Annotated in this window: 54 protein-coding genes and 1 tRNA gene (2 of these 55 only partly in view); 28 read left to right on the top strand and 27 right to left on the bottom strand. The window is 44.0% G+C overall.

Features of this window, described 5'->3' with window-relative positions; all coding sequences use genetic code 11:
* The 3 genes from IEV61_RS08140 to IEV61_RS08130 all read right to left on the bottom strand — a co-directional run.
* Positions 1-413: the beginning of a RecQ family ATP-dependent DNA helicase gene (locus IEV61_RS08140; RefSeq protein ID WP_188415520.1), read on the bottom strand. The gene continues 1480 nt to the left of window position 1, outside the view; the window shows 413 of its 1893 coding nt (coding positions 1-413); it begins with the start codon at positions 411-413; its stop codon lies beyond the left edge, outside the window.
* A gap of 586 nt (positions 414-999) precedes the next feature.
* Positions 1000-1554 (bottom strand): GNAT family N-acetyltransferase, encoded by a 555-nt coding sequence (locus tag IEV61_RS08135; RefSeq protein ID WP_188415518.1) that lies wholly within the window; start codon positions 1552-1554, stop codon positions 1000-1002.
* Between the two features lie 79 nt (positions 1555-1633).
* Positions 1634-2374 (bottom strand): EcsC family protein, encoded by a 741-nt coding sequence (locus tag IEV61_RS08130; protein ID WP_188415516.1) that lies wholly within the window; start codon positions 2372-2374, stop codon positions 1634-1636.
* A gap of 205 nt (positions 2375-2579) precedes the next feature.
* On the opposite strand from IEV61_RS08130, the gene IEV61_RS08125 reads away from it, so the two are divergent.
* Positions 2580-3080 carry an ankyrin repeat domain-containing protein gene (locus tag IEV61_RS08125; protein ID WP_188415514.1) on the top strand — a complete coding sequence of 167 codons (501 nt, stop codon included), beginning with the start codon at positions 2580-2582 and terminating at the stop codon, positions 3078-3080.
* Positions 3081-3253: 173 nt separating this feature from the next.
* Here the strand turns inward: IEV61_RS08125 and lolA1 are convergent, their stop codons facing one another.
* A complete protein-coding gene (gene lolA1, locus IEV61_RS08120) occupies positions 3254-3925 on the bottom strand; it encodes an outer membrane lipoprotein periplasmic chaperone LolA1 (RefSeq protein WP_188415512.1) in 672 nt (223 codons plus the stop codon).
* Between the two features lie 150 nt (positions 3926-4075).
* Complete coding sequence (locus tag IEV61_RS08115; protein WP_188415511.1) at positions 4076-6739, bottom strand: FtsK/SpoIIIE family DNA translocase; 2664 nt, start codon at positions 6737-6739, stop codon at positions 4076-4078.
* 95 nt (positions 6740-6834) lie between these two features.
* On the opposite strand from IEV61_RS08115, the gene IEV61_RS08110 reads away from it, so the two are divergent.
* The 6 genes from IEV61_RS08110 (at position 6835) to IEV61_RS08085 (ending at position 12474) form a co-directional block, all read left to right on the top strand.
* Positions 6835-7479 carry an ankyrin repeat domain-containing protein gene (locus tag IEV61_RS08110; RefSeq protein WP_188415510.1) on the top strand — a complete coding sequence of 215 codons (645 nt, stop codon included), beginning with the start codon at positions 6835-6837 and terminating at the stop codon, positions 7477-7479.
* A gap of 201 nt (positions 7480-7680) precedes the next feature.
* The gene (locus IEV61_RS08105; RefSeq protein ID WP_188415509.1) at positions 7681-7917 is read left to right on the top strand and encodes a hypothetical protein; all 237 of its coding nucleotides are present in this window, start codon (positions 7681-7683) and stop codon (positions 7915-7917) included.
* Between the two features lie 220 nt (positions 7918-8137).
* A complete protein-coding gene (locus IEV61_RS08100) occupies positions 8138-8875 on the top strand; it encodes a 3-oxoacyl-ACP reductase family protein (protein ID WP_188415508.1) in 738 nt (245 codons plus the stop codon).
* 85 nt (positions 8876-8960) lie between these two features.
* On the top strand, positions 8961-10250 hold the full coding sequence (locus IEV61_RS08095) for an alkaline phosphatase family protein (protein ID WP_188415507.1): 1290 nt from the start codon (positions 8961-8963) through the stop codon (positions 10248-10250).
* Positions 10251-10306: 56 nt separating this feature from the next.
* Entirely contained in the window at positions 10307-11302 is a 996-nt protein-coding gene (locus tag IEV61_RS08090) for a DUF2157 domain-containing protein (RefSeq protein ID WP_188415506.1), read from the top strand.
* The gene (locus IEV61_RS08085; protein ID WP_188415504.1) at positions 11299-12474 is read left to right on the top strand and encodes a hypothetical protein; all 1176 of its coding nucleotides are present in this window, start codon (positions 11299-11301) and stop codon (positions 12472-12474) included. Before IEV61_RS08090 ends, IEV61_RS08085 begins: the two co-directional genes overlap by 4 nt.
* Positions 12475-12581: 107 nt before the next feature.
* Here IEV61_RS08085 and IEV61_RS08080 read toward each other — a convergent pair whose 3' ends face one another.
* From IEV61_RS08080 to IEV61_RS08055, 6 genes are all read right to left on the bottom strand, one after another.
* Positions 12582-13382, bottom strand: coding sequence for a DUF3108 domain-containing protein (locus tag IEV61_RS08080; RefSeq protein ID WP_188415502.1), 801 nt, complete (start codon positions 13380-13382; stop codon positions 12582-12584).
* Between the two features lie 141 nt (positions 13383-13523).
* Entirely contained in the window at positions 13524-16049 is a 2526-nt protein-coding gene (locus IEV61_RS08075; protein WP_188415500.1) for a S9 family peptidase, read from the bottom strand.
* A gap of 116 nt (positions 16050-16165) precedes the next feature.
* Entirely contained in the window at positions 16166-17578 is a 1413-nt protein-coding gene (locus IEV61_RS08070; RefSeq protein ID WP_188415499.1) for an alpha/beta hydrolase family protein, read from the bottom strand.
* Between the two features lie 6 nt (positions 17579-17584).
* Entirely contained in the window at positions 17585-18250 is a 666-nt protein-coding gene (locus IEV61_RS08065) for an SdpI family protein (protein ID WP_188415497.1), read from the bottom strand.
* Entirely contained in the window at positions 18247-18516 is a 270-nt protein-coding gene (locus tag IEV61_RS08060; protein WP_188415495.1) for an autorepressor SdpR family transcription factor, read from the bottom strand. Before IEV61_RS08060 ends, IEV61_RS08065 begins: the two co-directional genes overlap by 4 nt.
* 104 nt (positions 18517-18620) lie before the next feature.
* The gene (locus IEV61_RS08055; protein WP_262890594.1) at positions 18621-19505 is read right to left on the bottom strand and encodes an NAD(P)-dependent oxidoreductase; all 885 of its coding nucleotides are present in this window, start codon (positions 19503-19505) and stop codon (positions 18621-18623) included.
* A gap of 42 nt (positions 19506-19547) precedes the next feature.
* Between IEV61_RS08055 and IEV61_RS08050 the strand changes: the two genes are divergently transcribed.
* The 12 genes from IEV61_RS08050 (at position 19548) to IEV61_RS07995 (ending at position 29030) form a co-directional block, all read left to right on the top strand.
* Positions 19548-20237, top strand: coding sequence for a DUF2490 domain-containing protein (locus IEV61_RS08050; RefSeq protein ID WP_188415493.1), 690 nt, complete (start codon positions 19548-19550; stop codon positions 20235-20237).
* Between the two features lie 193 nt (positions 20238-20430).
* Positions 20431-21519 carry a GAF domain-containing protein gene (locus IEV61_RS08045; protein ID WP_188415492.1) on the top strand — a complete coding sequence of 363 codons (1089 nt, stop codon included), beginning with the start codon at positions 20431-20433 and terminating at the stop codon, positions 21517-21519.
* Between the two features lie 53 nt (positions 21520-21572).
* A complete protein-coding gene (locus IEV61_RS08040; RefSeq protein ID WP_188415491.1) occupies positions 21573-22877 on the top strand; it encodes an MFS transporter in 1305 nt (434 codons plus the stop codon).
* A 96-nt stretch (positions 22878-22973) separates the two neighbouring features.
* A complete protein-coding gene (locus IEV61_RS08035; RefSeq protein WP_188415490.1) occupies positions 22974-23873 on the top strand; it encodes an aldo/keto reductase in 900 nt (299 codons plus the stop codon).
* A gap of 67 nt (positions 23874-23940) precedes the next feature.
* Complete coding sequence (locus tag IEV61_RS08030; RefSeq protein ID WP_188415489.1) at positions 23941-24366, top strand: helix-turn-helix domain-containing protein; 426 nt, start codon at positions 23941-23943, stop codon at positions 24364-24366.
* 68 nt (positions 24367-24434) lie between these two features.
* Complete coding sequence (locus tag IEV61_RS08025; protein ID WP_188415487.1) at positions 24435-25199, top strand: SDR family NAD(P)-dependent oxidoreductase; 765 nt, start codon at positions 24435-24437, stop codon at positions 25197-25199.
* A 92-nt stretch (positions 25200-25291) separates the two neighbouring features.
* Positions 25292-26626 (top strand): argininosuccinate lyase, encoded by a 1335-nt coding sequence (argH, locus tag IEV61_RS08020; RefSeq protein ID WP_188415486.1) that lies wholly within the window; start codon positions 25292-25294, stop codon positions 26624-26626.
* A gap of 10 nt (positions 26627-26636) precedes the next feature.
* A complete protein-coding gene (locus IEV61_RS08015) occupies positions 26637-26837 on the top strand; it encodes a YwbE family protein (protein WP_188415485.1) in 201 nt (66 codons plus the stop codon).
* Positions 26838-26893: 56 nt separating this feature from the next.
* Positions 26894-27595 (top strand): DUF1345 domain-containing protein, encoded by a 702-nt coding sequence (locus IEV61_RS08010; protein ID WP_188415484.1) that lies wholly within the window; start codon positions 26894-26896, stop codon positions 27593-27595.
* A 202-nt stretch (positions 27596-27797) separates the two neighbouring features.
* Complete coding sequence (locus tag IEV61_RS08005) at positions 27798-28163, top strand: response regulator (RefSeq protein ID WP_188415483.1); 366 nt, start codon at positions 27798-27800, stop codon at positions 28161-28163.
* Positions 28164-28334: 171 nt separating this feature from the next.
* Positions 28335-28478 (top strand): hypothetical protein, encoded by a 144-nt coding sequence (locus IEV61_RS08000; RefSeq protein ID WP_188415482.1) that lies wholly within the window; start codon positions 28335-28337, stop codon positions 28476-28478.
* Positions 28479-28658: 180 nt separating this feature from the next.
* On the top strand, positions 28659-29030 hold the full coding sequence (locus tag IEV61_RS07995; RefSeq protein WP_188415480.1) for a response regulator: 372 nt from the start codon (positions 28659-28661) through the stop codon (positions 29028-29030).
* Positions 29031-29051: 21 nt separating this feature from the next.
* Here IEV61_RS07995 and IEV61_RS07990 read toward each other — a convergent pair whose 3' ends face one another.
* A complete protein-coding gene (locus IEV61_RS07990; RefSeq protein ID WP_188415478.1) occupies positions 29052-29273 on the bottom strand; it encodes a PspC domain-containing protein in 222 nt (73 codons plus the stop codon).
* Positions 29270-30559, bottom strand: a complete 1290-nt coding sequence (locus IEV61_RS07985) for a DUF2851 family protein (RefSeq protein WP_188415476.1) — start codon at positions 30557-30559, stop codon at positions 29270-29272. Before IEV61_RS07985 ends, IEV61_RS07990 begins: the two co-directional genes overlap by 4 nt.
* A 144-nt stretch (positions 30560-30703) precedes the next feature.
* Here IEV61_RS07985 and IEV61_RS07980 point away from each other — a divergent pair, with 144 nt between their 5' ends.
* Entirely contained in the window at positions 30704-33262 is a 2559-nt protein-coding gene (locus tag IEV61_RS07980) for a zinc-dependent metalloprotease (RefSeq protein WP_188415474.1), read from the top strand.
* Positions 33263-33620: 358 nt separating this feature from the next.
* Here IEV61_RS07980 and IEV61_RS07975 read toward each other — a convergent pair whose 3' ends face one another.
* On the bottom strand, positions 33621-35183 hold the full coding sequence (locus IEV61_RS07975; protein WP_188415472.1) for a M20/M25/M40 family metallo-hydrolase: 1563 nt from the start codon (positions 35181-35183) through the stop codon (positions 33621-33623).
* A 122-nt stretch (positions 35184-35305) separates the two neighbouring features.
* Between IEV61_RS07975 and pelA the strand changes: the two genes are divergently transcribed.
* Positions 35306-36460 carry a pectate lyase gene (pelA, locus tag IEV61_RS07970; RefSeq protein ID WP_188415470.1) on the top strand — a complete coding sequence of 385 codons (1155 nt, stop codon included), beginning with the start codon at positions 35306-35308 and terminating at the stop codon, positions 36458-36460.
* A gap of 293 nt (positions 36461-36753) precedes the next feature.
* Positions 36754-37059, top strand: coding sequence for a GIY-YIG nuclease family protein (locus IEV61_RS07965; RefSeq protein ID WP_188415468.1), 306 nt, complete (start codon positions 36754-36756; stop codon positions 37057-37059).
* A 715-nt stretch (positions 37060-37774) separates the two neighbouring features.
* Here IEV61_RS07965 and IEV61_RS07960 read toward each other — a convergent pair.
* Positions 37775-39019 carry a DEAD/DEAH box helicase gene (locus tag IEV61_RS07960; protein WP_188415467.1) on the bottom strand — a complete coding sequence of 415 codons (1245 nt, stop codon included), beginning with the start codon at positions 39017-39019 and terminating at the stop codon, positions 37775-37777.
* A gap of 253 nt (positions 39020-39272) precedes the next feature.
* Positions 39273-39647: a response regulator gene (locus IEV61_RS07955; RefSeq protein ID WP_188415465.1), complete on the bottom strand. Its 375-nt coding sequence runs from the start codon at positions 39645-39647 to the stop codon at positions 39273-39275.
* Between the two features lie 70 nt (positions 39648-39717).
* Here IEV61_RS07955 and IEV61_RS07950 point away from each other — a divergent pair, with 70 nt between their 5' ends.
* The gene (locus IEV61_RS07950; protein WP_188415463.1) at positions 39718-40611 is read left to right on the top strand and encodes a YitT family protein; all 894 of its coding nucleotides are present in this window, start codon (positions 39718-39720) and stop codon (positions 40609-40611) included.
* On the opposite strand, the gene IEV61_RS07945 is transcribed toward IEV61_RS07950, so the two are convergent.
* The 3 genes from IEV61_RS07945 to IEV61_RS07935 all read right to left on the bottom strand — a co-directional run bounded on the left by IEV61_RS07945 (position 40608) and on the right by IEV61_RS07935 (position 43201).
* Positions 40608-40979 (bottom strand): single-stranded DNA-binding protein, encoded by a 372-nt coding sequence (locus IEV61_RS07945; protein WP_188415461.1) that lies wholly within the window; start codon positions 40977-40979, stop codon positions 40608-40610. The two genes, IEV61_RS07950 and IEV61_RS07945, sit on opposite strands and share 4 nt — an antisense overlap.
* 236 nt (positions 40980-41215) lie before the next feature.
* Complete coding sequence (locus IEV61_RS07940) at positions 41216-42130, bottom strand: DUF72 domain-containing protein (protein ID WP_188415459.1); 915 nt, start codon at positions 42128-42130, stop codon at positions 41216-41218.
* A 6-nt stretch (positions 42131-42136) separates the two neighbouring features.
* Positions 42137-43201 carry a M20 family metallo-hydrolase gene (locus tag IEV61_RS07935; RefSeq protein ID WP_188415638.1) on the bottom strand — a complete coding sequence of 355 codons (1065 nt, stop codon included), beginning with the start codon at positions 43199-43201 and terminating at the stop codon, positions 42137-42139.
* 187 nt (positions 43202-43388) lie between these two features.
* Between IEV61_RS07935 and IEV61_RS07930 the strand changes: the two genes are divergently transcribed.
* The 3 genes from IEV61_RS07930 to IEV61_RS07920 are packed head-to-tail and all read left to right on the top strand — an operon-like array spanning position 43389 to position 45091.
* Positions 43389-44183, top strand: coding sequence for a HipA family kinase (locus IEV61_RS07930; protein ID WP_188415457.1), 795 nt, complete (start codon positions 43389-43391; stop codon positions 44181-44183).
* Positions 44161-44544: a DUF3037 domain-containing protein gene (locus IEV61_RS07925; RefSeq protein WP_188415455.1), complete on the top strand. Its 384-nt coding sequence runs from the start codon at positions 44161-44163 to the stop codon at positions 44542-44544. Before IEV61_RS07930 ends, IEV61_RS07925 begins: the two co-directional genes overlap by 23 nt.
* A gap of 16 nt (positions 44545-44560) precedes the next feature.
* On the top strand, positions 44561-45091 hold the full coding sequence (locus IEV61_RS07920; protein WP_188415454.1) for an MOSC domain-containing protein: 531 nt from the start codon (positions 44561-44563) through the stop codon (positions 45089-45091).
* A 32-nt stretch (positions 45092-45123) separates the two neighbouring features.
* Here IEV61_RS07920 and IEV61_RS07915 read toward each other — a convergent pair whose 3' ends face one another.
* From IEV61_RS07915 to IEV61_RS07890, 6 genes are all read right to left on the bottom strand, one after another.
* Positions 45124-46254, bottom strand: a complete 1131-nt coding sequence (locus tag IEV61_RS07915; RefSeq protein WP_188415452.1) for an alpha/beta hydrolase fold domain-containing protein — start codon at positions 46252-46254, stop codon at positions 45124-45126.
* Between the two features lie 37 nt (positions 46255-46291).
* The gene (locus IEV61_RS07910) at positions 46292-48112 is read right to left on the bottom strand and encodes a glycoside hydrolase family 15 protein (protein WP_188415450.1); all 1821 of its coding nucleotides are present in this window, start codon (positions 48110-48112) and stop codon (positions 46292-46294) included.
* Positions 48113-48677: 565 nt separating this feature from the next.
* Positions 48678-50414, bottom strand: coding sequence for a phospho-sugar mutase (locus IEV61_RS07905; RefSeq protein WP_188415448.1), 1737 nt, complete (start codon positions 50412-50414; stop codon positions 48678-48680).
* A gap of 300 nt (positions 50415-50714) precedes the next feature.
* A complete protein-coding gene (locus tag IEV61_RS07900; protein WP_188415447.1) occupies positions 50715-50993 on the bottom strand; it encodes a hypothetical protein in 279 nt (92 codons plus the stop codon).
* Positions 50994-51038: 45 nt separating this feature from the next.
* Complete coding sequence (locus IEV61_RS07895; RefSeq protein ID WP_188415445.1) at positions 51039-52172, bottom strand: acyltransferase family protein; 1134 nt, start codon at positions 52170-52172, stop codon at positions 51039-51041.
* An 87-nt stretch (positions 52173-52259) separates the two neighbouring features.
* Positions 52260-52331: transfer RNA gene (locus IEV61_RS07890), tRNA-Arg, on the bottom strand.
* A gap of 210 nt (positions 52332-52541) precedes the next feature.
* Here IEV61_RS07890 and IEV61_RS07885 point away from each other — a divergent pair.
* Positions 52542-53345, top strand: a complete 804-nt coding sequence (locus tag IEV61_RS07885; RefSeq protein WP_188415443.1) for a LamG domain-containing protein — start codon at positions 52542-52544, stop codon at positions 53343-53345.
* A gap of 175 nt (positions 53346-53520) precedes the next feature.
* Here the strand turns inward: IEV61_RS07885 and IEV61_RS07880 are convergent, their stop codons facing one another.
* Positions 53521-55647, bottom strand: coding sequence for an FUSC family membrane protein (locus IEV61_RS07880; protein WP_188415441.1), 2127 nt, complete (start codon positions 55645-55647; stop codon positions 53521-53523).
* 247 nt (positions 55648-55894) lie between these two features.
* Positions 55895-56992 carry a redox-regulated ATPase YchF gene (ychF, locus tag IEV61_RS07875; RefSeq protein WP_188415439.1) on the bottom strand — a complete coding sequence of 366 codons (1098 nt, stop codon included), beginning with the start codon at positions 56990-56992 and terminating at the stop codon, positions 55895-55897.
* A gap of 247 nt (positions 56993-57239) precedes the next feature.
* On the opposite strand from ychF, the gene mgtE reads away from it, so the two are divergent.
* Positions 57240-57671, top strand: partial view of a magnesium transporter gene (gene mgtE / locus IEV61_RS07870; RefSeq protein WP_188415437.1) — the 5' end (the start) only. 930 nt of this gene lie beyond the right edge of the window; the window shows 432 of its 1362 coding nt (coding positions 1-432); the start codon lies at positions 57240-57242; its stop codon lies beyond the right edge, outside the window.

The following is a 57671-nucleotide window of genomic DNA, read 5'->3' as shown; positions in this document are numbered from 1 at the left end:
GCCTCATCAACTGCTATCAAATTGACCTTCATGTACTTAATACGCTCGCGCACCAGCTCGCTCAGCAAACGCTCGGGCGATAGGTACAGAAACTTTACAGGCCCGTAAATGCAATTATCCAACGCAATATCAACCTCGCGCCTGCCCATGCCCGATACTATGGCAATGGCCTCAATACCCTTGGCAACCAGGTTATCTACCTGGTCTTTCATAAGGGCAATAAGCGGTGAAATTACAATACAGATACCATCCATAGCCAAAGCCGGCACCTGGTAACAAACCGATTTTCCTCCGCCGGTGGGAAGCAAGGCCAGCGTATCGCGACCTTGCATTACGGCCTCAATAATAGGCTGCTGCAAGGGACGAAAGTCCTCGTGTTTCCAGTAATGCTGAAGTATTTGCTGTATGGTCATGTAGGGTACAGCAATATTAACGGTTTTTGATGGATGTGGTTGGCCTCAGTACCGAATTATTTAGCATCCCGGCAGGATGAATCCATTGCGCTTTAAGACGACACTTTTCTGCAATTTATTGTTAAAAAACTACACACAGTTTCATTTTTACGCATATAAATAGCAGGCACCATATTTGCTAGTGACGAGTGCCAACATTTCTAATTTCATCTGTAAAAAAACTATGTCAGCAAGCGCTATCCAAATTAGTACCCCTGTTTCTTTTGCCGATATGGTTATGGCTTCGTGCCATAACTTTTACTCAAAGCTGTGGGTGCAAACAGCGTCTGCTTTTACCATTGCCTTTATAGTATTTTGCTTAACCATGGTTTTGACAAATACTCATGAGTTTTTTGAGTCGCGGGTATTTACGGCAGGTGCGGCACTTGGCTTGGTAGGCTTGTACCTACCCATTGTCTTATTCGTAAAATGCCGGATAAAATATGCGCAAATTAAAATCCGATAACAGTCAAAGGTACTAAGCTAAATAAGTCCCGGTTTGTTCATTAAACTAATTACTGAAAGCTGTAGTTACGTTTAGATGAATTTAATATGCTACTGTTTTGCCTGTATATAATTGCATGTATTCGTTTTCAAGCATACTCATTTCCATCAAGCTCCAGTAGGTGTCGTTGTGTTTTTGTATATCGCGCAATACACCATCTACGTTAAACCCACATTTTTTATAACACCTGATGCCCGGTTCGTTAAAATCGTAAACGCCTAAGCTCATGCGGTGCAGGTGCAGGTCTTCAAACCCTACCTTCAGCATAGCCTTCATTATGGCCTCGCCTATGCCCTTTCCACGCTCGGCACTGTTACCTACCAGCGCCCGGGTAATCCTGGCCGATCTGTTTCGCCTGTTTAACACACTGAGCGATATATGCCCCACGGTTTGTCCGCTTTCGGTATCTACCGCTTTATAAATCAACAAATCCGATTTCTCAAAGTCATTTGCATCTTTAAGGTACCACTCCAGCTTTTCGGCGGTGAGCGGAAAGCGGAATTGTGTACCGGCCCAGTTCATTAACAACTCTTCGTCGTTGATCCAGTCAATCAATAAATCAAAATCGCCGGGGGTAAAATATTCTAATACAATCATGGGTGCATAACGGGTTATCAAACAATATGACAGCCAGAATGATTACCGGTTTTATGTTTTTTATTGAATTTTAAATTTGTTACATATTCAGTATTTGCAGCGGACTAATCCTCCGCATGCGGTAGCAATTTATGGCCGTTTCGCCCAGTTGTGCTATGAGTTTATAGTTGGCAATAGCACCAACGGCAGCGCCAATAACAGGCACCAGCTGCGCCATTTTTGCCAGGTCAATGTAGTCGCGGTACTCTTGCTGAAATATACGCCAGTCAAACTCCGCGGCGTTATCGGGTAACTGACCACTGTAGCCCTGCCAGCCCACCATCAGTTCGTAAACTTCGTTTCGCCTTTGCTGGCTGCAAAAAGCCAGTTGAAATATATAGAGGATGTAAAGCCGCTCCTTATAATCTTTAACGTCATAACCATACAAGGCAGCAATATCAAACAGCAGTTTAATCTTAATACCAATGAGGATGGGGAAATCGGCCAGGCCCAAAAGGATGCCCCCTGCCCCGGTTACTGCACCTTCTATGGTGGCCGTTTTCTGGTAAAATTCTATCTGGGTGCGCACGTAAGCTTCACGTGACTGTAATGATGCGGTTTCTTCGGGCACTTTCCCTGTGGTATATTTGGCACCAAATAATACTGCTTTAATCATCTTTTCAATAGCCACGGTAATGGCCTTATGCACCTTATCGGGGATGTAACTATTGAGCTTCGTTTGCACGGTTTTGGAAAGCCTATCGGTAAAGGACGGCTTTTTCTTCATTTTATGCTGCCAAAACTGGAGTTGCAGGTGGGCTTGTTCTTCATATGATGTCATAGGGTCGGTTGTCGGTTGTCGGTTGTCGGTTGTCGGTTGTCGGTTGTCGGTTGTCGGTTGTCGGTTGTCGGTTAGTGAAAAGTGCAATACTTCAAATATGTTTTATGCATACTCTAATTTTAGATTCTCTATACACCATAGAAAATATCAATTTACACAAAACATTTAAAACGGTTACCTTGTCAAGGTTAAATACAATTAACTCATGAACGATAACTCAACATCTGCCGATATTTTTGAACTGGCCCGCAGCAACAAGGCCGAAGAATTGCAAAGTGCTTTAAGCGGCACCGACATTAACGCTACGGACAGCCGCGGCGCTACGGCGCTCATTATTGCCAGCTACCACAACAATGCCGAAGCTACCAAAGTATTACTGGATGCGGGCGCGGCAACCGACCTGCAAGACAGCATGGGCAACACCGCTTTAATGGGCGTATGCTTCAAAGGTTATACCGCCATTGGCGAGCTGTTATTACAATACGATGCAGCGGTTGATGTACCTAACGGCAATGGTGCTACCGCACTAACCTTTGCCGCCACATTTAACCATGCCGATTTGATTAAGGTACTCTTAGCCCATGGCGCTGATAAGACCCTGCGCGACCGCTTTGGCAAAAACCCGGTTGATTATGCCCGCATACAGGAAAACATTGAAGCACTGAGAATTTTGGCGCCCGAACTGCTGGAAGACGAGGACTTGTAATTAAAACTTGTAGCTAAACGGGAAGTTATATTTGAACGAAAGTTGATATTCCTCGTTAGACGATGAAAAAAATTGCTACAATATAGCTCGCCACAACGGTCGGGATCATATTATTAATCCATTAAAAAGCCCGATAGTGAGACTATCGGGCTTTTTAATGGATTAGCTTTTAGTTAACGTAAATCAACTAACTCAACCCCGGGGTGGCTTTTGGTACTGAACGTAAATGCATCGGCAGCTACCGGGGCATTGGGTACAAATGTTTTAATGGTATAGGTATAACGTCCGCCATTTTTGTCAAATAGCTGGGCACTGTATATCTGTTTCTTAGCTTGATCTATCAGCAATTTGATCTTGAAAATACTTTGCTTGGCATCGGTAGGTGTTAGCTCAACAACCTGGTAGCTTTTACCTGCCTGCTTTTGCAAACCGGTATAAATGTACTTATACCCCTTTTCGTAAAGCGTAAAAATCTGCGCCGGGTTTAAGGCCTCGGCACTGTTGCTTACATTGTTTACCTGCACTTCTTTTTGCGCGGGCATATAAGTCCACTGGGTTTTGCCATCGCTGGTGATCTCTTGTGCCAGGGCAGTCTTAGCCGCAGATGTATAGATGCTTAGCTTGTATTTATTTGCTTTGGCCTGTGTTATCAATGTCCCGTTTTGTGTTTGGTTGATGCCTTCCTGTGCGCTTTGTATATTGATGGTAAAATCACTTTTCACCGTGTTATACGCCCGGTACTTCTGGCCAACCTGGCTCAAGATGGTCTTTGCTTCAGCGTCTTTTTGGGCAAAGGCCGGTGTTAAGGCGGTGAAAAGTATGATAGATGCGAGTAATTTCTTCATTTTTAATAATTTATCGGAGTTAACTACTTGTCAGTCTGAGCTTGTTTAACACATAGCACATTATAAGTCTTCGACAAGCTCAGACTGACATAAACCCGTGTTTGGAGTTATGCAGGTTAGAACAAGAAAAGCATAGGATAGTTTAACGGCTTACGATTTTTGAAGTTCTTCGAGGTAACGCTCCAGGCTGTATTCATCAGGATAAAGCACTTCGCGGGCTTTGCTGCCCTCAAAAGGGCCAACAATACCCGCGGCTTCCAATTGGTCAATGATGCGGCCTGCACGGTTGTAACCCAATTTAAGCTTGCGCTGAATAAGTGAGGTAGAGCCTTGCTGATGCAGTACGATCAAGCGGGCAGCATCCTCGAACATAGTGTCGCGGTCGTTAGGATCAAACTCTTTAGGGCTGTTAGCCTCACCTTCGCCTACGTACTCAGGTAATAACATAGCTGTTGGGTAGCCTTTTTGGTTACCAATCCAGTTAGATATTTTTTCTACTTCCGGTGTATCTACAAAAGCACATTGCAAGCGGATGAGATCACTTCCTGTCGAGAGCAGCATATCACCACGGCCAATCAACTGGTCGGCACCACCGGCATCCAGAATGGTACGCGAATCTATTTTAGATAGTACCCTGAACGCCAAACGCGCCGGGAAGTTGGCTTTGATGGTACCCGTAATAATATTTACCGACGGGCGCTGGGTGGCAATAACCAGGTGAATACCTACGGCACGGGCTAACTGTGCCAAACGGGCAATAGGCATTTCTACCTCTTTACCGGCGGTCATCATTAAATCGGCAAACTCATCAACCACCAATACAATGAAAGGCATAAAGTGGTGACCGTTCTCAGGGTTCAGTTTACGGTTCACAAACTTGGCGTTGTACTCTTTAAGGTTACGCACCTGCGCATCTTTCAAGAGGTCATAACGCTGATCCATCTCGATACACAAAGAATTAAGGGTATTAATTACCTTCTTGGTATCGGTGATAATGGCATCCGCTTCATCGGGCAGTTTAGCCAAAAAGTGGCGCTCAATGGTACGGAACAAGGTTAGCTCTACCTTTTTCGGATCGACCATGACAAACTTTAACTCCGCAGGGTGACGCTTATATAGTAGGGAAACCAGGATAGCATTGATACCCACCGATTTACCCTGACCTGTAGCACCCGCCACAAGTAAGTGAGGCATTTTGGCCAAATCAGCTATAAATACCTCGTTCGATATGGTTTTACCTAAGGCAATAGGCAAATCCATGGTGGTGTTCTGGAACTTTTCGGTAGCCAATACCGAGCGCATAGATACCATTTCGGGATTAGAGTTTGGCACCTCAATACCAATAGTACCTTTACCCGGCATAGGGGCTATAATACGGATACCCAAAGCAGCCAAACTCAAGGCAATATCGTCTTCCAGGTTTTTGATCTTGGAGATACGTACGCCTGGAGCAGGAATAATTTCGTACAAGGTTACCGTTGGACCAATGGTAGCCTTGATCTTATCAATCTCGATATTATAATGATTAAGCGTTTCAACGATCTTATTTTTGTTCGCTTCCAGTTCGCTGGTGTCAACGTTTATTTTGTTTGATCCGTGGTTCTCCAGCAAATCTAAAGTTGGATACTGGTATTTGGGCAGATCCAGTTTCGGATCGTAGGCACCAAATTTATCCACCAATTCGTTAGCGGTAACTTCGGGCGCCTTTTCAATACTTAATTCGGGAAGAGGGCGTGTGTCTTCTATAGTTAAAGGTATTTCGTCTTCTACCTCGGGCACATCGGCTTCATCAAAGGTCCGGCTATTGGTTGGGCTTAGTGTTATCGCTTCATCTGCAAAGGTGTTACCCAAAATGGCTGCAGCAGTAACCGAATGCGGTACCACAGGCTCAGAGATTACCGGCTCAACCACGAGTGGCCTGTGTAAAGGCTCCTGGTGCAGACGTTCGGCATTACTCATTACGGGCGGCGGGGTAACCCTGCTGCTTTCACGAACGCGGTTATTTCCCCTCGGCCATTCTATAGGCTCCGAAGGTATTTCGTCTTCCAATTCTACACTCTCGGGCGTAACATCGGGCACGGCACTTGGCGTAACCAAATTGCGCAAAGAGCGTTCAGGAAGTTTAAAATCTATATTATAAGCAATGATGAGCACCGTGAGCGCGGCAAATATGAGCACGCAACCGGTTCCGGCAGGGCCTATTTGCGCATTTAATAAACGGGTGCTCCAATAGCCAAAGCCACCTTCGAGGTAGTGCGAGTAATCGCTCACAAAGCCGTGAATAAACCCAATGGCTACTGAACAGAAAATCAATCCAAAAAAAGAATAAGCCAGCAGTTTGCCCGCAGCAAATAACCTCACCTTAAATAACAGGCGATACCCTATTACAAAAAACACCAGCACAAAAAAGAAAGAAGCTACACCGAACCACTCGTACATAAACTGGTTGGCCATTAAGGCGCCCAGTTTGCCCAGCCAGTTATCAACCACCGGGTTGGTAACGCCATTATCCATCAATTCCTGCTGGGTTTTGAACAGGTTACCCCAGCCGCCATTGGCTTTGAGCACATAGCTTTGATCAGACTCCCAGGTAAACAGATACGAAGTGAATGCAATGAGGAAAAACACCGAGATGACCAGGCACAGCAAGCCTGCAATTTTGATGGCGCGGCCGTTTCCAATATTGAAAGTCGGCATGTTTTCCAGCTTTGGTCTTACCGAACGTTCACGTTCGGGGCGTGCACCGGCACCCTGACGCGGACGGCTTTCATCCCTGAACGAATTAGACTTAAACTGATTTCCTTTTGGCGGCATCTTGTATGTACAGTTAGTGTACAAATATAAAGTTAATAGATAACAAATTTATTTGGCACGATTTTTAATTTAATGTTAATACAAACGGCTTGACTATGGGACAGTTAGAATACTTAATTACCACCGGAGACTTAAACAGTTTAAACCAATTGTTGGCACAAAACCCGGCTTTGGCTAAAAACGCAGTGAACGATGAAGTTTCTCCACTAATGCTTTCATGCTACTACCAAAAACCGGATGCTACTTCGCTCCTTTTAAAATACTTGGATAAGATAGATATTTTTGAAGCAGCAGCAGCCGGAAAATTTGATGTATTAGCTTACTTAATATACAACAACCCCGAGTTGGTACACGAGTACAATCAAGACGGCTTTACACCGCTTGCCCTGGCTTGCTACTTTGGCCAGTATGAGGCAGCCCGTTACCTGGTATTCAAAGGTGCTGATGTTGACCAGGCCATCGATGGGAATTCGGGCATCAGGCCTATCCACTTAGCGGTTGCCCGCGACCATGTAGATGTAGTTAATATGTTGATCGAACATAATGCCGATATCAATATACAGCACCACACCGGTATTACTCCATTACACTATGCAGCCAAGCATGGTAACCCCGACATGCTTGTTTTGTTGCTTGAAAACGGTGCAGATATAGCTATAACCATGGAAGATGGCTCATTACCGGCCGATTTAGCCCGCGAAAATGAGTTTAATGAGATAGCCGAAATCCTGAGCATCTAACAGACTATAAGTACCCCCATCATATAAGAAAAGCCCCCGGAATAAAATCCGGGGGCTTTCTGCTTTTTCAGAAAAGGTCTTTTTTAGTCAGCCCCTCCTACAGCAGTAGTGAATAAGCGGCTTTACTTTTTCATATCTTTGCGGCAACTAACCAATCAATTTGTGCGCTGAAGCGTTCTATATTTGTTAAGATAACGTATTATGAAAACAGAGAAAATGGTGATGCTTACTGGTAAGCAATATCAGGAAATTAAGCAAAGCCTGGAGACTAATCCATCTTATGAATATAACAGCGGCACAGATAATAAACCTGATGTTGTGCACATTACCGACATCTATTTAGATACCGACCCTGAGTTTACCCGCAACCCTACCCAATACGCTAAAGTGCGTAACGATAATTATGTACAGGTACGTATAGAATACGAATACAAGTAAGCTTCCCAGTAATGCTCGTATAAATGCACATTTATAGCTACATTCCATAAATTAACTGTATGTTTTTATGAATTTCTTATTTAGAAATTCCGCACATTTTCAAAAAGCATTTTAATTTAAAACCACAGGCTATGTAGTAAAAATGTTACATAAACATTTTCTTAGCTTCGCTCCTTAGGACGGCGTATTATGTTACTTTGTATAACTCCTACCGCAGCCTATGAAAACACAAAAACTTTTCGGAAAAAATGCCCTGATCACAGGTGCGGGCAAGGGTATTGGTAAAAGCATTGCCCGTACGCTGGCCATGGCCGGCGCCACGGTAATTATTAATTATAATACCAGTAAGCGCAGCGCCGACGAACTGGTTACCGAGATTAACCAATCGGGCGGAAAGGCGGTTGCAATGCAGGCAAACCTCTCTGATGCAGACGAAGTAGCCAACCTATTTAAACAAGCAACCCAGGAAATAGGCTCCATTGATATCTTAGTTAACAACGCTGGCATCGCCCGGCCGCAACCGGCCGAAGACATCAGGCTTAACGATTGGTCTGAAGTACTGAACATCAACCTTACATCTGCCTTTTTAACTATACAAGCTGCTGTGCCTTCTATGAAAAAGAATCACTTCGGCCGTATCATCAATATCTCCTCTGTTGCAGCACAAACCGGCGGCATTATTGGTCCGCATTACGCCGCTTCAAAAGCTGGGATGCTGGGGCTAACCCATTCTTACGCTTCACTGCTGGCCGAGTATGGCATCACCGTTAACGCCATTGCCCCCGCTTTGGTAGCTACCGATATGATCAACGACAATCCTAAAGCCAGCGCCGATAAAATACCTGTGAAACGCTTTGGCCAGCCCGAAGAGGTTGCCGACGTGGCTTTATTGCTGGCCTGTAACGGTTATGTTAGCGGGCAAACCATCAATGTTAATGGTGGCATGTACATGAGTTAATTAGATATTAAACTTACTCCTTTTGGTAGTCGCGCAACTACAATGTTACCTGCATTATATGCCGTTTGCTTAAATTTGTACCCCCATGGTTTCCACAACAAAACACATACTGCTGGCTATTGGCCTGCTTTTCTCCTGCTGCGCATTTGGTCAGGGTATAGATACTACTCAACAGATTGTTCCGGGGCGCGTTAACAGTGCCGCCCAACAAAAAAAACCTTATGTGATCATGATCTCGGTGGATGGTATGAGGTACGATTATGCCACGAAATATAACGCTACTCATTTGCTCGACTTGGGACGCGAAGGTGTAAAGGCCGAGTACATGATTCCCTCTTACCCGTCGGTTACCTTTCCCAATCATTATACCCTGGTTACCGGTTTGTATCCGTCACACCATGGCATAGTAGGTAACAAGTTTTATGACCGCGGTTTTAATGCTAATTATAGCACCAAAGGCAAAACCGTTTTAGAAGGCAAATGGTACGGTGGTACACCCTTATGGGTACTGGCCGAGCAACAGCAAATGCTCACCGCAAGCTTTTACTGGGTAGGCTCCGAAGCACCTGTCCATGGTATTTTACCCACCTATTATTACAAATACAACGAAAAAATAGGCATACACGAGCGTATACAAGCCGTGGTAAACTGGCTTAAACTCCCGGCAGAAAAACGCCCGCACTTAATTACCTTCTATTTCCCCGAGGTAGACCATGCGGGTCATAATTTCGGGCCCGGATCGCCGCAGGCAAAGCAAGCCGTAAAATTTATAGATTCGGCAGTTTACGAAATGAACAAGGCGGTTAAAGCTACCGGTTTGCCGGTTAATTTTGTATTAGTGGCAGACCATGGTATGACCCAGGTTGATACCGACCACCCTTTATCCGTCCCGGCAATAGACACCACCAAATTCAGTATCCTGAGCGAAGGAGAACTGGTACACATTTATGCCAAAGACACTTCGGCTATTCAGGAGACTTACCAAAACCTCCAAAAGCAGGCTGTAAATTACCGGGTGTTTTTACGCCCCAACACCCCATTAGCCTGGCATTATAACAAAGCTAACGACCGCTTTAACCGCATTGCCGATATTTTACTGGTACCATCTCCCCATAATGTTTTTGCGGGAGGCAACCACAAAGTTAACCCTGGTGCGCATGGTTACGACCCTGCGTTGGTTAAAGATATGATGGCTACTTTTCTGGCCTGGGGTCCTGCCTTTAAAAATAACCTAACCATTCCCGGCTTTAAAAATGTGGAGGTATACCCTATTGTTACGCAGCTATTAAGCCTGAAACAAGGTTCCGCTATTGATGGCACAATGGCAACTGCCCATAAAGTATTAAAGGCTGCGCCTGCTTCTAAACGGAAATAACTTACGCTTGCGTACTCAAAATTCAGTATACTTGGAGAAATCAGCTGTATACCTTAATGACTACGCATCACAATTATGAAATATACGACGAGTTGCATACCGAAAAACTGGTAAGCGATGAGTCGTTTGAAAAGCTGCAGCAACGCCGGAGCAATCCGCTGTTATCTGTTCATTGGGAGGTTAAAACCGTACTGTACTTAGGTATTACACTACTTACCGGTGGTGTAGGCACACTGGTTTACAAAAACATTGACACCATTGGTCACCAGGTTATTATTGCCTTTATTGCATTATTAACTGTCGGATGCTTCACTTACAGCTTTAAGCACAAAAAGCCCTACAGCCGGTCAAGGGTAGAAACGCCCAATACCTTTTTTGATTATGTATTGCTGTTAGGTACTTTAAGCTTTCTAATATTTGTTGGTTACCTGCAATACCAGTATACAATTTTCGGTACCAATTACGGGTTAGCTACAGCTATACCTATGGTTGCCTTGTTTTATATTGCTTATGATTTTGACCACATAGGCATCCTCAATATGGCCATTGCCAATTTAGGCGTTTGGATGGGTGTAACGGCCACGCCCAGGCACCTATTAGCCGAAGGAACATTTAACAGTCAAAGCATCATCTTTGCTTACTTAGCTTTTGGTTTACTGCTGCTTGCTGCCGCCTGGTGCACCCAAAAATTTGTCATCAAAAAGCACTTTAAGTTTACTTACGAGCATTACGGCATACATGCCAGCAGTGTGGCCTTGTTAGCGGGTTACTTCTTCAATTATGATGAAAGCATATCTTTTATTTGGTTATTCGCCGCACTGGGGTTGTCGGTAGGTTTGTACTTCGACTCGTTTAAAGAAAAGAGCTATTATTTCGCACTGCTATCAGTTTTGTATGGTTATTTCGCTACAAGCTGCCTTGTTTTCAGGATATTAAGCATGGATACTGTGGGTGAAGGCATTATTGCAATGGGCATGATGTATATGACGCTTTCGGCCGTTGGAGTTATATTCCTTTTAACATCCACTTATAAAAAATTCAAAACAGCATGATCATCCATAACAAAGAATGGCTTAATAACTTAAAGCTTCAGGAGCAGTTTGAGGACGATCATGATGCCGGATGCCTGACCGACAATGAACTGAAAAACCTAAAGGCTAAGTACTTTTCGAGGTTAACCTCTTACGGTATATTAATGCGTGTTGGACTGTTTGTGCTCACGCTTATCATCGTAGCTTTTTCAACGGGTATGATTAGCCTGGTTTTGGCAGAATCACATTTGATCGAAAATTTTATGTGGCCATTAATTTTAGGAATTGGCAACTATTTTATCCTTGAAAAATGGGTAAAAGATAATTACCACTATGGCTCGGGCGTAGATAATGCGTTAATTATAACAACGGCCGGGTTTTTAATTGGTGGTTTTGGCTGGATGATGGACACCATTGACAATTCTCAATCGCATTTTATCAGCATCAGTTTATTCACCCTTGCTGTGAGTGTTTACCTTTCCCTTCGTTTTGCCGATTTGCTGATGAGCGCCTTGAGCTGCCTTTCGCTGCTGGCCTTTATATTTTTCGCTTGGCAATATTTGGGTGGATTTGGTATGGCTACGCTTCCTTTTGTGCTCATGCTGGTATCGGGCGGTATATATTATTTTAGCAAGCGCCTAATTAAACACCCTAAAGCTTATTATTATGACCATTGCCTGCATGTGTTGCAAATATTGAGCTTATTAACGCTCTACCTGTCGGGCAATTATTATGTAGTGAACGAGTTGAGTAACGAGTTGCACAACACACCGGGCGCTCCCCTGCCTTTCGGCTTTATATTCTGGATCATCACCATACTACTTCCATTAGGCTACATAGCCTGGGGTATAAAAACCAGGAACATGATCATGCTGCGTGTTGGTTTACTATTAGTGGCCGGTGCAGTTTATACTTTCCGTACTTACTATCATGTACTTCCCATTGAAGTTGCCCTGAGTATTGGCGGTGCAGTAATGTTGCTCATAAGTTATGCAGTAATCAAATATTTAAAAACACCTAAGCAGGGCTTTACCACCGCGCCATTAAAACGCAGCAGTGTGTTAGATCACCTAAACATAGAATCAATCATTATTGGCGAAACCTTTAGCAATACAGGTGCTGCCCCAACCAACCCCGGCAGCCGTTTTGGCGGCGGAAGCGCGGGTGGTGGCGGTTCGAGTGCGGGGTATTGATTTGTTCAACTTTGCCTTGAGTACAGTACTTATATATGAAGTAAGGCAGCTTATTTGAAGCAATAACAGTTCGGCAGCACATAGCTAACCGAACTGTTACTGATAACTTAACGGTTAAAATTAGCCACTATGTTGGGAGTGGTGAGCGGCAACTTGATTTTCACGCGCATGTTAGGCCCAAATTTGTCTTCTTCTTTGACAAACTCATGCCCCTTTTTGCTTAACCAGAAGGTTTGCGTATAGTCCATACCGTTAGGCGCCTTGCCACCGGTTTCCAGTTTCCAGCAATCTATCTTTGTATTATCCAGCATGGTTAGCACCTCACTACCGACAACCTTGTACAAGGTGTACTTTGGTTCGCCGTGTCCGGCATCATAAAAATTAATAGCAAAACTCTTGCCTGAAGCCAGCTGAAGTTGCTCAAAGGTTTCAATATCCAGATTCCAATTGAAGCAGGGCTTTTGCAGATCGAGCTTAAAAGTTTTGGACTCATTAGCAGCCAGGGTATCGGCACCGGTTACCCGGGTTGGTGCCCAGTTATAGGCGCGGGTATGATTCCCTATAGTTTCTGTGTGGTAGATAGGCATAAAATCGGAGCCTCTGTTTACCGAATATACCGACCGGTAAGCAGCAGTATCATTACTATACCAATGCTGGGTAGTGGTAATTACGGCCTCACCATTATGTGTACCGGCTTTAACATCGCGTACCCAAACAGATAGATTAAGCACCTTATTTTTAGCCGCTGATTGGGCGTAAACCAGGTACTGTTTTAAACCCGGCTTCAATGCACTTACATTAAGTTTGTGGTTACTGGGGATAATAGTATCTGGTACTGATTGTGATCTGGCTTCCAAGGCTCCCGCCGAAAGAAATAAGAAAGTTAAAAGTGAATAAGTTTTAAGCATTGCGATAAGGTTTAGTTTACAGTTAAGACCTTACGAACCAATGGTTGTTACAACTCTATAAATTAAAAAATCACTTATATGAACAAAAGAGGCCGTTTTTCTTATTCGGAAAAACGGCCTCGTTGGTATATTCAGCAAAAACTATTGCCCGGCTGTTTCGCCGCCGCCCCCTGCGGGGCGCTTATTGTTTTGTTCAACATCGCGCTCAATTTCCAACATATCTACCGGTTGCGAAAAATCGCCCAGCAGGTATTTAACAAAGTAGTCGCTTTTTTGCCAAAAGAAGTACTCGGTCATATCACCATAAGCATGGCGCTGGCCGGGAAGTAACACATAATCAAAACGTTTATTAGCTTTAATTAAGGCATTGATAACGCGGATAGTATTGGCAGGATTTACGTTATTGTCTATATCGCCGGTTGATAACATGAGGTGGCCTTTTAGGTTCTTGGCCAAATCCTGGTTCTTATCAATAGTATATTGAAACGTGGTGTCGCCTTTAGGGGTGATGATCTCTTTTACGCCGTGATGTTTTTCGCTCCACCAGCGGTTGTAAATGCTGTTATCGTGGTTGCCCGATTCGGATACGGCCACCTTATAAAAATCAGGATAAACCAGCAATGCCGCAGTAGACATAAAGCCACCACCCGAGTGACCGGTAATACCTACGCGGGTAATATCAATGTAAGGATAGCGGTCGGCCAATTGTTCTACCGTCGCTTTCTTATCGGCCAAGCCATAATCGCGCAGGTTGCCATAACCGTAAGTATGGTACCACTTGCTGCGGCCGGGGTTACCGCCACGGTTACCCACCGTTACCACAATAAAGCCTAACTGCGCCAAACGGTCAACATTGTTCATGCTGGCGCTAAAGGCTTTGTTTACCGCTTCTGTTTGCGGCCCAGGATATACGTACTCAATTACCGGGTACTTTTTAGCCGGATCAAAATCGAACGGCTTATACATAACGCCGTACAAATCGGTCACGCCATCATCGGCCTTTACCTTAAACGGTTCGGGAAACTTATAGCCCGATGCCATTAACCCTGTCAGGTCGGTAGTTTCCAGCTCCATTAATTTATGGCCAGAGTTATCTAACAAAACAGATTTCGGCGCAGCGTTGACACGTGATGCGGTGTTTACTACATAATGTGCATCATCGCTCATGCTGTTGCTATTGTCAAAGTTGCCTGGGTTTAGTAACTCCAGATGGCTTCCATCCAGGTTAATGCGGTACAGGTGCATGTAGTACGGATCTTGCGCCTCGCGGCCCGAAGCAGTGAAATACAGCACGCGGTTCTTTTGGTCAATGTTCACGATTTCCTCGCAATGGAACGAGCCTTTGGTGATTTGATTTTTAAGCTGGCCATTTTCGTCATACAAATAAAAATGTGCCCAACCGTCGCGCTCCGACCATTCTACCAGTTCTTTACCATCGTTCACCAAACCGGGGCGGTTAATTTCCACATAAGTGTTCATCCGCTCTTCTATAACGGTCTTCACAGCGCCGGTATTAATATCTACCGTACAAACGTCTATCCTTTTCAAATCGCGGCCTGTGCGGTAAAAGTAAAACTTACTGTTGCTGCCCAACCAAACCGACGGACGAAATTCATCATCGCGGTTCTTTTGCAGTTGTGGTGCAGGCCAGGTAGAAAGCTCCTGGTCTTTAAACAAGGCTACGTTCAGTTTTTTAGAGGTTTTGGCCGCAAAATCGAATAGCAGCATTTCGCGGATAGGCGATTCTTTTTCGCCGGGCATCTGATACTTGTAGCTTTCTAACGTTGGGCGAGGCATGGCTATGCTGTTAATAACCCAAAGGTCTTTTACCTTACGCTGATCGGTGCGGAACATTACAAAATGCTTTGAGTCGGGCGACCATAATACTTGCGTAGCCTTACGTTTTTTCGCATTTTTCTCGCGCTCTACATTGGTTTCGTTGCCAAAGCCGTTGCCATAATCGTAGTTCTCCACGCCATCTTTGGTGAGTTGGTGCTCTACAATGGTGCTATCGTCTTCGTTCTTCAAAGCCTTTTTGTAGTTGGCTTTATCCATCCAATACAGGTTGAACTTACGGGCGAATATAATGGCCGAACTATCGGGTGCTATGCTGGCCCACATTGGTTTTGGCTTTACCTTTTCGTAGTTTTTCAGCTCCACCAGTTTTTGGTCTTGCAGGTTATACTGGAAGTAAAAGGTTTTTTTCTCTAATGAGTCGGCAGCCTTTTTGTCCTTGCGGTCTTTCTTAAGCTGGTCTAACGTGCTCTTCAATTCAAACTGTATCACCTTTTCATCCCTGGTGAATTTCAGGTTTTCTATAGGCAAATGCTGGCCATCAAAAGGATCTCTTATAATTTGGGTAATAGCTGCGGCCAGCTTGTCGCTATCGAACAACTGCTTTTTGCTGCGCGCAGATGGATCAACGATGTACCACTTTTTACCGTTGCTGGTTTCGTACATATACCAAAATCTGTCGGAGCCTTTAAGCCAATGCGGGTCTACAGCGGTGCTGAACACCATCTTTCTTATTTTGGCGGGAGAATACCTGCCGGCAAGTTGATAATTACCTTTAACCGGCTGCACCGGCGTTGCAGTGTTTAAAGGTGCCTGTGCATACAACTGCGAACACAAAAATGCTGCAGCCGATAATGCGTAGAATTTTTTCATATAGTTAGTTAAAAAGAATGCAAGCGGGAAGTTATTTAAAAATGATCATACAAAAAAAGGGAGGTACAAAGTATTGCGCCTCCCCGTATAATTGTAATGAATAGTTTACACAATCGCTATTTTACCTGCAATATTATCCAGCTGCCGATTAAGTTTAATGCAACGGGCGAGAGCGTTTCTTCTATTTGTCCATACTCGGCCAAATTACCGGTTTGCGCTGTTTGCAGGAGGTGATTGAGTGATGGTAACTCCACCGTTTTAAAACTTTTATTGTGGTTTTTGGTAAGCACCTCGTTAACCAGTTGCAGGTTTTCTTTAGTGTTTACCTGCGTATCTTTAGCACCACCTATGGCCAGTACCGGGCAGGTAACCTTGCTCAGATCAGTAACCGGGTTATAGGTAATAAAATTGCGGAACCAGGGCTGCTTGTATAAACCGCCATACATCCCGGTCACGGTTTGCCCTACCATACTATTATCGGTCACCATCAGTCGCTTTAACACGTCGGGCATTTGAGCGGCTTTCCAGGTGTTGAATATCTGCATAGCTTTGGTGTTTAACTCAGCCTCGCTGTTAACTGTATTGAATAAAGCCAACTCCTGGGTGTGTAAATTTACAAATGCAACCACTGTTTCTTTTCCTTTTGGGTCGGTATCTAAATGCAAAGCCTGCCTAAGCTGATCGGCGTTTTGCTGGGTGCTTATCACGGCACCACCAACTACAGGAGCACCCCACAATATAATAAAGCTCACATCTTTACGGCGGGCGGCCACCATAGGCGCTATAATACCACCTTCGCTATGGCCAATTAAGCCGAGGTGTTGGGTATCAATATCGACGCGGGTTTTTAAATAATCAAGTCCGGCTTCAACATCGTTTGCAAAGCTCAAACTCGTAGCATTAACTCCCTCTTTACCTAATGTAGTTTTACCTGTGCCCCTATCGTCTATTCTTAAAACGGCTATCCCATTTTTAGTCAGGTAGTCGGCCAATACGGCGTATAGTTTATGACCGAACAGCGTACCGTCCCTGTCCTGCGCACCGCTGCCCGAAATAATGATTACTGCCGGATACTTTCCGTTTACCTTGGGCCGGGTTAAAGTAGCACCAAAGTGTATATTCTTATCGGCACTGTCGTATTCAACATCCTCACTGTTGTAGGCATAAGGAGGCACAGGTGTTTGCGGACGTAACTGCCGCGTAAGGGTTAGCGGGTACCTTGCATTGTTTTGCGTGTAAAAACCGCTGATAACATTACCGTTTAACTTCCCTTTAAAAGAAGCACCTATGGCGGTTACGCTAAGCGTAATGCTATCGTTAGATAAAACAGCGCTGCAGGGTATGCCGAAAGCCTTTTGGTCGGGTACGTCGAATGTTGCTGTATAGGTGTTGCCCGACTGCTTAATATTGAACATAATAGCCAGCCTGGCATTGCCGTTAGGCAAATTGCCATTCCAGCTACCGCTGATATTTTGTGCGTAAACCGCAGCTGACGAGAAAACGGCAAATAATACGAAAAGAGATTTCATGAAATGTTATTCAGCTTTAAGCTGATGTTTTTTAAAATAGATGAAGGAATATACCATGGGAATTAAGGCTAACATTATAGTACCGCATAGGAAAAACGTACTTGCCGCCTGCCCCTTAATTAAGAGGGTGATGATAGTGATAAGCACCCCACCCCAAAACCATAGTTTTGCCGCCAACCGGTGTGTAGCTCGCCAGGTATCTTCACTTTCCAGTGTCCACGGAGTGCGTATACCTGCAAAGTAGTTAGGCTTAATGCTGTTCATCAAGTTGCCTAAAAACGCAAAGAATAAACCCATGAGCGGGTACAATAATTTATCGATATTAAAACTACCATTGGCCGTAGCAAACAAAACAGCCAGGTTAATGGCCGACAGAAACAGCACCATACCAAGAGACATTTTTTGAAAAGTATCGGCACTGTATTTAGCTTTTTGCTTTGGATCTATTTGCGGCAGGTATTTAATAAGCAGGTATACGCCTAACGATACACCCAACAACAAATATTGAAAACCAAACAGATCTTTAGGTTCGCCAAAAGCATCGGGTTTGCCACCCGGACCAAAATGCAGCGGTACTTTGGCAGGCAATGTTGGATAAATAAAGAACAGGTAGGCAACCGGCAGTAACCACACTACCAGCGCGGCGGCATCAAACCAGGTAAACTTTTTCATGATGACTTATTGTTATTGGTGAACTGTAATATCCATTGCAGCATCTCGTCCATCACCGTAGTGTTAAGCGAGTAGCTTATAAACTGCCCCTCTTTTACCGATACCACTAACCCTGCCTGCCTGAGCAAATCGAGGTGATGCGAGATGCTGGGTTTGGAAATATGAAAGCGATCGGCAATTTCGCCGGCCGTTAAATCTTTCTCCTTTAACATTTCCAGTATCTCGCGCCGGGTGGGGTCGTTAAGTGCTTTAAAGAGCTTGTTCAAACGCTTGTTTTAATATTTAGATAAATATCTAAATACTTTGTTACAACAGCAAGAAAATTTATAACAATAAAAAAGGAGGCATTTGTAAAGTGCCTCCTTTTAACTTACTTGTCCAGGTATTTGTAGATCGCCATCACATCGTCGTCACCCAGTCCACCGGCTTGCGCCTGTTTAAAGCTATCATACAACGGTGAGCTTAGCGGAGTATTTAACCCTTGCTCCTTAGCCAGGCGTAAATCTTTAGCCAAGTGCTTCAAGGCAAATGCGGCCGGGTATTCATTCTTTAATATCGATGCAGATTTCAGTTTGGTAATACCGCTTCCCACCGCACCCTCATTAATAATGGTGAGCATATCTTCGGTCCTCACGCCGTTAGCTTTGGCAAACAAAACGGTTTCGGCCAAACCTTGCAGGTTTAGGCCTAAAAAGTAATTTATAGCCAACTTAGCGGCTGCCCCTGCCCCCACTGGCCCGGTGTGAACTGTCAACTTACCCAGCACATCCAATATAGGTTTTGCCTTTTGATGAGCGTCTTCAGTTCCGCCTACCAACATAATAAGCGTACCATCCTGTGCGGGCTTTACACTGCCCGATACAGGTGCTTCCATAAACCCGGCGCCTTTCTCACGGCAGCTTTCATCTAAAAACTTAGAAGTTTCGGATGCTACGGTACTCACGTTAATGAATAGCTTACCCGTTGCATTACCTGCCAGTAGTCCATTTTCACCTGTAAAAATTTCTTTAGCAGCGGCATCGTCAGATACCATTACCATGATCACCTCATTATCGGTTGCCAGTTGCGCCAAATCAGCGGCCGATGTGGCACCTGCATCAATGGCTTCTTTTTCCTTTTCACGTGTGCGGTTATATACCTGAACCGGGTAGCCGGCTTTTAATAAATTATTTACCATGGGCGTACCCATATTGCCCAAACCGGCCCAGCCTATTTTATAATTACTCATTGTTTTGCTATTGAATTTTACGAACAAATAGAAGGTTTATAAGTTTAAACTTCAATACAAATAACTGGGATGCTGAAAAAAATAACAGGGTTTATCTTATGCTTTGCAAGCGTTACCGCTTATGCGCAAACTAACGAAACCCAAGGCTGGTTCTTTATTACCCATCAGCAAAAGCTAAGCTCTAAATTTGATTTATTGATGGATGCTCAGCTACGCACCGCCAACAAATTTGACTATTTAAACACCTTACTGTTAAGAGGCGCGCTTAGTTATAATTTTAACAAAAAGCATTCGGCTGCATTGGGCTATGCCTACAAAGGCGATTGGGAACACGAAACTGAAGGAACGGCTTATACTTTAGAGAGGCGCCTTTACCAGCAATACCTGTACAATTTTAAAATACATCGTACCGAACTTAGTGCAAGGGCGCGCCTGGAGCAGCGTTGGATCAAAGAAGAAAACACCCGGTTTTCACAACGGGCACGTGCTTTTGTCAGCGCCCAAATACCACTTATGGCCGACACCGGCTTTACCCGTGGGCTATACACCGGCATTCAAAATGAGTTGTTTTTGAACGTGCAGCATAAAGATCGGGTTAACCATAGCTTGTTCGATCAAAACCGCTCATTTGTTTCGCTGGGCTATCGCTGGAGTAAGAAAATTGATACCGAGCTGGGGTATATGTACTGGTTTCAAAAAGAGTTGGACGGCGGTTTCAGAAGAAACATTTTACAAGTGATGATCACCACAAAATTTTAGTTACTTGCAATCATAAGTGTGCAAAAAATTACCTCTTAAGATTTTAGTTACAAAGCTGAGTTGTAAACAAATTGACATTTAGTTGCAATAACACAACGTTAAGTATACTTTTATCGTATATTGCTATACCAATTGTATTTATTACCCTCTCTCTGTAAAGATGTCCTATAACGAATTTTTTAAAATTCGGTCGATGGAAAGATTCCTGGATCTAAACATTAACCGGGAAAATGAGCTGCAAAATATTGTTACCCTGGCAGCCGAAGCATGCCAAACGCCTGCGGCATATCTCGTTTTGTTGGATGACGGACTTTTAAAATATCACTTTGATGTTAGCTCTTTAACCAGTTACGAGGCATTGGAACCTGCCGAGTGGAATATAAACCTCGAACATGATAAGGTTTTGGTAGTTGAAGATACCTTATTAAACGCCAATTTTTCCCGGCACCCGGCAGTTGTAAACGAGCCACATATCCGTTTTTATGCTGGCGTACCGCTCATGACACACGACGGGCAAAATATTGGCAGCCTTTACGTATTAGGCCAGCAAGCTAAGCCGTTATCAGAAAGGCGTCAGCTTATGCTGCAACTACTGGCCCGCCAGGCCGTAAGCATGGTTGAGTTTGAGTTAAGTTTGGGCATATTGAAGGAGCAATACTTCGAAGCCAAAAACTCCGAAAACAAACTCCGGTCGTTTTTTGAAAGTTCAAGATCCAGCCATTTGCTTATTGGCCGTAATATGGAAGTAATAACCTTCAATAAAACCTTTTATGATGTAGCTTACCATCTTTTTGGCAAATCTGTAGAGGCAGGCAATCTTTCAACCGATTTTATTTATCCTGCTTATGTAAATGATTTTGTAACGCATGTACAAAAAGCTTTAAGCGGCGAGATGGTAAGCCATGAACGCCTGATCAACTTTGAAGGCATGCAGCCTATCTGGTCTAAAATAAGTTACAACCCAACTTACGATGCCAACGGGAATATTATAGGCGTATCTTTTAACTCAACCGATATTACTAAGCGTAAGCAAAGTGAAGAAAAGATAATTAAGCAAAACGAAGCCCTGCGAAAAATAGCCTACATGCAATCGCACGAATTGCGCAAACCGGTAGCTTCCATTTTAGGGTTAATGCATTTATTGAAGCTGGAAAGTACCGACCCCGGCTCGGAGGTTTTGCAAATGATGGAAAAAGCAGTTTTAGAACTTGATGATACCATTCATCAAATTGTAAAAAGCACTGAAACCCAAACCGAGGCCGATGTGCTTCCTTCCAACTGATGTTTAATTAAATTCAATTATCTCGAGCTAATTATGTTTGCCTAAATTGCACCATGGCACAGCAAAATACCATCAGCGTATCTCAAAGGTTAAGGTCTATCATCGGCGGTTCGCTGGGCAACCTGGTAGAGTGGTACGATTGGTATGTTTACTCCGCTTTTTCGTTGTATTTCGCAGCCTCTTTCTTCCCTGCACAAAACGCTACCGCACAGTTATTAAATACGGCCGGCATATTTGCCATAGGCTTTTTAATGCGCCCTATAGGCGGCTGGCTTATGGGTACTTATGCAGATAGGCATGGGCGTAAAAAAGCACTAACCGCATCCATCTTATTAATGAGCGCGGGCTCACTCCTCATCACTTTTGTGCCCGGCTATAAAACCATTGGTATTGCCGCTCCTATTTTGCTGGTTATTGCCCGTATTATTCAAGGCTTAAGTGTGGGCGGCGAGTATGGCACCAGCGCAACTTACCTGAGCGAAATGGCCACGCACTCGAACCGGGGTTTTTACTCCAGCTTTCAATATGTTACCTTAATAATGGGGCAGTTAATTGCCTTAGGCGTGCTGGTTTTACTGCAACGATTCTTTTTAACCGAAGACCAGTTACACAATTGGGGATGGCGCATACCCTTCGGTATTGGTGCGGTGCTGGCTATTAGCGTAATGTTTTTACGCCGCAGTTTGCAAGAGTCGGCCTCATTTACGCAAAAAGAGAATACCCCGGCACGCGGTACCATTAAGGCGCTAATGCAGCACCCTAAAGCCGTACTTACCGTTATTGGCTTAACGATTGGCGGTACTGTGGCCTTTTACACCTTTACTACGTACATGCAAAAGTTTTTGGTGAACACCTCAGGCTTTTCAAAAACTGATGCCACGCTTATTTCTACCTTAACACTGGTGGCTTTTATGCTGCTGCAACCTGCCTTTGGTGCCCTTTCTGACCGTATTGGCCGCAGGCCTTTGCTCATAGCCTTTGGTGTGTTGGGCAGTTTATGTACTATCCCCATACTTACCCGTTTAGGTCACACTACCGATAAATGGGTTGCCTTTGCACTGATACTTGCCGCCCTGGTAATTGTGAGCGGTTACACCTCCATTAACGCCGTGGTAAAAGCCGAACTTTTTCCGGCTGAAGTACGTGCCTTGGGCGTGGGCTTTCCTTATGCCATTGCGGTATCATTGTTTGGCGGCACTGCCGAATATTTTGCCTTGTGGTTTAAACAAGCCGGACATCCGCAATGGTTTTACTGGTATGTAACCGCCTGCATTGCCGTTTCTCTCTTGATTTATGTATTTATGCGCGATACGCATAAGCATTCCAAGATTGAAGATCACGTTCATCATACGCTGTAATATCATTTATTCCCTCGCCAGTAAAAACTGAAGTATTCACCATAGATGCTGAATCATAAGGTATAATTTTGTGTTATAAAATTATAGATTCTACTTATGCTTACATTCTCATCAACATTAAAATCAACCATTACCATTGGTGCTAATACTGCGCAGCCTTTAACGGTTAACCGCCTGGGTTATGGTACCATGCGCCTTACAGGTTCACCGCAAATATGGGGCGAACCAGCCGACCGTCCGCAGGCCTTACAAATATTAAAGACAGCAGTGGAAGAAGGCGTAAACTTTATTGATACGGCCGACTATTACGGTCGCGATATCACCAACCGCCTGATTGCCGAAGCACTATACCCCTATCCAAACAACTTATTAATTTGCACCAAAGTAGGTGCCACCCGTGCCGATGATAAAAGTTGGGTGCCATTTAACCGACCCGACGAACTACGAATAAGTATTGAAAACAACTTGCGTACGTTGAAGCAGGAACAAATATCGCTGGTGCACTTTCGTGTAATGCCCAACAGCGGTATACCATTTGAAGAGTCGGTTGGTGCTATGTTCAATCTGCAAAAAGAAGGCAAAATACAGCATGTAGGGCTTAGCAACGTTACCCGTGCCGAACTGGAGCAAGGTTTAGATTTAGGCAACATTGCTACTGTTGAAAACATGTATGGCTACAGTCAGCGCACTACTTTTGACAATGGCCATGGCGAAAACCGCGGTGGCGAGGAGATACTGGATATTTGTAAAGCGCACCAAATTCCGTTGATCCCCTACTTTTCATTGTATACTTCGTTGCCCGCCAATGCCGATAAGATAATGCAAATAGCACAGAAGCACAACGTAAGCGTGGCGCAAATGAATTTAGCATGGTTGCTGCATCGTTCGCCCATGATACTGCCTATACCCGGCACATCTTCTTTAGTACACCTGAAAGAAAATTTGCAGGCTGCAGCTGTAGAATTATCTGCAGAGGATATGGAGTTTTTGGGATAGCCCGATAATTATTATTGCATTGCTATTCATCGGCAAAATCACTATCTTTAATTATACAGTTCCTGTTATGAATACCGAGATCAAACTTCCTAAAAAGATCATGCTTCGCCAGCGCGAAATTACGGCCGATTATCTCATGGCGGTAGACAGACACCTGGAAGACATTTTGGCTAACCGAGTAATGGACATGTACGAGATCAGAGATTTTGCTGATGATATGCATATTGATGCACGCCACTTAAGCAACACCATTAAACTGGTGACAGGCCAATCGCCTTGTTATTTTTATGAGGAAAAGATCATGGATATTGCGCGTAAGCAATTGCGGGAAACTAAAGTAGCTGTATCTGAAATTGCCATCAGGCTAACCTATGATCCATCTAATTTTGTAAAATTTTTCAAGCGGTTTGAAGGCACCACACCTAAAAAGTACCGCGAGAAAATGCAGTCTGAAATTGTTGAGGTATCAAAAACTGAAACACTCACCATTTAAACTGAAGGTATCACCATAAATACCGAACACCGGGGCTGTAAATTTGTATCATACTTAACAAATCAACTATGAGCACAACAAACAAAATAGCCCTGGTAACCGGCGGCAGCCGCGGACTGGGTAAAAACATGGCACTGGCCATTGCCCAAAAAGGTATTGATGTAATTATTACTTACAACAGTAACCGCGAAGAAGCTGACAAAGTAGTAGCCGAGATAGAACAAGCCGGACAAAAAGCTGCTGCCCTGCAATTGAATACAGGCGAAGCTAAGAGCTTTGATACTTTTATCCAGTTGTTAAGCGGTGTATTAAGCACTACCTTCAGCACCAACAAATTTGACTTTTTGATAAACAACGCAGGTATCGGCATCCATGCTTCTTTTGCCCAAACTACCGAAGAGCAGTTTGATAACCTAATGAACATTCACTTTAAAGGGGCTTTCTTTTTAACTCAAAAGGCCTTGTCGGTACTGGCCGATGGTGGCCGCATTGTAAACATATCGAGCGGATTAGCACGTTTCGCCACACCGGGTTATGCGGCTTACGCCAGTATGAAAGGCGCTATGGAAACGTTAACCAAGTACCAGGCCAAAGAGTTAGGCGCACGCGGCATTGCCGTTAATATAGTGGCTCCAGGCGCCATAGAAACCGATTTTGGCGGTGGCATGGTGCGCGATAATGAAGAAATTAATAAAGGCATAGCCTCACAAACTGCCTTAGGCCGCGTTGGTTTGCCCGATGATATTGGCGGCGTAGTTGCCTTTTTATGCACCGATGAAGCCCGCTGGATAAATGCCCAGCGCATTGAGGTATCGGGCGGAATGTTTTTATAGTATTTCCTAACCTCCTAATAGCAACGCCGGGACCTGTTCCCGGCATTGCTATTTATACAGGAGCAATACACATTTTTTCACATATTTGCAGCATGAGTAAGCTGTGGCAAAAAACTACAAACGTTAACGAACTGGTTGAAAGCTTTACCGTTGGCCGCGACCGCGAGTTTGACCGGCAAATGGCCGCCTTTGATGTACTGGGTTCTTTAGCGCATACCCAAATGCTGCAAACCATTGGCCTCATGAGTGCCGAAGATCTGCAACTTGTACAGCAAGAGCTTAAAGCCATTTATGCCGATATTGAGAACAATAGCTTTGAAATAGAAGATGGAGTGGAGGATGTACACTCACAAGTAGAAATGCTGCTTACCCGCCGTATTGGCGATGCCGGTAAAAAAATTCATAGCGGCCGCAGCCGTAACGACCAGGTACTGGTAGATCTAAAACTTTTTTTTCGTAGCGAATTACAGCAAGTAGTTGAAGAAGTTCAGCAGCTTTTCACCTTACTTATCGAACTAAGCAATAAGCACAAAGACGTATTACTGCCCGGTTACACACATTTGCAGGTGGCTATGCCTTCATCCTTCGGTTTATGGTTTGGCGCTTATGCCGAAAGTTTGACCGATGATTTGGAGCTTTTGTTGGCTGCTTATAAGATCACCAATAAAAATCCGTTAGGTTCGGCAGCCGGGTATGGCTCATCATTTCCTTTAAACCGCACTTTAACTACACAGCTACTGGGTTTTGAAAGCCTGAACTATAATGTGGTTTATGCCCAAATGGGCCGTGGTAAAACCGAGCGCATTATTGCACAGGCCCTATCTGCCGTGGCTGCAACCCTGGCTAAAATGGCTATGGATCAAACCTTGTACCTGAGCCAGAACTTTGCTTTTGTTAGCTACCCCGAAAACCTCACCACGGGCAGCAGCATTATGCCGCATAAAAAGAACCCCGATGTTTGGGAAATTATGCGTGGAAAGTGCAACCGCCTGCAAGCTTTGCCCAACGATATTGCCATGATGACCACTAACCTGCCATCGGGCTATCACCGTGAAATGCAGTTGCTTAAAGAATTGCTGTTCCCTGCCTTTACAGAAATCAAAACCTGCCTGCACATGGCCAGTTTTATGCTGCAGCACGTTACCGTTAAAACCAACATTTTAGATGATCCGCGTTATGCGTACCTTTTCAGCGTAGAAGAAGTTAACCGCCAGGTGCTGGATGGTGTACCTTTCCGCGATGCTTACAAACGGGTAGGATTGGCTATTGAAGAAGGCAACTTTAACCCCAATAAAACGGTAAACCATACCCACGAGGGTAGCATAGGTAATTTGGGGAATCTCGAAATAACCGAAGCAATGATTAACCTGCTCAAGAACTTCAACTTTGAAAAAACAGCCGACGCTATTCGCGAACTAGTTAAATAAGAAGACTGCCATGAACGGACAAAACCGCAAAGACATATACCCCGGTTTAGAGGTTGATATTATCCTAAAAAAAGACCAGCGCAGCGGTCAACTAACGCGTGGCATTGTACAAAGCCTGCTTACCAGCGCCACCTACCACTCGCGCGGAATTAAGGTGCGGCTTGAAGATGGACAAATAGGCCGGGTAGCGCAAATTGTTGAAGAAGATTAAAAAACAAATGGCTGGTAACCAGTATCATTTGCCATAACTTTCTTATAACTTGCACCATGCCCGATAATATTAGCCAAAAGGCCGAAAAAGAAATTGCCTTTCATTTAGATGCGCACTACCGGCTCATTATAGCCATTGTGGTAAGTTTGATAGTTGCGTTTGCTATCAAATCGGCATTACCGGTAACCGAAACCATATTGATCAGCTGGATATCTTTTGCTTTCAGCCTGATCATCCCGGAGTGGATCACTATAATCACTATCCATCCGCGCGATCTGCACAAGATTGCCACCCTTCAGGATTCAAGCCGCACGTTTATATTTCTATTTGTACTTGCAGGCTCGTTAATAAGCTTACTGTCCATCGCCTTTTTGATGAAATCGCCCGAACATGCGTCTACGGCGCAGGTAACGGGGCATGTCATATTAACCATTAGCTCTGTTATTATTTCCTGGTGGCTTGTGCATACCGTATTTACATTGCGCTATGCACATCAATATTATGATACCAACAACGATGATGGAAGTAAAAAGCCGGCTTGTGGCTTAGAGTTTCCAAACGAAAAAGAGCCAGATTATCTTGATTTTGTATATTATTCTTTTAATATTGGTGTAGCTTTCCAAGTATCTGATATTAATATTACTTCTCGTAAAATGCGAAGACTTACATGGATTCACAGCCTCATATCTTTTGCCTTTAATACCGCTATAGTTGCACTCAGCATCAACATTACATCCGAAATTATATCGAAGCAATAATTGTAACTGGTGCAAACAACAGTCTTATAAATCAGCATTTTGACACCAAAAACTCTTATTTGTTAAATATTTTTATTTATAGTTACATAATTTTTACATAAAATTGAGTCCCCCGGTTTTATTAGGCGTCATAGTATTGCTACCTTTGGCATATTAAATGGCGGCACTGCTATTTATTTTTGACCCCTAATTAGTCCTATTGATGTTGAAGCGTATATTGGTGTTGGATGATAACCAGGATATTTTAGAAGTTGTTAACGAAGTACTTTCTTATGAAAACTTCGATGTACATACTACTTGTACCAGTAATAATATTTTACAAGTAGCACGTGATTACCACCCCGACTTAGTGATCTTAGATTTCTTGCTGAACGATGGCAACGGTGGCGAAATTTGTAAACAATTCAAGGCTGATAGCACACTCAAGCACATCCCCGTGATCATATTTTCGGCGTATATTAACCGGAATGTTGATTATCCGTCTTTTGGCTGCGAAGCTGTTATCTCTAAGCCTTTCGATTTAAAAGAACTGGTTGATAAAGTTAACCTCCTTACCTCAAAAAATTAAGTATTCTTCTTCACGTCACTCATTTATAATTAATTAGACTTTAGCATGTATGCAATTGTATACATCCCAAAGTTTATCCGTGTAATTTCAGAGCTTTTCAGCCTCTGCTATTTTAATTCATTACTGGCATACATTTAATGTATAATTTAATACAACTAAATAAATTGCCTTATGAAAACATTAAATACTATTAAAATTCTGGCTAAGGCGATAGACATTGAGTTGAAAAAAACGTTGCAAAGAGATTTGGAATCATTTCGTGCGGCTCAATCTAAGAAACAAAACATCAGTCAGGGCAATCAACAGGCTACCTGACCATACATCATCTATCATACAAATAAAAAGAGATTTTGCAATTAACAAAAGCTCTTTTTTCATTTTAAACAATATCACGAAGATATTATATCCTATTTTATATATTTTAAATTAATTGAAGTAATGGCATAACTCGTGGCATGTAAATTGAACATTGATTATATATAAACCTACCAACCAATGAGTAAGCGCATAATGATTATTGATGAAGATTTGATGGAGTTGAACATGCTTTCGCAAATACTTGATTGCAAAGGTTACGAGGTATGCCCTCTAAGCCGTTCGTATAAGGTTTTCACAGAAATTTCAAAGTGCCAGCCTGACCTTATCCTGCTCGACAGCATGATGTCGCAAATGGATAGCTTGGTATTAAGCCGTGCAATTAAATCGATTGACACGATCAAAGAAATACCCGTAATGCTTATTACAGGCAAGAACTATGATAATTACGTTTATGCATTTAAACCGCAAGGTATACTTAGCGGCAACATGGTTAAAACCGCAGGGATAGACTCGTTGTTGAAAGATATTGAGTTAAAACTGGCAAGCTAATTCAAGGACAGATAGTTTTGATTACCAATCCATCACCCTGGCGCGCATACGCTTAATGTAGTGACGAATATCCAACACAATACCAGCGAAAAAATAGAATACCAGCGGGAAGCCCACCGATAAAAAGGACGAATAGATAAAAAATAAACGGATTTTAGAGATAGAGATATTTAACCACTCACCTAAATAGGTGCATACTCCAAATGAGTATCTTTCAAAAAAGGTAAGAATGCGCTGTATCATCTGTTTGTATTTAAAATTTCATTTCCAATTCCACATTGCAGGCACTTCTTGAGGTCACAATAACTTCGTCTTAACTCCAATAACGCCTGCGATTCAAAAGCACTTTTTGCTTTTACCCCCAGCTCTTTAAATTCATTCACTACGTGGTTTTGTTCAAGCGGTAAACTTTCCAGCAGTTCCAAACTACGATTGGTATAACTGTGCAGTTGGTAGTGCTTGCCATAGCTAAACAAAAACACAGCAACGGTATTTAACAGCAATAGGTCAACAGAAGTATTACCAAAAGATTTAACTGCTGGTTTTGATACTACGCCGAACCTGTAATGAGTGTCCCAATACTCGTTAACAACAATAGTACTAAAAAGTTTCCGCAATCCGGCTACTGTTTGTTCCTCTAATATTTTAGAAAACAGGTGATTACATTGCGTTATTAAGCCAGCGAACTGCGCCAGCCTAACCGTCGGAAAATTTGAAGGCCGCAGACGTAAGAATTTCCATAGATGCTTTTCTATAGGAACAAGGTTGTACTTCTTCTTTAGGTAGCTATATTCTCCTTTGAGTTTTAAGGGATAAGGTTCCGCAAAATCATCTTCTAAAAAACCGGCCTGGCCAAAAATGAGTGTTTCAATTTGCAAGGCGTTGGTTTTATGCTTAGCCAGCAAACTTTGGGGTAAGCTTTTAGCCATCAACTCAAAAGGCAGCGCATTAATTTTAAAGCCAAAGTTAGCAGCTAAAAACTGGTAAAAGGTTTCTTCCCAGTTACCGGTATTTATTTGCAGTGCATTAATTACCGTAACCGATTTCTTCTCCAATCTTTCGACTAAAACACGGGTTAACCAGTTATGCATTGATAGGCTATTTACCGTTTTAATGGTGCCCTCGCATGGAATTATTTGCTGGTTACCATAAACCATTTGATGGTAACGCCCATACAGTTCAGCAGAGATACGGTTAACGAGTTCTATGGTAGGCAGCGGCTTGCCATTGGGCAGCATAATCGGTTGATTATTGCGGTAAACCACATGCAAAATCACGTTCTTATAGGCATCGTCGTTACTGTGATTGTGTTGGTGCCAGTCGGCAGATGCCACATGAATTTCAACATTGCCGGCCCAAAGCGTATCGCCTATTTTGATACGGGCATTTTGAAAATCAGCCCCGGAATCAAAATTACGCATACCGGCAGCAATTACTTCCACAGCTTCCCCTTCGGTGGTTTGCAGGTTGCGAAAATCTAACAACTTAAATTTCCATACGTAATGCAAAAAGTCTTCGGTAAAAAGCATCAACTAAAATAGTATAAATGGCCTATGTAAACAAACGGGTGAGTGAGAGACACACAATTTAAATGTTTGTAACATTAAGGTTATAAGCTGCGCAAATTTATTTCTTTGGTTTACATTTAGTTGATAAATAATTAACTCCCCGAAATGAATAAATTTTTACTAACCGTGGCATTTGCAGCCGTGGCTACGGGCAGCTTTGCGCAAGGCCGGGCAGACAGTTCTGCACGCCGGGCAGCAATACCCGGTGGCTTTGCAGGCAATGTAACACAGCAACGTGCTGTTCCGCGTCCTTACAAAACCATCATTACCGACAAGGCGGTAACCCGTGCAGGCTTGTTTAAAACCCACAAAGTAGATGATAAATACTATTTTGAAATTGGTGATAGTATTTTAAACCGCGAAATTTTAGTGGTTAGCCGTATTGCACGTGCAGGAGCCGATGTGAGGGCTGCCGACGGCTACGCCGGCGACCAGATTGGTAACACGGTAATAAAGTTTGAAAAAGGTCCTAATAACCGCATTTTCATGCGTAAAATATCTTACCGCGCTTACAGTGCCGATAGTACAAAATCAATGTACCAGGCTGTTCAGCGTTCCAACATTCAAGCTATTGCCGCAGCGTTTAACATTGCTGCCTTTTCGCCCGATAATAAAGGTACGGTGATAGATATGACCGATTACATTAACGGCGATAACGAGGTGTTTTTCTTCAGCTCTCCACAATCTAAACAACGTATTCGCTTAGGTAACTTATTAACCGACCGCAGTTATATTGAAAACGTTCGCAGTTATGCAAACAACGTAGAAATAAGTACCGTTAAAACGTACGGCTTGCTTGCCGCAGCTTCGCCTTTTGGCCGTGGTGGCGGTGCCCCTGCCCCTACTGCCGGCGGCGCTAACGCAGCCAACGGATCAGTAACGGTGGAGTTGAATACATCCTTAGTGATCTTGCCTAACGTACCTATGAAAGGCCGTTATTTCGACCCACGTGTAGGTTACTTCACCAGCAGCTATACCGACTTTGATTTGAACCCTCAAGGTGTTAAAGATGTGCAGCTGATCGCGCGCTGGCGGCTGGAGCCTAAAGCAGCCGACATGGCCAAATACAAACGCGGAGAACTGGTTGAACCCAAAAAGCAAATTGTATATTACATTGACCCGGCTACGCCAAAAAAATGGATTCCTTACTTAATGGCGGGTATAAACGATTGGCAAGTTGCTTTTGAAAAAGCCGGCTTTAAAAATGCCATCGTAGCCAAGGTTGCACCTACGGCCAAGCAAGATTCTACCTGGAGTATGGAAGATGCCAGCCACTCGGTAATTGTTTACAAACCTTCAGAAACAGAAAATGCAAGCGGTCCGCACATCTCTGATCCACGTAGTGGCGAGATATTGGAAACACACATTAACTGGTACCACAACGTAATGAAACTGGTGCATGATTGGTACATGATCCAAACCGCAGCAGTTGACCCGCGTGCCCGTAAAATGACCTTTGATGATAAGCTGATGGGAGATTTGATTCGCTTCGTATCATCGCACGAGGTAGGCCATACTTTAGGTTTGCGCCACAACTATGGCTCAAGTTCAAGCGTTCCGGTTGAAAAACTGCGCGATAAAGCCTTTGTTGAAGCTAACGGCCACACCCCATCTATTATGGACTACGCCCGCTTTAACTATGTAGCACAGCCCGAAGATAACATTAGCGCTAAAGGCTTGTACCCACGCATTGGCGATTACGATAAATGGGCCATTGAATGGGGCTATAAATACTTAGGCAACAAAGGCCCTGATGTCGAAAAAGAAGAGCTAAACAAAATGGCCATTGAAAGTGCCAAAAACCGTCGCCTTTGGTTTGGAACCGAAACTAATCCCGATGATCCGCATTCACAAAATGAAGATTTGAGCGATAACGCTATGGTAGCCAGCACATACGGCATCAAAAACCTGCAACGCATCTTAGTAAAATTACCTGAATGGACCAAGCAGGAAGGCGAAGGCTACGACGATCTGGAGAATATGTACAACCAGTTAACCACCCAATTTGGCCGTTACATGGGCCATGTGGCTAAGAACATTGGCGGTATTTACGAAAACCCTAAGAGCACAGACCAAGCCGGTCCGGTGTATGAAAATACCTCTGCTGCAACGCAGCGCGAGGCTATGACTTTCCTGGACAAGCAACTGTTTACAACACCAACCTGGTTATTAAATCAGCAGGTGCTAAATGATATAGGTGCCAGCCCGTTACAAGTAATTTACACCCGCCAGGATGCTGTGCTCAACCGCATTGTTACGCCGCGTGTATTTAATAAACTGGTAGCTGCCGAGGCTATGGACGGTGCCAAGGCCTACAAGGTAACCGACTTTATGGGCGACATGCAAAACATGATCTTCCGCGAGGTAAAGAGCAACCAGGCCATTGACGTTTACCGCCGTAACCTTCAAAAGCTATATGTAGACAAACTGATAGACATGGTTAAACCGGCACCTGCAAACGCTGCTGCACAAGCAGTTGCCTTTGGTGGCCGTGGTGGCGCACCGCGCGACCCGGAACAAACAGATGCTGTATCTGTAGCTAAAGCACAATTACGCGCTATCAACGCCATGATCAAATCGGCTACAATTTCTGATTCTATGAGCACTTATCACCTTCAGGATCTATCTGATCGTATAACCGAAGCCATGAATCCGAAGAGTTAATACCCCTTTAAGTTCATCAATTTTTGAGAAGCCGCCTTGTTTACAGGGCGGCTTTTTTTGTGGTAGCAAGGCCGATTGGGGGCATCATAATAATGGCATCCTGCTAAATCTCAACCTCAGAAAACTTCATGTTTGGCTCGCAAAACTTCATATTTCCTTATTTTATTAGATTTTTCTTCAATTGAGATTTGTGAGTTATTTCAATTGTCTTCGACTGCAAAAGTCAAGATTGAAAGCTTCAATTTTTTTAGATGATTTACATCGCTAGTCATACACCGATGATGCATTACTCCAATGTTCTAAAACAAAAAAGCGGACGATGAATATCGCCCGCTTTTTTTATCGTTTCAAAAGTTTCTTAGTTGTCTAATCCGCCCCGGCGGGTAACTTTAACCGGCTCAGGCCATTTCATGGGTTGACCGGTGCGTGGGTTGTTGCCCAGTACTGCTTTTTCGGTGGATGTTCTTTCCGGATCTTCGCTGGCCATGTAAATCAGGATGGCAGCTAAAATGGCGTTCTTGCGAACATCATCAAACACGATCTTGTCATACGTATCGCGGTTGGTATGCCATGTATAGTTACCGTAGCTCCAGCTTAACGAGCTTAGCGAAAAGCCCGGCGCACCGGCCGCTACAAATGAGGCAAAATCTGACCCGCCTGCACCCGGCATACCCGGAAAGCTGGTTTTGATAGAATCGCGCATGTTAGAAGGTACTGCCGCCAACCAGCGGGTAATGTATTCTTTAGCATGAGCAAAGCCTTGTCCGCCAATATTTACTACTCTACCCGTACCGTTGTCCTGGTTAAACAGCGCTTGCAGGTTCTTTACAATTTCGGGGTGATCTTCCACAAATGCGCGCGAACCGTTCAAACCTTCTTCTTCGCTGCCCCAGTGGCCTACTAAAATAGTACGCTTTGGTTTAGGGTACACTTTTTTAAGGATGCGCATGGCTTCCATCATCGTCAACGTACCGGTACCATTATCGGTTGCGCCGGTGCCGCCATCCCATGAGTCAAAATGAGCCGAAAGCATTACATACTCGCTGGCTTTTTGTGAACCTTTAATTTCGGCCAAAGTGTTGTAAGTTGGCACTACACCCAGTTCTTTCGATTCGGTGTGCATGCTGATCTTGGGCTTGTTACCGCTTTCAGTAAGGCGGTATAGCAAACCGTAATCCTCCAAAGCAATATCAACCGTAGGCACTTTTTTGGTATAAGCGCTGAATATTTTATCAACCCCAAACCCTGCCGACCAGTTGCTGGTAATGATACCTGCCGCACCCGCATTTTCTAAAGCTACCGGTAAGGTACGTGCTGTAAAGCCGGTTTTGGTAATACGGCTGCGCCAGGCATCGGTTTGTGCGGTGCGGGCGGCTTTCATCTTATCAAAAGATTCTTTGGTGGCAAAGGTTTGCCAGTTATCGTCGGGACGGCCGGTAGGCTGCGCCATAGAGATCATCACAAATTTACCCTGTACGGTTGGCAGCCATTTTTGAAAAGCTACAGAGTCGGCCAGGTCTGGCAGTATCACCAGTTCGGCGGTTACGATTTTGTTGCCCATGCCGGGGCTCCAGGCCAATTGCGTACCTTCTAACGATTTTACCCTCGGGTACACCATATCAATATGCGAAACGCCTCTTTCCCAGCCGCGCCATTCGCCCCACTTTTCGTTACGGGCACTTACACCCCAGCTTTTATATTTAGCTACGGCCCACTCATTGGCCTTGAGCATTTGCGGCGTGCCTACTAACCGCGGGCCAACACCGTCAATAAGTTCGTGGGCCAGTTTTTCGAGTTGAGAGTTTTCGTTACCTTCTTTTACAATTTGGTCAATAACGCTGTTTTGCGCCCGGGCCAAACCCGAAGATAGCAGCAGTACCACAGCGGGTACCAGTGAAAGGGAGTTGAGTTTGCATTTCATAACGCCAATATAATTAAATGCCGGGTCAATAAAAAGTCACGCTTTGTTACACATTGGCACATAAAATTGTAGCCGGAGCGCTATTGTCCATATTTCTAAATCCGTAACTTTAATACTTGGTTATGAGAAAACTATTTTACTTAACAGTACTTGCGTTGGTTTGCAGGTACTCCTATGCACAGGGTAAACCTGCGGAACAAGGTATTGATAGCACCGTATTTAACAGCAGCGCACAGCATTGGTATGGTATAAAGGATAAGCACAACGTAATTAACCCAAAATACAACCAGCCCCGGTATCATTGGACTAACCTGGCTGCCATAGGCGATAACATTTTGCTTTACCAAAAAAGCAACGGCGGCTGGCCCAAAAATTATGACATGACGGCCATTTTAACCGCCGACCAAAAAGACAGCTTGTTGAAGGATAAGAACAACCTGAATACTACTTTCGATAACAGCACCTCTTACTCGCACGTGGCCTGCCTCGCACAAATTTATGAAGGCACCCACGATCAAAAATACAGCAAAGCTGCCATTAGCGGGTTAAAGTATATTTTAGATGCCCAGTACGAGAACGGCGGCTGGCCGCAGTATTACCCATTACATAAAGATTACAGCCGATACATTACTTACAACGACGATGTGTTTACCGGCATTATGGAAGTGCTGCGCGGTATTAAAGACAATAAAGCTCCTTACCAGTTTATCAACGCCGCTATGCGCCGCAAGACAGAAGTAGCTTTCAACAAAGGCATAGATTGTATCATCAACACCCAGATCAATGATTTTGGCGAGCTTACCGCATGGTGCCAGCAGCATGATGAAATTACATTAAAACCTACCTGGGCACGTGCATTCGAACCACCATCTATCTGCAATGCAGAAAGTGCAGGCATTGTATTATTACTGATGGATCTGGACCATCCAAACGAAAAAGTAATAAATGCGGTTAAACATGCGGTAAGCTGGTTTAAAGAATCGCAGATCGAAGGTATCCGGGTAAAAACTATTCCCGCTGCGCCCGATACCAGCCAGTTCACCATATCACACATTGATCGTATGGTGGTACAGGATGCCACCGCCCCGCCTATCTGGACACGCTACTACGAACTGCAAACTCACCGCCCGTTGTTTTGCAACCGCAACAGCAAAGTAGTATATTCTTTGGCCGAAGTAGCCCGTGAACGCCGCTCGGGTTATGGCTGGTACACCTATAATCCGCAACAAGTGCTTAACCGCTACCCGGAATGGGTGGAGAAGTGGGATTTGAAGTAATCAACTTGTCATCTCAAGCGATAGTAAGATATTCTAATACTCCCTGCATATAATCGAATCTGCAGGAAGTAACAAGATTTCTCGTTAACACTCGAAATGACATGAGTTTGATGATACACTATCCAATCTGTCATCTCGAACGATAGTGAGAGATCTTGTTTGGACATGCATATGGTAAATTTATATGATAAACAAAACTCTCGTTAGCAATCAAAAAGCACCTTTATGCAACCGAACGTTATTGGAAACCCATTAATTCACAAACAATCAAACGTTAATGTAGCTTAAACTCCATGTGGAATTATAACTTCTTCATCTACATTGTCACCAACCGTGATAAAAGCATTTTATATGTAGGCGTTACCAATGATCTCAGCCGACGCTTATACGAGCATTACGAAAATAGAGGGAATCCAAGTACTTTCGCCGGGAAGTATCATTGCTATTATCTAATTCATTATGAACGTTTCGTACACATTGAGGAAGCAATCAGCCGTGAAAAAAAGATCAAAAAATGGAGAAGAGAAAAGAAATGGGATTTGATCAAATCTTTGAATCCGGAAATAAAGTTTTTAAATAAAGAAATAAATCCTGAATAAACGTATTCTTCCTACGGGTTAGAAGCTTTAATTAGCCTGCATGTCTTAGAATTTATTGTAGTAACAAGATTTCTCGTTAGCACTCGAAATGACAGAAGTTTGGGAGTAAAGCTATTCCAATTTGTCATCTCGAACGATAATGAGAGATCTTGTTTGAACAATGCATATAACAGATAGGCAGGAAGTAACAAGATTTCTAGTTAGGACTCGAAATGACAGGAGCTTGAGAGTAAAACTCTCCTAACATGTCATCTCGAACGATAATGAGAGATCTTGTTTGAACAATGCATATAACAGATAGGCAGGAAGTAACAAGATTTCTCGTTAGCACTCGAAATGACAGAAGTTTGGGAGTAAAGCTATTCCAATTTGTCATCTCGAACGATAATGAGAGATCTTTTTTGAACAATGCATATAACAGATAGGCAGGAAGTAACAAGATTTCTCGTTAGCACTCGAAATGACAGGAGCTTGGGAGTAAAACTCTCCTAACATGTCATCTCGAACGTTAGTGAGAGATCTTGTTTGAACTCTTATATGACGGATTTACAAGAAGTAACAAGATTTCTCGTTAGCACTCGAAATGACGGGAGCTTGGGAGTAAAACTCTCCTAATATGTCATCTCGAACGTTAGTGAGAGATCTTGTTTGAACTTGTATATGACGGATTTACAAGAAGTAATAAGATTCTCCTTAGCACTCAGACTGAGAAAAACTACCCCTTAGCCTGTTGCTTAGGTCCGCCGTTGGGCTTGCGGCCTTTGTATTTATTGCCTGAACTTTTGCCGCGGTGTGGCCTTTGGTTAGGCGATTCGGGCCTGAACTTCGGTGCTTCTCCCAATTCGGCAGGCAGTGCTATCTCGTCAATTTCCTTGTCTATCAGTTCCTGAATGCTACGGAATTTGCGTTGATCGCGTTCATTAACAAAGGTAATGGCGGTGCCTTTAGTGGCGGCACGTGCGGTACGGCCAATGCGGTGAATGTAATCCTCCGGATCGCCGGGTACGTCGTAATTCACTACCAGGTCAATCCCTTCTACATCAATACCGCGAGATAGGGCATCGGTACCAATAATAACCGGCAACTGCTTGTTTTTGAATTGCAGCAATATTTCTTCGCGCTCGTTTTGCTGTATATCGGAATGGAAAGCGTTTACGTTAATACCGGCCGACTTCAATTCTTTATACAAAGCTTTCACCTTTTCTTTGGTAGATGCAAAAACGATGATGCTGGTGTAAGTGCCGCTTTTAAGCAAGCCTACCAATAATTTGGTTTTCTGCTCGTCGTGTACCTTATATATCTGCTGAGTTATACCAACGGCAGGTTGCGATATGGCAATGTTTATCTGCTCGGGCTCGTTCAATATAGATTTAGCCAAAGTACGGATGCGTCCCGGCATGGTGGCCGAAAACATCAGCGTTTGCCTTTTTGCAGGCAGGTAGCTAATAATGCGCATAATATCTTCCTGAAAACCCATATCCAGCATACGGTCGGCCTCATCCAATATTAAATACTCGAGATGGCTCAATTTAAGCGACCCTGAGGTTAAAAAGGAAATTAAGCGGCCGGGAGTAGCAATCAAGATGTCTACCTTATTGGTAATGCCACGTTTTTGGCTTTCGTAAGCCATACCATCGCCGCCACCAAAAATGGCTATAGAGCTTATTTCAGTAAAGTAGGCCAGGCCTTCTACCTGCTGGTCTATTTGCTGGGCAAGTTCACGTGTGGGCGCTAATATAAGGGTGCTTATCTGATGCTTGGGGTTCTGCCCTATCAGGTTAAGCACAGGCAACAGGTAAGAAGCCGTTTTACCGGTACCCGTTTGCGCACAGGCAATTACATCCTTGCCTTCCATTACTACCGGGATAGCCATTTGCTGTATAGCAGTTGGCGTTTTATAACCCATGCTGAGCAGGCCTTCGGCCAATTGCTCGTTAAAATTAAAATCGTTAAAAGTCACAGTATCTATGATAATTTTGCAAGATAGGAATTATATTATGGCATTGGTAGTTAAGCACGTACTAATTACTTAAGCCTATGATCGCAATTGTTATTACACTACTGTTAGTCTGAGCTTGTCAAAGACTTGGAAAGCGTAAAAGTCTTCGACAAGCTCAGACTGACAGTTTTGACTGATATGATATTTATTATAATCCGCTCGTAACAACCTTTGGGTGTTAAAGCATCTGTATTGGGTGGGTATATACTAATAACTAATACTGCCTGTTCAGCAAATTGAACACCTTTTGCTGTAAAACATTCATATCAAAAGGTTTTTCCAAATAGTCGTCGGCGCCGGCTTCGCGGGCTTTATCTTTGATATCCATACTGGCCGAAACAATAATAACAGGAATGTCTTTAGTGGAGGCCTGCCGCTTTAGTTGGCGGCAAACCGTTTGTCCGTTATGTCCGGGCATTTGTATGTCCAGTAAAATCAAATCAGGCAGCGCCTTAACTGCGTCTATAACAGAGGTTCCGTCGGGCACCTTAAGCACTTCATACCCCAAAAGATCGAGTATGGCACCAATAGAATCTACTATAGCTTTATCATCATCCGCAATCAATATAGTTTTTGCCTTGGCGTTCATAGTCGTAACATATCAAAAACTAAGCCTGATTTTTGTATATTTCGGCCAACGTAACGCTTATTTGGATTAAATGGGAACATCTATCACTAATAAAAACATTAAGGCAACCAGAGAAAAACTAATTATTGATTGGGTTTTGATTGTGCTGGGCATATTTTCGGCCAGTTTGGGTTTAAAGGGCTTTTTACTTTCCAGCCATTTTATTGATGGCGGCGTTACGGGTATATCTATGCTCCTGGCCGATATTACACACATCCCTATTGCTGTTCTGCTTTTTGTAATCAACGTTCCATTCTTAATATTAGGCTACCGCAGGTTAGGTTTAGGTTTTGCCATTAAAAGCACTACTGCCATTGCCGGTTTATCACTTTGTTTAGCATTAATTCATTTTCCTGATGTAACCTCAGATAAATTATTAACCGCCGTATTTGGCGGGTTTTTTATAGGTGTAGGTATTGGCTTTGCCATAAGAGGCGGCGCTGTATTAGACGGAACCGAAATAGCCGCACTGCTGTTGAGTAAAAAGGCTCAGATATTGAAAGTGAGCGATATTGTGTTGATCCTGAACGTGATCATTTTCGGGGCTGCAGCTTTCCTGTTGGGGATAGAATCGGCTTTATACTCCATCCTAACCTATGTATCGGCTTCTAAGATGATGGATTTTATTCTGAATGGTTTAGATCAGTATATAGGCATTACGGTAATATCGGCCAAAAGCGAGGTGATACGTAAGGTAATTACCATGCAGCTGGGCCGTGGCGTAACTGTTTACCAGGGTAAAAGCGGTTATGGTAAAGACGGACACATTAACGACCCGCGCGATATTATTTTCACCGTATTAACCCGCTTGGAGGTACCGGCTATCAAAGACAAGATCTTAAAGTTAGACCCGGCAGCATTCATTATTCAGCAAAGTATTGATGATACCACCGGGGGCTTAATGAAGCGTAAAAAGGAACACTAAGCCTGCGCCGCTTCGGCTTCTCCTTTATAAACGCTATTGCTTAATACGCGAAACGTTACCGATACCACTTCAGAGATGTAACGTTTTATGCCCTGCTCATCGGTATAAGCGTTGGTTTTTATTCTACCTTCCAGGTAGATGAGGTTTCCTTTGTCCAGTTGTGGAACGGTTTCGGCAAATTGCCTGGTCGGGATCTTAACCTGGTGCCACTCGGTATGCTCAACCATACTGTCGCGCTTTTTTATGTATTCATTGGTGGCTAAAGGAAAGCAGTAAAACCACTGCCCATCGGCCTGCTGGTTTAAGCGTGGAGTACTACTTACGTAGCCCACCAAAAACACCTTATTTATACCAGCGTTATTAAACATGATCGTAAAAATTAGTATCGTAAAATCGTAATCAATTATAAGGTTAAAGCTCCGGGAACTCCAACAGCAATTTTACGGTATAAAAACTTGACAATACCCGTAATTAATACTGGTTTACCTATGCGTTAAATACGCGTTTTAAGTTATAGATAGAATTTTAGATAGATAATATAAATCACAGTTCTATTAATAGACAGCTATTAATCTGCTCTAATAGTACAGAGACAAGACTTCAATTAGAAAAGTTCGTTTGCAGGAGCTTGCAGCCGTGGCCGGGCAATGCTGAGGTTTAACTCCTTGTTAAGCCGCTCAATTAAATAATCGCATAAAATGGGTGCAGCCACTTCATCAGACTGGTGCATGCCAAAATAAACCGCTCGCAAGCCTTGGTTAGCCCACTGTTTAATGCGTTCTACCCAACTCTCAATCCTTATGTAATCTGTTGGGTGCAGTGCATTGCCTACAAATCGTATAAAGGCATCGTTGGTGGGCAGGGCCATATGGATCACATCGCGGCGGCCGGCAGTATCGGTAATAATGGCGCCTATGCCCAGCCGTTGCATTAATTGGAATGCCGCATTACGGTGAGCATCATCGGCAAACCAGTCGCGGTGTCGCAACTCAGTAAATATGGGCAGGTCGCGCGGCAGGCTTTCAAGATAAATTTCAAGTTCGGCAAAGTTTTTAGGCAGGTAGTTATCGCTCATCTGCAAAAATATGGGGCCTAACTTTTCTTCAAAGGCCAGCATACTTTCCAAGAACGAGGTTGTAAGCTCATCGGCACCTTTTAACCTTTTAATATGGCTAATAAGCTGGTTTACTTTGGGGCAAAACTTAAACCCCGGGTTTGCAGCTGCTTTATTCTTCCATTTAGTAATGGTTTCGGCATCGTACATGCGGTAATGCGTAGCATTTAACTCAATCATGTTAAAGTGCTTCACATACTCCGAGAGGAAATCGGCATCTTTGGTTTTGGGCGGAAACAGGTTGCCCTTCCACACCTTTTGGCCCCAACTGGCACAGCCTACATAAACCTGTAGGGGCTGCTTGTTTTTAGACCGGCTAAGCGTGGCCGTAGTGATGGCGGCATCGGGCGGTAAAGTAAAATCTATTTCGAGTAATTGCGCGTCGGCTACTTTACCAAATTCCATAAATAATTAGTTAATACTTTCGAGCATTTGTATGTACAGTTCTATGCCTTCTTTAATTTCATCCACATAAATAAATTCATCGGCGGTGTGCGAACGTGCCGAATCGCCGGGGCCCATTTTAAGGGATGGAATATCGAGCAAAGCCTGATCGGATGTGGTTGGCGAGCCGTAAGTAGTACGACCCAAAGCCAGGCCCGCCTGTACAATGGGATGATTACGATCTATTGATGATGGTTTGAGCCTTACCGAACGGGGCACCACTTCGCAGCTAACGTGCTCCCTGATGATACTTAGCACTTCCTCGTTACGGTAGGCATCGGTCACCCTTACATCCACCGTGAAACTACAGGTGGCAGGTACCACGTTATGCTGCGACCCGGCATTGATAACCGTAACCGACATTTTAATAGGCCCGAATAAATCTGACTCTAACGGGAACTTATAGGTACGGAACCATTCAATATCGGCCAGTGCCTTATAAATGGCATTGTCTCCCTCCTCGCGCGCAGCATGGCCCGATTTACCGTGGGCCGTACAATCCAGTACCATAAGGCCACGTTCGGCCACGGCTAATTGCATTAAGGTAGGTTCGCCTACAATGGCAAACTCTAACTCGTCTAAATCAGGAATTATCAATTCGAGGCCGTTTACGCCCGAAATCTCTTCTTCGGCTGTAGCCGCTATACAAAAGTTATAGTTCAGATCAAGACGCTCATAAAAATGCAGAAACGTGCTGATGAGCGACACCAGGCATCCGCCGGCATCGTTACTACCCAGCCCGTACAGCTTATGGTCCTCCATGGCAGGGTCGAGCGGGTTACGGGTATATCCTGAGTTGGGCTTCACGGTATCGTGGTGCGAATTGAGCAGGATAGTAGGCTTATCCTCATCAAAATACTTATTGTAAGCCCAAATGTTATTTAATTTACGCTGCGTGGGCACGCCATGCTGGCTAAAAAAAGTTTGAATAGCAGTAGCGGTCCCTTCCTCCTCTTTACTGAAAGATTGAATACTGATGAGCTGCTTTAACAGTTGCAGGGCGTTAAGGTATAGCGTATTGGTGGTAGCCATGCTGATGGTGTATATATGCAAATGTATACGATTTTTGCAAACACCGGCCATGGTGCTACACAATTACCAATATTGAAAAAATGTATCGTATCCGTGGTTCAAAAACTCATTTTAAGCCGGATGAATGTATCTTTGAACATCCTTAGGCTGAGGCGTAACCAAAACAGGCCCCTGTGATCGTTAAAATATGAACAACCCACTGCAATTGCGTACGGTTAAGGTAATGCGCTATGTAACGCCGCTGCGCGAAGGCGGCTCGCTGCCCGCCATTGCCGAGGCCGACGATGAATTTTTATATGTACTCAAGTTTCGCGGTGCGGGGCAAGGCGTTAAGGCGTTGATAGCTGAACTGTTAGGCTGTGAAATTGCGCGTGCTTTAGGCTTTAGAGTACCCGAACTGGTTTTTGCTAACCTGGATACTGCTTTTGGCCGCACTGAGCCCGACGAAGAGATACAAGACCTGCTCAAAGCCAGCACCGGGCTTAACCTGGCGCTGCATTACCTGTCGGGCGCTATAACTTACGACCCAACCGTTACCTGTTTAGATGATGAGCTTTCTTCAAAGATCGTATGGCTGGATTGCCTGCTGACCAATGTTGACCGTACCCCGCGTAATACCAATATGCTCATGTGGCATAAAGAGTTATGGCTTATAGATCATGGTGCGGCTCTGTACTTTCATCATTCCTGGCATAACTGGGCCGAGCAGGCCAAGCGGCCTTTTATACAGGTTAAAGACCATGTACTGCTACCCTGGGCCAGCCAGTTGGATACCGTTGACACCGAGTTTAAAGCCATTTTAACCAACGACTTTATCCGCGCCGTAGTGAACCTGATACCTGAGGATTGGCTGACCGATGCCTCTACCGAAGATACGGCCGAACAGCGCCGCGAGGTTTACTACCAGTTTTTAACTACCCGCATTGCGTCATCATCCACCTTTACAACCGAAGCACAACATGCCCGAGCATCACTTATTTGAGTACGCCGTAGTACGCGTGGTACCCAGGGTAGAGCGCGAGGAGTTTATAAACGTGGGTGTCATTCTATTTTGCTCCAAACTAAAGTTTTTACAATGCATTTTTACGGTTGACCAAGAGCGCTTACAAGCTTTTTGCAAATTTTTAGATGTTGATGCCTTAGCCGGCAACCTGCAAGCCTTTAAAAATATTTGTGAAGGCAACGCGCAAGGCGGCCCTATTGGCAAGCTGGATGCGGCATCGCGCTTCAGGTGGCTTACTGCTACGCGCAGTACGGTGGTGCAGGCCTCAAAGGTGCATCCGGGTTTTACGGCCGACCCGCAAGCCACTTTAATAAGGCTACATGCCGAACTGGTACTATAATTGAAGTAACACCATCATGAAGCTATCAGCCAAATCGCCTTTACAAAAATTAATGAACACCATGCCGCAGCAAGGGCAGGTAAACTGGATAGGCATCAGGCCTAAACGCAAAGCCACACTGCAACCGCTAAACGAGGTGGAAGCCATTACTTTGAAAGGACTGGCCGGCGATCACTTTTCAGGATCGGCCACCAGTAAACGGCAGGTTACCCTCATTCAAAAGGAACACATAGACCTGATAGCTTCGGTTATGCAACTGCCCGATTTAAACCCCGGTATCATCAGGCGGAATATTGTAATTGAGGGTATTAACTTACATGCGCTTAAAGACCGCCGTTTTTGGGTGGGCAACGTTTTGCTGGAATACACCGGCGAATGCCACCCCTGCTCACGTATGGAGGAAGTGCTTGGCGCGGGCGGCTATAATGCAGTACGCGGCCACGGCGGTATTACTGCACGTATTATTCAGGGCGGAAATATTATTGTAGGCGATGCCGTTAAAATGGATGATCTGCCTATTGAAGAGCAGGAAGCGGTGAATTCCTAATTGCTATCTGAAGAGCGCCCTCGCTCGTGTGCTTATGGAGCAACCTTTCTCAGGAATGTTTCTACGGCGTAAGTTGATAGCTGTCCGCCGGGTCCGTTAAGGTTATAATCGAACCCATGGGTGGCCCAGGGCAGTTTTAGCCAGTAATGACTGATGTTGTTTTGCTGCAACTTTGCGTTTAAGCGGGTGCTGTGTTCATAAGCTACCAATACATCGTTGCCGCCATGAATAATTAATGTGGGCACCGTTTGCCGGTTAACGTATTCGATAGGCGAACTGGCCGCATAAGCCTGCGGAACCTGTTTGTATGTTCCTCCTAAGTAACGCTCCATTACCAGCCTTGAATCCATCACCAGCGGGTTAGCCGGCAACGAATAACCCCAAACCATATCGGCCGGCCCATAAAAATCTATCACTGCTTTTATACCGGTGTGAGGCGTGGCATAAGCAGCCAGCAACGCTATTTGAGCTCCGGCCGAGCGTCCTAACAGCACAAATTGGCTGGTATCTATCTGCAGACTATCGGCATGTAACTTTAAATAATTAAGCGCGTTTTGCACATCTTCCATAGTAGCAGGGGCTTTGTATTTGGGTGCCAGCCGGTAGTTAACCGAAGCCACCTGATAGCCTATGTTGCTTAAATAGCTGTTTAATTCGGGGAGTTGCTTACTATCGCCGCTGCTCCACGAGCCGCCGTGAATAACCACTAAGCATGGCCGTTTGCCGGTAGCCCGGGCAGGATAATAGTCGAGCGTTAATGCCGTATCGGCATAGTGGATGTAAGTTAGCGATTGACTTGAACTTATATTGGCTTTTTGAAACAGCTGTGTAAGAGAAAAAGGTTCTCTATTGTTCGGGTACACGAGTGGCTTACCATTACCCAGAGCGGCCTGCATTTCACTTTTAATGTGGCCTGCAACCATAGACGCCCTAACCAAAGGCGAAACAAACAATAGCAAGGCAAGTACCCCCACTACACTGCCCCCAATTTTATACTTACTTACCCAAAAGCCTGATATTAAAATCAACAGCGTGATGGCAATAAAAATCCAGCAAAACTCTGTTACCAAAATAGCCAGCAGCCATAAATAATAGGCAGGCGCATTAAAAATGGCGAGCAGCGAGGCCAGGAATAAGATGATAAGCAGAACTAAACGCAACATGATGCAATGCTATAATTTTCAGGACATTTTTAGTACGTCAATCTTTCAACCGGCTAATCTGTTTGTTTAGCTCTACTGCAGCACTAATTAGCGCAAGGTGTGTAAAGGCTTGGGGAAAATTACCCAAATGCTCACTTTTTTTACCTAATTCTTCACTAAACAAGTTCAAATGGTTAGCGTACCCTATCATTTTTTCAAAGTTTTCTACCGCGGCTTCAACCTGTCCGCTTTTGGCTAAAGCTTCTATATACCAGAACGAGCACATGTTGAAAGTACCTTCTTCACCATCTAAACCGTCTATTTGGGTTAAATGGTTTTGGTAGCGGTAGATAAGCACATCCAGGCGCAATTCTTTACCTATGACCTCTAAAGTAGAAAGCCAGCGTGGTTCCTGCGGAGCTATGTAATGAACGAGGGGCATCAGCAATGCACTGGCATCTACATTATCAGCACCTTTGTATTGTACCCAGGCGCCAATCTTCTCGTTCCAAAAATTATGATAAATATCGTTGTAAATCTCATCACGCACACCATGCCACTCCGTTTCCGGGTATGGAAAAGAACGGTGCTGCGCTATTTTAATGGCCCGGTCTAAGGCCACCCAGCACATTAAACGCGTGTGTAAAAACTCCCGCTTTTCGTTTCGTATTTCCCAAATACCATGGTCGGGCAGCTTCCAGTTTTTAATTACACATTCTATCTGCGTAACAATAAGCGTCCAAAACTCATAGGTAATGGGCTTGTGATCTTTGTTGTAAATATAAATGGTATCAATCAGTTCGCCATAGATATCAATTTGTAATTGTTTGGCTGCCCCGTTACCTATGCGCACGGGTTTAGAGCCCTTATAACCATCTAAATGATCAAGTTCTTTTTCTTCTATTCCGGGTTTACCATCAATACCGTAAAGCAATTGCAAATCGGTTTCGCGGCAAAGCTGCATGATCCAGTTAATAAAATCGGTTGCCTCATCGTATAAACCCAAGCGCAGGAAAGCATACATGGTAAAGGCGGCATCACGGATCCAGGTAAAACGATAGTCCCAGTTTCTGTTGCCCCCTAAAGTTTCGGGGATACCAAAGGTTGGCGCGGCAACCACCGAGCCAAACTCGGCCGAGGTAAGCAGCTTCAACGTTATAGCAGAGCGGCGGATCAGGTCGCTATAGTGTCCCTTATAAGTCGTTTTATTGATCCAACTGCGCCACTCCTTTACGGTATGCTGGTAGGTTTTATCAACGTAATACTTAATGGGTGTAAATTGCCTTTCATCTCCCTCGGTAACATACTCCAACACAATGTGAGCCACTTCCGACTCGGCCAGCGTAAACTCAGCGTAGCCGTTGTTCTCTTTAATGCTCAGCGGAATATCGGCCATGAGCCTGAGTTTGGCGCCACCATCGTTTATACTGGTGAATAGGATCTCGTTGTTGTTGATCTCTACCTGATGATTGGCCAGGGCATAATCAAACCGGGGCACACAGTTTATTTTGAAGTTGATGTTTCCCCGTACTGTTTTTATGGTTCTTACTATGGAATTTACAGCCTTGTCTTTTTCAACAGACAAGGGCATATAGTCGGTTAATTCGGCTATGCCCGAATCGGAAAAGTAGCGGGTGAGCAATACGGCGGTGCCGGGCAGGTAGAGCTGCTTGGTGGTATAATCGGGCAGGTCGGGCTCTACAGAAAAGTAACCGCCCTGCTGCGAATCTAACAACGAAGCAAATATGGAAGGCGAATCGAACCGGGGAAAGCACATAAAATCGATAGACCCATTTAACGATACCAGCGCAACTGTTTTTAAATTGCCAATGACGCCATAATTTTCGATGGGCTGATACGGCCTTTCCTGATGTTTCATGCCGAACTAACAACTACTTGTAGTTCTTGTTTAGCACACTATCGTAGTAAAACATTTAGGAGTAGGGTTGGCAGTTTACTGCAAAATAAAAGTCCCGACCTTGTGGGCCGGGACTTTCTATGTAATCACTGTCATTTCGAGTGCTAACGAGAAATCCTGTTACGACCTGCAAATTCTCAAATGCAAAGTCAAACAAGATCTCTCACTATCGTTCGAGATGACAGATTAATATTTAAACCAATTACTTAAACACCCAGATACTTGCAAGCCGGGACTTTTATATAACCACTGTCATTTCGAGTGCTAACGAGAAATCCTGTACTACCTGCAAATTCTCAAATGCAAGTTCGAACAAGATCTCTCACTATCGTTCGAGATGACAGATTAATATTTAAACCAGTTACTTAAACACCCAGATACTTGCGGGCCGGGACTTTCTATGTAATCACTGTCATTTCGAGTGTTAACGAGAAATCTTGCTACTACCTGCAAATTCTCAAATGCAAAGTCGAACAGAATCTCTCTCTATCGTTCGAGATGGCAGATTAATATTTAAACCAATTACTTAAACACCCAGATCTTTAATGATCGTGTCTATTTTAGCATCTAATTGCTGTTCGGTAGTGTGATAAGCTTCTTTGCTTTCCAGCTTGGTATTCACACTGCAATAGAACTTAATTTTAGGTTCAGTTCCTGATGGGCGTGCCGATAAAATGCTTCCGTCTTCGGTGATGAACTGTAATACATCTGATTTTGGCAGCTCGATTGGTTTGGTGGTATTGTTTACCAAATCAGTTTCGGTGCGTTTTTCGTAATCTTTAAACACTGTTACCTTAGAACCAGCCAGCGTAGCAGGGGGGTTAGTACGGAACTTTTCGATCATGGCAACGATCTCTTCTGCGCCCGATTTGCCCTTCTTGGTAATACTGATCAATCTTTCTTTATAAAAACCGTACTCCAGGTAAGTATCGGCAAGGGCTTCGAACAAGCTGCTTCCTTTATCTTTATAGAACGCGGTCATTTCAGAAATAAATGCGGCCGATACCACGGCATCTTTATCGCGCACCAGTTCGCCAATAAGGTAACCGTAGCTTTCTTCGCCACCACCAATAAAGGTTTGCTTGCCCTCAAACTTGGTCATTAATTCACCAATATATTTAAAGCCAGTTAAGGTGTTATAGCATTTTACGCCTTTTTTCTCCGCTATGGCATCAATTAAGTAAGAGGTTACAATGGTTTTAACAATGTACTCGTTACCGGTTAGTTTGCCTTTTTCTTGCCAGGCGGTAAGCAGGTAGTTAATTAACAAGCTACCGGTTTGGTTACCGTTTAGCAATACAAATTCGCCGCTGTCGTTTTTCACCGCAATACCCACTCGGTCGGCATCAGGGTCGGTAGCCAGTACCAGGTCGGCGTCAACTTCCTGCGCCTTTTTCAAGGCCAGGGTAAGGGCTTCTTTCTCCTCGGGGTTTGGGTAAACCACGGTAGGAAAATTACCATCTGGCGTGGTTTGCTCATCTACCAGGATCACGTTTTCGAAACCGAATTGCTTCAAGGCTTTTGGAACCAGGGTTATGCCGGTACCATGGATGGGCGAATAAACTATTTTAAGATCCTTCTGGCGTTTAATAGCATCGGGTGATACCGAAAGCTCGGTGATCTTATCCAAATACAGTTGGTCTATCTCCTCACCTATCAATTCCACGTTTTCGTCAACGCGGGTAAACTTCACATCGTCGATACTGGTAATGGCGGCCACCTCGCTCAACACGGCCTTATCTGCAGGCGATACAAACTGTCCGCCATCTTCACCGTAGGCTTTGTAACCATTATATTCTTTAGGATTGTGTGAGGCCGTAAGCATTACACCGCTTTTGCAACCTAAATGGCGTATAGCAAAAGACAATTCGGGCGTAGGGCGCAGTGCACTGAAGAAGTATACGTGGATGCCGTTTGCCGAAAATACATCGGCGGTAATGCCGGCCAGTAAATCGGAGTTATTGCGGCTATCGTGCGCAATGGCTACTTTAATTTTTTCGCCCGGATAGGTTTTGTTCAGGTAATTAGCCAAACCCTGGGTTGCAGCACCAATGGTATATTTGTTAACACGGTTAGAACCCGGCCCCATTAAGCCACGCAAGCCACCGGTACCAAATTCAAGGTCGCGGTAAAACGAGTCGGTTAAGTCAGCGTAAGCTTTATCGTCCAGTAATTTTTGAATCTGCGCCTTTACATCAGCGTCATAATTTCCCTGGAGCCATTGGTTTGCTTTGGCCAATACGGCCGGATCTAATTCCTGCATATTTATTTATTGTTTTTCTTTGATATTGTGTTGTGCTTCAAATATGGTAATAAAATATATTTTTAGCTATAAGCTTATAAACTTCTAACAATTTGTTAATGCTTGTAGAATAATCCATTACGCTTACAATTTATCATAACTGTTAATGAGCTGAAAGGTTCTTAGCGTTATGTCCTTTTAACAACGTTTTAAGCAGTGTGCAGAACGCTAGTTTTTCAAAACGGAATCAAACCGGTAAAGTCCCATTAAAAAAGCCGCTAAAAATATATTAGCGGCTTTTAGCTTTTTGTTTGTTAATTATTACTTGCCAAGTGTATCGAGCAAGTTTTTCATCGAATCTTGTGATGCCTTAAGATCTTGTTTAACGGTTACTACCGTATCATTATCAATTACTATCATTTTATTTTGCTTGGTATACATCCACCACTCGCCGGTAAAAATCGGTTTTTTTGACTCAGGTGCGCCCACAAGTTCTACAACCTGTTTTGTGTGCATACCTATTTTTAATTTTGAGAAATTACTGCTGTTACCTGCGCATGCAGTTAAGCCTAATAATGATAAGAGGATAAGTTTTTTCATGGCCTAATATTAGTCAAAAACCATTTAAACTAAAAATTATTTTAGTTATACTATAGTTTTTACTATAAATTTCTTGTTCAGCCACCGCCTTACCGGTTCGTCGTACAGTTTGAGGCAAGCGTAGGCGAGTACCACCGAAGCTACAAATGTAAGCAACCCATAAGGCCACGCCTCTTGCAGGGTAATACCTTTATGACGGCTTACCCAGGCCGTATAGGTGTAAATGAAAGGATAATGCGTGATGTAAATAGGGTAAGAAATATCGCCCAGGAACTTGCATACCCGTGATGAAAATACACCCGCTATATTACCACTTGCACCCATGTAGATAATGAGTGGAAATAAGATGATTATACTTAAAGAATCATACAAGCCATTAGCCCACAAATTTTCGGCGCCGCCTACCCTGGGGAAAGCCAACACCGCCAGTAGCAACAGGCTGCACCATAAAAAGGCATTATTAATATGTGTAACGCTTGCCGTGCGCGATAACAACAGACCGCCAAAAAAGGGAAACATTAAGCGGGTAAAGCCTATACGCAACTGCTCGGCGTTTACGGACCAGCCTCCTATCACATCGCCCGTTTTACTGGTTACCGCATAATGAACAAGCGCTGCACCAGCTATTGCTACCAAGAGGGTTAATGCCTTTTTAGAAAACTTCCGCACAAAAAGTGCATACATAATATTGGCTAAATACTCAAAGAATAATGACCAACCCGGGCCGTTAAGCGGGTGCATTTCTTGCCAGCCCCTTATATCGGCCGATATAGGCAAAGGAATCAGTGTACATCCCACCAACATAACCAACAGCACCTGCCAGGCAGGCACCGATGCTAACCCCGGCCAAACCGGGCCGGCCTGAAAATAAAAACAAGCCGCGCCTATGATCATACCCAATACCACCATAGGCTGAAGCCGGGCCAGCCTGCGTTTAAAGAAACCGCCAACGGTAAGCTTGTTCCAGCGGTCGTCATATGCATATCCTATTACAAAACCCGATAGCAGGAAAAAGAAATCGACCGCGAGGTAACCGTGATTTATAATTTGATTAAGGTGACTGGTAGAGTGCGTTTCAAAAACATGGAAAGCTACCACCGTAAGTGCTGCCACGCCACGCAGCCCGTCTAATATGGGATAATGAGGTTTGGTGGCAGGTTGAGTATTATTAAGGGTCATGAAGGTATACCGGTTATAAGTATGCCCTGCAAATAAGCTAAAAAAAAGAACCGCTCAAAATTTAATTCGAGCGGTTCTGTATGCTTGTGCTCCCGAAGGGATTCGAACCCCTATCGATGGTACCGGAAACCACAATTCTATCCATTGAACTACGGGAGCATTATGGCGCAAAGATAAAATAATTCCCCTGTTATGCGCACAACTTACGCTCACAAATTAGGCTCTGCTTTATTTAAGAATTACCCCCCTAAAATAGATTGGTTTACCCCTCACTCTATAGATACCTAATCGTGCATATTTGACTTGCCTAAAGGTTAAAGCATAAACAAGCCCAAAAGCAAACTTATAAACCAATAAGAAACCTCAATTATGAAAAAAATCATTCTCTTGCTAAGTATGGGCATTACCCTGCTTACTGTTTCCTGTAAAAAAACCTCATCTGATGCGGTACAAACGCCAGATGAAGATGCAGCATTGAAAGCTACAAATGCCGTTTCGTGGGTAACCGTGCTCCCCACCACTTCATTTAATGCTTATAGCACCTACTGGAATAACCTCTACCCTTGGGGTTCAGATCATAACGGCTCGGCACGTATGCGCAGCGAAAATATTGCAACTTCGGGCGGTGTACTCACCATGACCGCCTACCCCGGTACGGTTAGCGATAAGCCAAGCATTCATTATTTTTCAGGTACCTGCTATGCAAAACAGCAGGTTACTGTAAGTACGTCGTGGCCTAAGTGGCGGGTGTCGGGTGAGTTTCAGTGTCCTTCGGTAAAAGGCACCTGGCCTGCTTTCTGGTTAAACGGCTCTATTCAATGGCCGCCTGAAAGTGACATCATGGAATTTAAGGGAAGCACCACCAACTGGACCAATACCTACAAAAATGAGAACGGACAGTGGTCGAGTGTTGGTACCGTTATTTCGGGCCCGGCTAACTGGCATACTTACACCGCCTACTTAACAAGAATTGGCACTACCAACAATGTAAGTATAGAGTATTGGATAGATGGCACAAAGGTATCGACCCAAACCGGCCAAAACTTTGTAGACCAGCCGCTTAATCTAATCATCGACCTGCAAATGGAGGGTTCATCTGGCACGCCGGGCCCAACAGGCAATACGGTGATGAAAGCGAGAAATGTTACAATTCAAAGAAGCGCTACTTTATAACTTACTATATACTTCCATTACGCTTGTTTGGTCGGCCATGAAATAAAAACCAATTTATGTATTGGCCGGATGAGCCATCAGAAGTGCAATAGGTACATCTGATGGCTCATCGTTTATTATAATACTTTAAGATAAAGGGTCACCTAAAGCGCGAATCCCAAAATAATGCATCATACTATTTTTCATTTTTTAGCAACTGCCTTGTGCAAGCTTTTATGGTATTAGTTACCGTGGCAACCATACTGCCTGAATCATTTGGTTTAACAGCGGTATTATCAACTGCTAAAGGCTGCTGTGCCAACTCCTGGTTGTCTGCGGGTTTGTTAGGGAATGATGCCAGGGAGCTTTTAAGTTCATTAATGGCCTGCCACAAAACGTCAAATTGACCGCTGTAGCTACCGCTTAGCGAGTTTGCGCGATAGCGCGGAAAGTAAGACGCTGTGAGTGAACACAGGGTATGATTCACCATTTGAAAATTATTCACAAAATCATCGTCTACGCGGTGAGGTTCGGCCAGCATGCGCTGGTAAGCGGCCGATAGGTTGGCCAGCTTTGCATAAACGTTTTTACGCGCCAGTTTGTATGCCGTGGTACCGGTTGGTCGCCCCGACAGATCGTTAAACAAAACCTCCAGATATCGGGAGTTCGCGTTCAGCACATCAATCATAAAATTATATAGCTTTTTCACTTCCCAAACTGGGAACAGGTAAGCCGCAGCATATGCAATGGCGCAGCCAATCAATGTGTCGTACAAACGCTCGGTTATAAACCCGTTATGGTGGCCGCCATAAATGCTAAGACACAATACCACCATCGTAGTTAAAAACAGTACGCTGAGCGTATAATTAAGCCTGATGAACGTAAAAAAGCCTATTAACAACACTATCGAAATACCCAACTGCACATTTGTAGATTTAATAAGCAACATAATGAGCAAACCGGCAGCTACGCCCACCAAGGTGCCGCCTAAACGTTCAATGTTACGTTTTTTAGTAATGCTGAAAGCCGGCTTCATAACCACTACAATGGTGAGCAGTATCCAGTAACTGTAATTACCCAGGTTAAAAACAAAAGTTAATAGATATCCAAACAAGCACGCAATAGCCAATCTTAGCGAAAACCTGAACACCGGCGAGTGAATACTTAAATTCTCTCCGAGCAAATCCAGTCCGGGTTTTTCCGGCGTAATCAGATCCTTATAATCAGGTTGCGGCTGGCTTTCGGGTAATGAAAGGTTCTTTTGCCCAATGGTATCTTTAATATCATTAATATGGCTGGCAATATCCTGTAAGTTATCTTTCAGGTTTACCAATAAAGGGGCGTGGCTCTCGCTTGTATCATCAATTGTGGCAGATAATTCACGCTCCAAACTATCGAGTTCATTACTGTGCTCAAAGCGCGATTCATACTTCCTGTTGGCCAGCAAGGCCCGGCTAACTCCATCCAGTTCATCGGCCAGCAAAAATATCATCCGGCTAATTAGCTCAAGTGTGCCCGATGCTTTTAAATTTTCGCGCAGTGTCTGGTAATCATAGTTTATGGCGCCAATATGCTCGTAAAGGTCAATAGCCACCGTGGCAACATGTAGCAGTCGTTGTCCTTTTGCGTTGCCGGTGTTCATTACCGCATTATCGCGAAGCAGTAGCTGCCTTACCTGTTCATGCTTTTCGTTCACCAAGGCATGCATGGCTATCGTTTTACGGTAAGCTTCCGGCAAAGGAACCTCCGGGTTGTAAAACGATTGCCTTGCCTTCATAAATGCCGATGTGGTAGACAGGCATTCAATAATGGCGTGTTTTAAAGAACGCAGCGGCCAAATTTTTGACTGCAGCAAGCTAACCAGGTAATACCAAATGCTACCGGCAAATATGCACGTACAGTAAATTACAGGGTTGGAGGGCTTCAAACCAATGGTAAATATCATGAGGATAATGCCTGCCGTACCTACCATGGCATAGCGGGTACCCAGCACCGTAAGCATCGAAAAAAGAAAACAAAAAGCTACGATAACCGCACCTAGCAGCCAGGCATACGGCCTTACCAGGCAGGTTATTACCGCCACAACCAACAACAGCAATATACTGGTAATTGATACGGTTAGCTTATCTTTAAAGATGCCCGGCAAATCGGTCATGGTAATGAGCAGTGCCCCCAACCCTACCGAAACGGCCGCCTGCGGTAAGTTTATGGCAAACAATATCCAAACCGGTAAAACTATGCTGAAGGTTATTCTAACGGCATCGGTGAAATATTCTCCTAAAAAGAAGTAAACCAATTGGTTTTTAATTTGAAGCCATTTCATATAATTTGGTACGGAGATAGATAGCTGCACAAACGAAATGAGCAGTTTAAAGCATTAATGCTCAAACATAACATTATGTTTGGCTTGCATCAAAAACCACTTGACTTATGTTTCGCATTTTATACCTAAAGGATGTTATTATACAAGCATTTACGTTAAGCTTATGCCGATATTAAATTCTGATAAAACTAAAAAAGGCATCCCTTTTGAGGAATGCCTTTTGGTAGATTATAAATGCTTTGTTTAGTTATACGTTAAACCTGAAGTGCATAATGTCGCCATCTTCTACCACGTAGGTTTTACCCTCAACGCTTAGCTTACCGGCCTCTTTACAAGCAGCTTCCGATCCGTATTTTACAAAGTCGGCATACTTAATTACCTCGGCACGAATAAAACCTTTTTCAAAGTCGGTATGGATAACACCTGCTGCCTGTGGTGCGGTAAAGCCCTCGTTAATGGTCCAGGCGCGTACTTCTTGCACACCCGCGGTAAAGTAAGTGGCCAGGTTTAATAAGCGGTAAGCTGCCTTGATTAGTTTGGTAACACCCGATTGCTCCAGGCCTAAATCGTCCAAAAACATCTGGCGCTCTTCGTAAGTATCCATCTGGGCAATTTCCGATTCGATTTGCGCGCTTATGATCAGTACTTCAGCATTTTCTTCTTTAACTGCTTCGCGTACTTTTTCTACATAAGCATTGCCGGTGTTTACATCGCTCTCGCCCACATTACAAACGTACATTACCGGTTTAGCGGTTAACAACCACAGATCTTCAATGTATTCTTGATCTTCTTCGGCCACCTGTGCCGTACGGGCCGATTTGCCACTTAACAAATGTTCGCGGTAAGCAGTCAGTACGTCAAATGCTTTCTTCGCTTCTTTGTCGCCTGTTTTGGCAGCTTTTTCAACCTTCTGCAGTTTCTTTTCTACCGAATCCAGGTCTTTCAACTGCAACTCGGTATCAATAATTTCTTTATCGCGGATGGGATCAACCGAACCATCGACGTGTATTACGTTATCATCATCAAAGCAACGCAGTACATGTATAATGGCGTTGGTGGCGCGTATGTTGCCTAAAAACTGGTTACCCAGGCCCTCGCCTTTACTGGCGCCTTTCACCAGTCCGGCTATGTCTACGATCTCAATAACGTTTGGCACCACGCGCTGCGGGCTTACCAGTTCGGTAAGCTTGGTTAAGCGCTCATCGGGTACGGTAATAACACCCACGTTAGGCTCAATAGTGCAAAAAGGAAAATTGGCTGCCTGTGCCCTTGCGTTTGATAAACAGTTAAAAAGTGTTGACTTGCCCACATTTGGCAAACCTACTATACCACATTGTAAACCCATTTTTTTCTTGAGTAGTTAATTAGTTAAGTGGTTGATTTAGTTAAAGTGGGTCATTATTAATATTAAATAGCTAAGTTCTGCTTTTGTAAAACCACTTAACCATTCAACTTAATCAACTACTTAACCACAACCAAAATTTTGCGCAAAGATAATATAAAAACAGCCTTAAAATTTGAAAAAATAAACGACTTTTGCGGGCGTTAGCAATAAAGCATATTATATAAAAATGTAAACACGAGGGCTTAGTATGGAAGAAATAGTTGAACAAGTAGAACTGTTACTGGAGAGCAATGATGAACAACAGTTGCGCGACTATTTGAACAACCTGAACATATCGGACGTGGAAGAGCTGATTAGCGAAATTCCTGAACATGGCCCTCAGTTTATCGAAATACTTTCACTCAACCGCGCGGTAAACGTTTTCCGCATTCTCGACTTTCCTACCCAGGAACGCTTGCTCAAAAAGCTTTCGGGGCTTAAAATTGCCGAACTCATTAACGAGTTGCCACCCGATGACCGCACCTCTCTGTTTAGCGAGATGCACAGCGACACGGTGAAAAGCCTCATATTGCACCTACCGCCCGACGACCGCAAACAGGCTTTAGCCTTGTTAGGTTATAAAGAAGACAGCGTAGGGCGCTTAATGACGCCCGACTACATTGCTGTAAAAAAGAACTGG

The organism is Mucilaginibacter galii, assembly GCF_014635825.1.
GTDB classification, from domain to species: Bacteria; Bacteroidota; Bacteroidia; order Sphingobacteriales; family Sphingobacteriaceae; genus Mucilaginibacter; species Mucilaginibacter galii.
This window is presented reverse-complemented; position numbering and strand designations above follow the sequence as displayed.

Bases quoted from the DNA above. Each gene is read 5' to 3' on its own strand.
- IEV61_RS08135 (WP_188415518.1), bottom strand. From the start codon at position 1,554: ATGATTGTATTAGAATATTTTACCCCCGGCGATTTTGATTTATTGATT.
- IEV61_RS08130 (WP_188415516.1), bottom strand. From the start codon at position 2,374: ATGACATCATATGAAGAACAAGCCCACCTGCAACTCCAGTTTTGGCAG.
- IEV61_RS08125 (WP_188415514.1), top strand. From the start codon at position 2,580: ATGAACGATAACTCAACATCTGCCGATATTTTTGAACTGGCCCGCAGC.
- lolA1 (WP_188415512.1), bottom strand. From the start codon at position 3,925: ATGAAGAAATTACTCGCATCTATCATACTTTTCACCGCCTTAACACCG.
- IEV61_RS08115 (WP_188415511.1), bottom strand. From the start codon at position 6,739: ATGCCGCCAAAAGGAAATCAGTTTAAGTCTAATTCGTTCAGGGATGAA.
- IEV61_RS08110 (WP_188415510.1), top strand. From the start codon at position 6,835: ATGGGACAGTTAGAATACTTAATTACCACCGGAGACTTAAACAGTTTA.
- IEV61_RS08105 (WP_188415509.1), top strand. From the start codon at position 7,681: ATGAAAACAGAGAAAATGGTGATGCTTACTGGTAAGCAATATCAGGAA.
- IEV61_RS08100 (WP_188415508.1), top strand. From the start codon at position 8,138: ATGAAAACACAAAAACTTTTCGGAAAAAATGCCCTGATCACAGGTGCG.
- IEV61_RS08095 (WP_188415507.1), top strand. From the start codon at position 8,961: ATGGTTTCCACAACAAAACACATACTGCTGGCTATTGGCCTGCTTTTC.
- IEV61_RS08090 (WP_188415506.1), top strand. From the start codon at position 10,307: ATGACTACGCATCACAATTATGAAATATACGACGAGTTGCATACCGAA.
- IEV61_RS08085 (WP_188415504.1), top strand. From the start codon at position 11,299: ATGATCATCCATAACAAAGAATGGCTTAATAACTTAAAGCTTCAGGAG.
- IEV61_RS08080 (WP_188415502.1), bottom strand. From the start codon at position 13,382: ATGCTTAAAACTTATTCACTTTTAACTTTCTTATTTCTTTCGGCGGGA.
- IEV61_RS08075 (WP_188415500.1), bottom strand. From the start codon at position 16,049: ATGAAAAAATTCTACGCATTATCGGCTGCAGCATTTTTGTGTTCGCAG.
- IEV61_RS08070 (WP_188415499.1), bottom strand. From the start codon at position 17,578: ATGAAATCTCTTTTCGTATTATTTGCCGTTTTCTCGTCAGCTGCGGTT.
- IEV61_RS08065 (WP_188415497.1), bottom strand. From the start codon at position 18,250: ATGAAAAAGTTTACCTGGTTTGATGCCGCCGCGCTGGTAGTGTGGTTA.
- IEV61_RS08050 (WP_188415493.1), top strand. From the start codon at position 19,548: ATGCTGAAAAAAATAACAGGGTTTATCTTATGCTTTGCAAGCGTTACC.
- IEV61_RS08045 (WP_188415492.1), top strand. From the start codon at position 20,431: ATGGAAAGATTCCTGGATCTAAACATTAACCGGGAAAATGAGCTGCAA.
- IEV61_RS08040 (WP_188415491.1), top strand. From the start codon at position 21,573: ATGGCACAGCAAAATACCATCAGCGTATCTCAAAGGTTAAGGTCTATC.
- IEV61_RS08035 (WP_188415490.1), top strand. From the start codon at position 22,974: ATGCTTACATTCTCATCAACATTAAAATCAACCATTACCATTGGTGCT.
- IEV61_RS08030 (WP_188415489.1), top strand. From the start codon at position 23,941: ATGAATACCGAGATCAAACTTCCTAAAAAGATCATGCTTCGCCAGCGC.
- IEV61_RS08025 (WP_188415487.1), top strand. From the start codon at position 24,435: ATGAGCACAACAAACAAAATAGCCCTGGTAACCGGCGGCAGCCGCGGA.
- argH (WP_188415486.1), top strand. From the start codon at position 25,292: ATGAGTAAGCTGTGGCAAAAAACTACAAACGTTAACGAACTGGTTGAA.
- IEV61_RS08015 (WP_188415485.1), top strand. From the start codon at position 26,637: ATGAACGGACAAAACCGCAAAGACATATACCCCGGTTTAGAGGTTGAT.
- IEV61_RS08010 (WP_188415484.1), top strand. From the start codon at position 26,894: ATGCCCGATAATATTAGCCAAAAGGCCGAAAAAGAAATTGCCTTTCAT.
- IEV61_RS08005 (WP_188415483.1), top strand. From the start codon at position 27,798: ATGTTGAAGCGTATATTGGTGTTGGATGATAACCAGGATATTTTAGAA.
- IEV61_RS08000 (WP_188415482.1), top strand. From the start codon at position 28,335: ATGAAAACATTAAATACTATTAAAATTCTGGCTAAGGCGATAGACATT.
- IEV61_RS07995 (WP_188415480.1), top strand. From the start codon at position 28,659: ATGAGTAAGCGCATAATGATTATTGATGAAGATTTGATGGAGTTGAAC.
- IEV61_RS07990 (WP_188415478.1), bottom strand. From the start codon at position 29,273: ATGATACAGCGCATTCTTACCTTTTTTGAAAGATACTCATTTGGAGTA.
- IEV61_RS07985 (WP_188415476.1), bottom strand. From the start codon at position 30,559: ATGCTTTTTACCGAAGACTTTTTGCATTACGTATGGAAATTTAAGTTG.
- IEV61_RS07980 (WP_188415474.1), top strand. From the start codon at position 30,704: ATGAATAAATTTTTACTAACCGTGGCATTTGCAGCCGTGGCTACGGGC.
- IEV61_RS07975 (WP_188415472.1), bottom strand. From the start codon at position 35,183: ATGAAATGCAAACTCAACTCCCTTTCACTGGTACCCGCTGTGGTACTG.
- pelA (WP_188415470.1), top strand. From the start codon at position 35,306: ATGAGAAAACTATTTTACTTAACAGTACTTGCGTTGGTTTGCAGGTAC.
- IEV61_RS07965 (WP_188415468.1), top strand. From the start codon at position 36,754: ATGTGGAATTATAACTTCTTCATCTACATTGTCACCAACCGTGATAAA.
- IEV61_RS07955 (WP_188415465.1), bottom strand. From the start codon at position 39,647: ATGAACGCCAAGGCAAAAACTATATTGATTGCGGATGATGATAAAGCT.
- IEV61_RS07950 (WP_188415463.1), top strand. From the start codon at position 39,718: ATGGGAACATCTATCACTAATAAAAACATTAAGGCAACCAGAGAAAAA.
- IEV61_RS07945 (WP_188415461.1), bottom strand. From the start codon at position 40,979: ATGTTTAATAACGCTGGTATAAATAAGGTGTTTTTGGTGGGCTACGTA.
- IEV61_RS07940 (WP_188415459.1), bottom strand. From the start codon at position 42,130: ATGGAATTTGGTAAAGTAGCCGACGCGCAATTACTCGAAATAGATTTT.
- IEV61_RS07935 (WP_188415638.1), bottom strand. From the start codon at position 43,201: ATGGCTACCACCAATACGCTATACCTTAACGCCCTGCAACTGTTAAAG.
- IEV61_RS07930 (WP_188415457.1), top strand. From the start codon at position 43,389: ATGAACAACCCACTGCAATTGCGTACGGTTAAGGTAATGCGCTATGTA.
- IEV61_RS07925 (WP_188415455.1), top strand. From the start codon at position 44,161: ATGCCCGAGCATCACTTATTTGAGTACGCCGTAGTACGCGTGGTACCC.
- IEV61_RS07920 (WP_188415454.1), top strand. From the start codon at position 44,561: ATGAAGCTATCAGCCAAATCGCCTTTACAAAAATTAATGAACACCATG.
- IEV61_RS07915 (WP_188415452.1), bottom strand. From the start codon at position 46,254: ATGTTGCGTTTAGTTCTGCTTATCATCTTATTCCTGGCCTCGCTGCTC.
- IEV61_RS07910 (WP_188415450.1), bottom strand. From the start codon at position 48,112: ATGAAACATCAGGAAAGGCCGTATCAGCCCATCGAAAATTATGGCGTC.
- IEV61_RS07905 (WP_188415448.1), bottom strand. From the start codon at position 50,414: ATGCAGGAATTAGATCCGGCCGTATTGGCCAAAGCAAACCAATGGCTC.
- IEV61_RS07900 (WP_188415447.1), bottom strand. From the start codon at position 50,993: ATGAAAAAACTTATCCTCTTATCATTATTAGGCTTAACTGCATGCGCA.
- IEV61_RS07895 (WP_188415445.1), bottom strand. From the start codon at position 52,172: ATGACCCTTAATAATACTCAACCTGCCACCAAACCTCATTATCCCATA.
- IEV61_RS07885 (WP_188415443.1), top strand. From the start codon at position 52,542: ATGAAAAAAATCATTCTCTTGCTAAGTATGGGCATTACCCTGCTTACT.
- IEV61_RS07880 (WP_188415441.1), bottom strand. From the start codon at position 55,647: ATGAAATGGCTTCAAATTAAAAACCAATTGGTTTACTTCTTTTTAGGA.
- ychF (WP_188415439.1), bottom strand. From the start codon at position 56,992: ATGGGTTTACAATGTGGTATAGTAGGTTTGCCAAATGTGGGCAAGTCA.